At 63.2% G+C, this 55530-nt stretch carries 55 protein-coding genes and 1 pseudogene (1 of these 56 only partly in view); 31 read left to right on the plus strand and 25 right to left on the minus strand.

Annotation, left to right across the window (positions count from 1 at the left end):
• The coding region (locus tag AB4Y97_RS15910) for a cadherin domain-containing protein (RefSeq protein WP_442000019.1) at positions 1-4588 on the minus strand (4588 nt) is incomplete at its 3' end.
• A 217-nt stretch (positions 4589-4805) separates the two neighbouring features.
• On the opposite strand from AB4Y97_RS15910, the gene xseA reads away from it, so the two are divergent.
• Together xseA and AB4Y97_RS15920 are read left to right on the plus strand one after the other, a co-directional pair.
• A complete protein-coding gene (gene xseA, locus AB4Y97_RS15915; RefSeq protein ID WP_442000020.1) occupies positions 4806-6383 on the plus strand; it encodes an exodeoxyribonuclease VII large subunit in 1578 nt (525 codons plus the stop codon).
• Between the two features lie 178 nt (positions 6384-6561).
• Entirely contained in the window at positions 6562-6777 is a 216-nt protein-coding gene (locus AB4Y97_RS15920) for a DUF2093 domain-containing protein (RefSeq protein WP_442000021.1), read from the plus strand.
• Here AB4Y97_RS15920 and lpxK read toward each other — a convergent pair.
• The 7 genes from lpxK to AB4Y97_RS15955 form a co-directional block, all read right to left on the minus strand.
• The gene (lpxK, locus tag AB4Y97_RS15925) at positions 6769-7788 is read right to left on the minus strand and encodes a tetraacyldisaccharide 4'-kinase (RefSeq protein WP_442000022.1); all 1020 of its coding nucleotides are present in this window, start codon (positions 7786-7788) and stop codon (positions 6769-6771) included. The genes AB4Y97_RS15920 and lpxK overlap by 9 nt on opposite strands.
• Positions 7788-9077 (minus strand): 3-deoxy-D-manno-octulosonic acid transferase, encoded by a 1290-nt coding sequence (locus tag AB4Y97_RS15930; protein ID WP_442000023.1) that lies wholly within the window; start codon positions 9075-9077, stop codon positions 7788-7790. The genes lpxK and AB4Y97_RS15930 overlap by 1 nt, the downstream gene beginning before the upstream one ends.
• Positions 9074-9823 (minus strand): lysophospholipid acyltransferase family protein, encoded by a 750-nt coding sequence (locus tag AB4Y97_RS15935; RefSeq protein ID WP_442000024.1) that lies wholly within the window; start codon positions 9821-9823, stop codon positions 9074-9076. Before AB4Y97_RS15935 ends, AB4Y97_RS15930 begins: the two co-directional genes overlap by 4 nt.
• Positions 9824-9835: 12 nt before the next feature.
• A complete protein-coding gene (locus AB4Y97_RS15940; protein WP_442000025.1) occupies positions 9836-10069 on the minus strand; it encodes a DUF4170 domain-containing protein in 234 nt (77 codons plus the stop codon).
• A 60-nt stretch (positions 10070-10129) separates the two neighbouring features.
• Positions 10130-10942: an inositol monophosphatase family protein gene (locus tag AB4Y97_RS15945; RefSeq protein ID WP_442000026.1), complete on the minus strand. Its 813-nt coding sequence runs from the start codon at positions 10940-10942 to the stop codon at positions 10130-10132.
• A gap of 178 nt (positions 10943-11120) precedes the next feature.
• Positions 11121-12515, minus strand: coding sequence for a hypothetical protein (locus AB4Y97_RS15950; RefSeq protein WP_442000027.1), 1395 nt, complete (start codon positions 12513-12515; stop codon positions 11121-11123).
• Between the two features lie 247 nt (positions 12516-12762).
• A complete protein-coding gene (locus AB4Y97_RS15955; RefSeq protein ID WP_442000028.1) occupies positions 12763-13209 on the minus strand; it encodes a YybH family protein in 447 nt (148 codons plus the stop codon).
• Positions 13210-13370: 161 nt separating this feature from the next.
• On the opposite strand from AB4Y97_RS15955, the gene AB4Y97_RS15960 reads away from it, so the two are divergent.
• From AB4Y97_RS15960 to AB4Y97_RS15970, 3 genes are all read left to right on the plus strand, one after another.
• Entirely contained in the window at positions 13371-13817 is a 447-nt protein-coding gene (locus tag AB4Y97_RS15960) for a MarR family winged helix-turn-helix transcriptional regulator (protein ID WP_442000029.1), read from the plus strand.
• A gap of 171 nt (positions 13818-13988) precedes the next feature.
• Positions 13989-14516: an SRPBCC family protein gene (locus tag AB4Y97_RS15965; RefSeq protein WP_442000030.1), complete on the plus strand. Its 528-nt coding sequence runs from the start codon at positions 13989-13991 to the stop codon at positions 14514-14516.
• A 173-nt stretch (positions 14517-14689) separates the two neighbouring features.
• Positions 14690-15892 carry a multidrug effflux MFS transporter gene (locus tag AB4Y97_RS15970; RefSeq protein WP_442000031.1) on the plus strand — a complete coding sequence of 401 codons (1203 nt, stop codon included), beginning with the start codon at positions 14690-14692 and terminating at the stop codon, positions 15890-15892.
• Positions 15893-15931: 39 nt separating this feature from the next.
• Here the strand turns inward: AB4Y97_RS15970 and ubiA are convergent, their stop codons facing one another.
• Together ubiA and AB4Y97_RS15980 are read right to left on the minus strand one after the other, a co-directional pair.
• Complete coding sequence (ubiA, locus tag AB4Y97_RS15975; protein WP_442000032.1) at positions 15932-16885, minus strand: 4-hydroxybenzoate octaprenyltransferase; 954 nt, start codon at positions 16883-16885, stop codon at positions 15932-15934.
• Between the two features lie 16 nt (positions 16886-16901).
• Entirely contained in the window at positions 16902-17366 is a 465-nt protein-coding gene (locus AB4Y97_RS15980; protein WP_442000033.1) for a hypothetical protein, read from the minus strand.
• A 205-nt stretch (positions 17367-17571) separates the two neighbouring features.
• On the opposite strand from AB4Y97_RS15980, the gene AB4Y97_RS15985 reads away from it, so the two are divergent.
• The 4 genes from AB4Y97_RS15985 (at position 17572) to AB4Y97_RS16000 (ending at position 22128) form a co-directional block, all read left to right on the plus strand.
• Positions 17572-18330: a 16S rRNA (uracil(1498)-N(3))-methyltransferase gene (locus tag AB4Y97_RS15985; RefSeq protein WP_442000034.1), complete on the plus strand. Its 759-nt coding sequence runs from the start codon at positions 17572-17574 to the stop codon at positions 18328-18330.
• 175 nt (positions 18331-18505) lie between these two features.
• Positions 18506-19648: a carboxylate-amine ligase gene (locus AB4Y97_RS15990; protein WP_442000035.1), complete on the plus strand. Its 1143-nt coding sequence runs from the start codon at positions 18506-18508 to the stop codon at positions 19646-19648.
• A gap of 492 nt (positions 19649-20140) precedes the next feature.
• Positions 20141-21511 (plus strand): glutamate--cysteine ligase, encoded by a 1371-nt coding sequence (locus tag AB4Y97_RS15995; protein ID WP_442000036.1) that lies wholly within the window; start codon positions 20141-20143, stop codon positions 21509-21511.
• Between the two features lie 125 nt (positions 21512-21636).
• Entirely contained in the window at positions 21637-22128 is a 492-nt protein-coding gene (locus tag AB4Y97_RS16000; protein ID WP_442000037.1) for a GNAT family N-acetyltransferase, read from the plus strand.
• 27 nt (positions 22129-22155) lie between these two features.
• Here the strand turns inward: AB4Y97_RS16000 and AB4Y97_RS16005 are convergent, their stop codons facing one another.
• From AB4Y97_RS16005 to AB4Y97_RS16015, 3 genes are all read right to left on the minus strand, one after another.
• A complete protein-coding gene (locus tag AB4Y97_RS16005; RefSeq protein ID WP_442000038.1) occupies positions 22156-23304 on the minus strand; it encodes a YihY/virulence factor BrkB family protein in 1149 nt (382 codons plus the stop codon).
• A gap of 212 nt (positions 23305-23516) precedes the next feature.
• Positions 23517-23831 (minus strand): quaternary ammonium compound efflux SMR transporter SugE, encoded by a 315-nt coding sequence (sugE, locus tag AB4Y97_RS16010; RefSeq protein WP_442000039.1) that lies wholly within the window; start codon positions 23829-23831, stop codon positions 23517-23519.
• Between the two features lie 228 nt (positions 23832-24059).
• Positions 24060-24374, minus strand: coding sequence for a hypothetical protein (locus AB4Y97_RS16015; RefSeq protein ID WP_442000040.1), 315 nt, complete (start codon positions 24372-24374; stop codon positions 24060-24062).
• Positions 24375-24685: 311 nt separating this feature from the next.
• Here AB4Y97_RS16015 and AB4Y97_RS16020 point away from each other — a divergent pair, with 311 nt between their 5' ends.
• Positions 24686-26047 carry an NfeD family protein gene (locus AB4Y97_RS16020; protein WP_442000097.1) on the plus strand — a complete coding sequence of 454 codons (1362 nt, stop codon included), beginning with the start codon at positions 24686-24688 and terminating at the stop codon, positions 26045-26047.
• A 10-nt stretch (positions 26048-26057) separates the two neighbouring features.
• A complete protein-coding gene (locus AB4Y97_RS16025) occupies positions 26058-26858 on the plus strand; it encodes a slipin family protein (protein WP_442000041.1) in 801 nt (266 codons plus the stop codon).
• A gap of 204 nt (positions 26859-27062) precedes the next feature.
• Here the strand turns inward: AB4Y97_RS16025 and AB4Y97_RS16030 are convergent, their stop codons facing one another.
• Positions 27063-28946 (minus strand): glycoside hydrolase family 113, encoded by a 1884-nt coding sequence (locus AB4Y97_RS16030; protein WP_442000042.1) that lies wholly within the window; start codon positions 28944-28946, stop codon positions 27063-27065.
• Between the two features lie 345 nt (positions 28947-29291).
• Here AB4Y97_RS16030 and AB4Y97_RS16035 point away from each other — a divergent pair, with 345 nt between their 5' ends.
• From AB4Y97_RS16035 to AB4Y97_RS16045, 3 genes are all read left to right on the plus strand, one after another.
• A complete protein-coding gene (locus AB4Y97_RS16035) occupies positions 29292-29606 on the plus strand; it encodes a hypothetical protein (protein ID WP_442000043.1) in 315 nt (104 codons plus the stop codon).
• 78 nt (positions 29607-29684) lie between these two features.
• A complete protein-coding gene (locus AB4Y97_RS16040; RefSeq protein WP_442000098.1) occupies positions 29685-31571 on the plus strand; it encodes a DEAD/DEAH box helicase in 1887 nt (628 codons plus the stop codon).
• Positions 31572-32006: 435 nt separating this feature from the next.
• A complete protein-coding gene (locus AB4Y97_RS16045) occupies positions 32007-32252 on the plus strand; it encodes a hypothetical protein (protein ID WP_442000044.1) in 246 nt (81 codons plus the stop codon).
• Positions 32253-32271: 19 nt separating this feature from the next.
• Here AB4Y97_RS16045 and AB4Y97_RS16050 read toward each other — a convergent pair whose 3' ends face one another.
• Complete coding sequence (locus AB4Y97_RS16050) at positions 32272-32709, minus strand: YqaA family protein (protein WP_442000045.1); 438 nt, start codon at positions 32707-32709, stop codon at positions 32272-32274.
• A gap of 239 nt (positions 32710-32948) precedes the next feature.
• Here AB4Y97_RS16050 and AB4Y97_RS16055 point away from each other — a divergent pair, with 239 nt between their 5' ends.
• Entirely contained in the window at positions 32949-34127 is a 1179-nt protein-coding gene (locus AB4Y97_RS16055; protein WP_442000046.1) for an NAD(P)/FAD-dependent oxidoreductase, read from the plus strand.
• A 102-nt stretch (positions 34128-34229) separates the two neighbouring features.
• Here the strand turns inward: AB4Y97_RS16055 and AB4Y97_RS16060 are convergent, their stop codons facing one another.
• Both AB4Y97_RS16060 and AB4Y97_RS16065 read right to left on the minus strand, forming a co-directional pair.
• Complete coding sequence (locus AB4Y97_RS16060) at positions 34230-34640, minus strand: hypothetical protein (protein WP_442000047.1); 411 nt, start codon at positions 34638-34640, stop codon at positions 34230-34232.
• Positions 34641-34803: 163 nt separating this feature from the next.
• Positions 34804-35631 (minus strand): class I SAM-dependent methyltransferase, encoded by an 828-nt coding sequence (locus AB4Y97_RS16065; RefSeq protein WP_442000048.1) that lies wholly within the window; start codon positions 35629-35631, stop codon positions 34804-34806.
• Positions 35632-35841: 210 nt separating this feature from the next.
• Between AB4Y97_RS16065 and AB4Y97_RS16070 the strand changes: the two genes are divergently transcribed.
• The 4 genes from AB4Y97_RS16070 to AB4Y97_RS16085 all read left to right on the plus strand — a co-directional run bounded on the left by AB4Y97_RS16070 (position 35842) and on the right by AB4Y97_RS16085 (position 39251).
• Positions 35842-36195 (plus strand): hypothetical protein, encoded by a 354-nt coding sequence (locus AB4Y97_RS16070; RefSeq protein ID WP_442000049.1) that lies wholly within the window; start codon positions 35842-35844, stop codon positions 36193-36195.
• A gap of 99 nt (positions 36196-36294) precedes the next feature.
• Positions 36295-37212 (plus strand): class I SAM-dependent methyltransferase, encoded by a 918-nt coding sequence (locus AB4Y97_RS16075; protein WP_442000050.1) that lies wholly within the window; start codon positions 36295-36297, stop codon positions 37210-37212.
• Positions 37209-37952 (plus strand): pseudouridine synthase, encoded by a 744-nt coding sequence (locus AB4Y97_RS16080; protein ID WP_442000051.1) that lies wholly within the window; start codon positions 37209-37211, stop codon positions 37950-37952. Before AB4Y97_RS16075 ends, AB4Y97_RS16080 begins: the two co-directional genes overlap by 4 nt.
• 75 nt (positions 37953-38027) lie before the next feature.
• Complete coding sequence (locus AB4Y97_RS16085; protein WP_442000052.1) at positions 38028-39251, plus strand: anion transporter; 1224 nt, start codon at positions 38028-38030, stop codon at positions 39249-39251.
• Positions 39252-39261: 10 nt separating this feature from the next.
• Here the strand turns inward: AB4Y97_RS16085 and AB4Y97_RS16090 are convergent, their stop codons facing one another.
• Positions 39262-39972: an HAD family hydrolase gene (locus tag AB4Y97_RS16090; protein ID WP_442000053.1), complete on the minus strand. Its 711-nt coding sequence runs from the start codon at positions 39970-39972 to the stop codon at positions 39262-39264.
• Positions 39973-40853: 881 nt separating this feature from the next.
• On the opposite strand from AB4Y97_RS16090, the gene AB4Y97_RS16095 reads away from it, so the two are divergent.
• From AB4Y97_RS16095 to AB4Y97_RS16110, 4 genes are all read left to right on the plus strand, one after another.
• Positions 40854-41198, plus strand: coding sequence for a hypothetical protein (locus AB4Y97_RS16095; protein WP_442000054.1), 345 nt, complete (start codon positions 40854-40856; stop codon positions 41196-41198).
• A gap of 159 nt (positions 41199-41357) precedes the next feature.
• Positions 41358-41567, plus strand: a complete 210-nt coding sequence (locus tag AB4Y97_RS16100; RefSeq protein WP_442000055.1) for a hypothetical protein — start codon at positions 41358-41360, stop codon at positions 41565-41567.
• A 25-nt stretch (positions 41568-41592) separates the two neighbouring features.
• Positions 41593-41811 (plus strand): hypothetical protein, encoded by a 219-nt coding sequence (locus tag AB4Y97_RS16105; protein WP_442000056.1) that lies wholly within the window; start codon positions 41593-41595, stop codon positions 41809-41811.
• Positions 41812-41921: 110 nt separating this feature from the next.
• Positions 41922-42140: a hypothetical protein gene (locus tag AB4Y97_RS16110; RefSeq protein WP_442000057.1), complete on the plus strand. Its 219-nt coding sequence runs from the start codon at positions 41922-41924 to the stop codon at positions 42138-42140.
• A 44-nt stretch (positions 42141-42184) separates the two neighbouring features.
• On the opposite strand, the gene AB4Y97_RS16115 is transcribed toward AB4Y97_RS16110, so the two are convergent.
• Genes AB4Y97_RS16115 through AB4Y97_RS16125 form a run of 3 tightly spaced genes read right to left on the minus strand, consistent with a single transcriptional unit; the run spans position 42185 to position 45397 of the window.
• Entirely contained in the window at positions 42185-43228 is a 1044-nt protein-coding gene (locus AB4Y97_RS16115) for an HlyD family secretion protein (RefSeq protein WP_442000058.1), read from the minus strand.
• Positions 43229-43250: 22 nt separating this feature from the next.
• Positions 43251-44939: an MFS transporter gene (locus AB4Y97_RS16120; RefSeq protein WP_442000059.1), complete on the minus strand. Its 1689-nt coding sequence runs from the start codon at positions 44937-44939 to the stop codon at positions 43251-43253.
• 14 nt (positions 44940-44953) lie between these two features.
• Positions 44954-45397, minus strand: coding sequence for a MarR family winged helix-turn-helix transcriptional regulator (locus AB4Y97_RS16125; protein ID WP_442000060.1), 444 nt, complete (start codon positions 45395-45397; stop codon positions 44954-44956).
• Positions 45398-45543: 146 nt separating this feature from the next.
• On the opposite strand from AB4Y97_RS16125, the gene AB4Y97_RS16130 reads away from it, so the two are divergent.
• Complete coding sequence (locus tag AB4Y97_RS16130; protein ID WP_442000061.1) at positions 45544-45783, plus strand: DUF3297 family protein; 240 nt, start codon at positions 45544-45546, stop codon at positions 45781-45783.
• A gap of 181 nt (positions 45784-45964) precedes the next feature.
• Entirely contained in the window at positions 45965-47269 is a 1305-nt protein-coding gene (locus tag AB4Y97_RS16135; RefSeq protein ID WP_442000062.1) for a flavin monoamine oxidase family protein, read from the plus strand.
• A 187-nt stretch (positions 47270-47456) separates the two neighbouring features.
• Here the strand turns inward: AB4Y97_RS16135 and AB4Y97_RS16140 are convergent, their stop codons facing one another.
• Both AB4Y97_RS16140 and AB4Y97_RS16145 read right to left on the minus strand, forming a co-directional pair.
• Positions 47457-48794: a cytochrome c peroxidase gene (locus tag AB4Y97_RS16140; protein ID WP_442000063.1), complete on the minus strand. Its 1338-nt coding sequence runs from the start codon at positions 48792-48794 to the stop codon at positions 47457-47459.
• Positions 48795-48796: 2 nt separating this feature from the next.
• Entirely contained in the window at positions 48797-49669 is an 873-nt protein-coding gene (locus tag AB4Y97_RS16145) for a hypothetical protein (RefSeq protein WP_442000064.1), read from the minus strand.
• Positions 49670-49796: 127 nt separating this feature from the next.
• Between AB4Y97_RS16145 and AB4Y97_RS16150 the strand changes: the two genes are divergently transcribed.
• Together AB4Y97_RS16150 and AB4Y97_RS16155 are read left to right on the plus strand one after the other, a co-directional pair.
• Positions 49797-50456 (plus strand): Fe2+-dependent dioxygenase, encoded by a 660-nt coding sequence (locus AB4Y97_RS16150; protein WP_442000065.1) that lies wholly within the window; start codon positions 49797-49799, stop codon positions 50454-50456.
• 135 nt (positions 50457-50591) lie between these two features.
• The gene (locus AB4Y97_RS16155; RefSeq protein WP_442000099.1) at positions 50592-51287 is read left to right on the plus strand and encodes a class I SAM-dependent methyltransferase; all 696 of its coding nucleotides are present in this window, start codon (positions 50592-50594) and stop codon (positions 51285-51287) included.
• A gap of 84 nt (positions 51288-51371) precedes the next feature.
• Here AB4Y97_RS16155 and AB4Y97_RS16160 read toward each other — a convergent pair.
• Positions 51372-51452 (minus strand): annotated as a pseudogene (locus AB4Y97_RS16160) (IS5/IS1182 family transposase); the annotation flags it as partial.
• A gap of 85 nt (positions 51453-51537) precedes the next feature.
• Between AB4Y97_RS16160 and AB4Y97_RS16165 the strand changes: the two are divergent.
• From AB4Y97_RS16165 to AB4Y97_RS16180, 4 genes are all read left to right on the plus strand, one after another.
• Positions 51538-52038: a peptide deformylase gene (locus tag AB4Y97_RS16165; RefSeq protein WP_442000066.1), complete on the plus strand. Its 501-nt coding sequence runs from the start codon at positions 51538-51540 to the stop codon at positions 52036-52038.
• 395 nt (positions 52039-52433) lie between these two features.
• The gene (locus tag AB4Y97_RS16170; protein ID WP_442000067.1) at positions 52434-53843 is read left to right on the plus strand and encodes a M10 family metallopeptidase; all 1410 of its coding nucleotides are present in this window, start codon (positions 52434-52436) and stop codon (positions 53841-53843) included.
• 282 nt (positions 53844-54125) lie between these two features.
• Entirely contained in the window at positions 54126-54416 is a 291-nt protein-coding gene (locus AB4Y97_RS16175; RefSeq protein WP_442000068.1) for a TM2 domain-containing protein, read from the plus strand.
• A 105-nt stretch (positions 54417-54521) separates the two neighbouring features.
• Positions 54522-55163, plus strand: coding sequence for a hypothetical protein (locus AB4Y97_RS16180; protein ID WP_442000069.1), 642 nt, complete (start codon positions 54522-54524; stop codon positions 55161-55163).
• Positions 55164-55516: 353 nt separating this feature from the next.
• On the opposite strand, the gene AB4Y97_RS16185 is transcribed toward AB4Y97_RS16180, so the two are convergent.
• A protein-coding gene (locus AB4Y97_RS16185; protein WP_442000070.1) for a hypothetical protein crosses the window boundary here: on the minus strand, positions 55517-55530 show its 3' portion. The gene runs 391 nt beyond the window's last position; 14 of the gene's 405 nt are visible here — the last part of the coding sequence; its start codon lies off the right edge, out of view — the gene reads right to left on this strand; its stop codon occupies positions 55517-55519.

The raw sequence follows: 55530 nt of genomic DNA on the forward strand, positions 1-55530 counted from the left end.
TGGTGAAGAAGCCCTTGTTCAGCTTGCCCGGCTTCAGTTCCGTGCCCTTGCCGAGCTTCTTGAAGACGGCGTTGTCGAGCCAGAGCGTATCGTCCTTGACGGAAAAGTCGGCGATCTTGTCGAAGTTGCTCTTCTTATTCGGCTTGGTGCCGAACACGAAGATGTCCTTGCCCGCGCCGCCGGTCAGCACGTCGTTGCCAAGCCCACCCCAGAGCTTGTCGTTGCCGGCCCCGCCACCGAGCCTGTCGTTGCCTTTGCCGCCCTTGAACACGTCGTTGGCGCTCGAGCCGGCGGTGACTTCCGGATTCTTGTCGCCGACCAGGATGGTGAAGGACTTGGCGAAGGCACCGCCATGGCCGTCCTCGACCTTGACCGTGATGGTATGCGACTGCGCCTGCTCGAAGTCGAGCCTAAAGCCGTCCTTGACCACGAGCTTGCCGCCGACGATCGCGAAGCGGTCCCCGGCACTGTCGAGGAGGGTGTAGGTGAAGGCATCACCGGCATCCGCGTCGGCGGTTGAGAAGGCGCCGATTTCGGTGGAGTTGGCGGCAAGCTCGCTGGCCGTCAGGCCGCTCAAGCCGATATCGGTGGGGGCGTGATTGCCAGGGACATCGTCGCTCGGGTCGTTGGTGACGTTGATCGTCAGGTCCTGCACGGCGCTGACGCCGCCCTTGCCGTCGGAGGCCTTCACGAAGAGGTGGTATGTCTTGGTGCCTTCGAAATCGAGAACCTTGTCCGCCGCCAGCTTGAGCTGTTTCGTGATGGGGTCGATGACGAACATGCCGTTCGCATCGCCGCCATCGGCCCGCGTCGTATCGAACGAGAAGGTCAGAGCATCGCCGTCGAGGTCCGTGGCGCTCAGAGCCCCAACAAATGCAGTGTTCTCCTGGACCTCGATGGTCGTGGTCCCATTCAGCCTCACATCCGTCGGCGCATGGTTACCGGGTGCCTCGGGCAGGTCATTGAGATGGATGACGATGTCCTTCTCATAAGCCAGTCCGCCTTGGTCAATGACCTTGACCCTGATGGTGTGCGAGGTGGCGGTCTCGTAGTCGAGCTTCGACCCATTGGCCACCACAATCGACTTTCCGTCGTCGCTGATGCGGAAGCGTCCGCCCGCACTGTTGGTCAGGATATAAACATGGCTGCCACCGGCATCCGGGTCGATCACGCCAAGATCGCCGACGATGGTGCTGTCGGCGGCATTCTCATCCACATGCGTGTTGGTCAGGGTAATGTCAGTCGGCGCACGATTTGACGGCGTCTCCGGCAGATCGTTGACGGTGATGGTGAAGGTTTCGTCGTGGCTCAGGCCGCCCTGATCCATGACACGGATCGTGACTGTATGGGTGCCTTTGGTCTCGAAATCGAGGATGGCGTCGCGCCGGATCTGAAGCTCGTTTCCGGCGATCTGGAACTTGCCGTCCGGATCGCTGAGGATTTCATAGCGGAAAGTGTTGCCGGTATCCGGATCAGCCGCGCCCAAGAGACCGACGAGCGTTCCTCCAGGAGAATTTTCGTCGATATCCATCCGGCTCAGGGTGATATCGGTCGGTGCCCGGTTCGATGGCGCCTCGGGCAAATCGTTGAGGGCGATGACGATGTCCTTCTCGTAGGACAAGCCGCCCTGATCGATGACCTTGACCCTGATGGTGTGCGTCGCGGCGTCCTCGTAATCGAGCTTGGCGCCGTTCGCCACCACGATCGACTTTCCGTCGTCGCTGATGCGGAAGCGTCCGCCTGCGCTGTTAACGAGCAGATAGAAGTGACTGCCTCCGGCGTCAGGATCGGCGACGCCGAGGTCGCCGACGATAGTGCCGTCGGCGGCGTTCTCGTCCACATGTGTCTTGGTCAGGGTAATGTCGGTCGGAGCATGATTCACCGGCGTGTCGTCAATGTCCCTGACGTGGATGACGATGCTCTTCTCGTAGCTCAGGCCGTGATTGTCCGTGACCGTGATCTTGATCGCGTGCGACATTGCAGTCTCGTAATCAAGGCTCTCGCTGGCTTTCAGCCTGAGCTCGTTTCCGACGATCTCGAATTTGCCGCTCGGGTCGCCGGTGAGCGCGAAAGTGAAGGTGTCGCCCGCATCCGGATCGACTCCGGTCAGCGTCGCGATCACGCCGGTCGTATCCTCATCCACCGTGTCCCGCGACAGGATTACGCCCGTCGGCTTCTCGTTCACATTGTGCACGTCGATTGTGAAGGTCTTGACCTGGATTGCGCCCTTCGAATCCTTCGCCAAAACCGTGATCTCGTGCGATGTGCCCTCGAGTGCTTCGTAATCGAGAAGACTGCCGTTCGCGACGACGATCTTGTACCCCGTCACCGCGTCGCCCACGATCTTGAAACGGCCGCCCGCATTGTTGAGCAGGGTATAGCTCACCGTATCGCCTTCCGGATCGACGGCGCTTAATCTGCCGACGAGGGTGCCGGCTTCTGAGTTCTCGTCGACGATGAGAGCTCCTGCGGTGCCGGTTCCCGTCAGGGACATGTCCGGCGCTTCGTTCAAGTCGTTGACGCTGATCCGGATCGTCTGCGGAGCGCTGACGCCGCCTCTGCCGTCGCTGGCGATCACCGTTAGCGTGAAGTATTTCGCGCCCGCCGGCAGCGCCTCGTAGTCGATGACGGCGCCCGGTGCGAGCTTGATCTCCTTGGTGGCGTTGTCGATGACGAACAGCCCGCCTCCGTCGCCGCCGGGAGCGAATGAATAGGTCAGGGCGTCGCCATCTGAGTCGGTCGCGCTGAGGGTGCCGATGAAGGCGGTGCCGTCGGCATTCTCGTTGACGGAGGCGCTCGTCCCGCCATTCAGCAACACATGCGTCGGAGCATGGTTCATGCCGACGACATAGTTGACGTCGATGGTGAAGGTCTTCGTAAGCGAGAGGCCGCCCTTGTCCGTGACCGTGACGTTGATGGTGTAGGAATGTGCGGTCCCGTAATCCAGGCTCTCGCCGGCCTTCAGCCTGAGCGCGTTGCCGACGATCTCGAACTTGCCGCTCGCATCATGAGACAGCGTGAAGGTGAGCGTGTCGCCTGCATCCGGATCGGTTCCGGTCAGGGTGGCGATGGTGCCGGTCGTACCTTCGTCGACATCTGTCGCCGACAGCTTCACGCCGGTCGGCTTCTCGTTCACGTCGCCGATATTGATCGTGACGGTCTTCGTGACGGAGAGACCGCCCTTGTCGGTAACCTTGATCTCGATCGCGTATGACTTCGCCGTCTCGTAGTCGAGGCTCTCGCCGGCTTTCAACCTGAGCTCGTTTCCGACGATCTCGAATTTGCCGCTCGGGTCGCCGGTAAGCGCGAAAGTGAAGGTGTCGCCTGCATCCGGATCGACTCCGGTCAGCGTCGCGATCACGCCGGTCGTTCCTTCATCCACCGTGTCCCGCGAAAGCGTCACACCGGTCGGCGTGCGGTTCGTATCGGTGAGATAGTAGCGGTGATAGACGCCATAGCCCGAGCCGTCCTGATTGGCGGATTGCCACGTTATGACCCAACCGCCGTTGGGCAGGGCCGTCACGCTGGGGCTTAACTGGTCCCCGGTGGTGGTGACGTTGACGAGTTGATCCGTTGCGAAGACGGCCTTGCCGTCCTTGTCGTATTGCTGGAAATAGATCCCTTCGCCCGAACCGTCATGGTTGGGAGATTCCCAGACCACGATCCATCCGCCATCCGCGAGCGCGGTCACGACGGCGGGTTCCTGAGTGCCGGTCAATGAGGCGTTGACGCGCACGGGGGCCGTAAAGAGGGCGAATCCGCTCTTGTCGAAGCGCTGCTGGTAGAGGTCGCCGTTGTTATACGACGTCCAGGTCACGACCCAACCACCGTCGCCCAGGCCAGTGACGCTGGAAATAATTTTGTAATCCGCTGTGTTGCCTTCGACCGTGATGTCGCTGGCGGAGGCGGCGTTTCCGTCCTTGTCGAAACGCTGCTGGAACATATGGTGTGTGTTGAAACCCGAACCGCTGTGGGATTCCCATGTCACGACCCAGCCGCCATCCGTGAGTGCCGTCACGCTTGCGCGATACTGGTTTCCGTCGGTGAGCGCATTGACGATCTTTTCGCCGCCGACCGGACTGCCGGCGGCATTGTAGCGCTGCTGATAAACACCGTTGCTCGACCCGTCCTGATTGGCCGATTGCCATGTCACGACCCAGCCGCCATCTGAGAGCGCCGTCACGCTCGACCCCGATTGGTCGGAGGCCGTGGTCGTGTTCACACGCGTCTCGCCGGAAGCCGGGTTTCCGTTCTTGTCGTATCGCCGCTGGTAGATTTCGCCGTCCCAGAAGGGGCCGGAGGTCCATGTCACGACCCATCCGCCATCGGTAAGGGCGGTGATGGACGGATCGCTCTGGTCATTCGCCGTGGTGACGTTGACGAGCTCGTCGACGGTTCCGAGCGCCTTGCCGTCCCGGTCGTAGCGCTGCTGATAGACGCCCCATCCCGAGCCGTCCTGATTGGCGGATTGCCAGACCACGACCCATCCGCCATCGGCCAGGGCCTTGATGCTGGGCGCGCTCTGATCCCCGGCCGCCGTGATATTGACCCGCGTTTCATCGCCGATTTTGACAATTGGACTTGGCATGGCGGGCGTCCCCACACAGTTTTACTTTTGATGGAACTTTGGATGTAATAACATAATATCGCCATGAGTCTAGCGAGGTCAGCGTAAGTACTTGGCCGCATAGTAAAATTTACAAGAACAGCCCCTCGCGCCACCTCCTCGGGGCACATGCCTCAACGGCAGGCTTGGCTGGCAGGGAGACTTGGCAGACCCCACCCGGACGCACTAAGTTCGCGCGATGTTCGCAGACGCAGACAAAACTCCCTCGAATGCCCCCGAATGGTCGGTCTCCGACCTTGCTGGGGCCCTGAAGCGCACCCTTGAGGATGCGTTCGGCCATGTGCGCCTGCGCGGCGAAATCTCCGGGTTCAGGGGGCAGCATTCCTCCGGACATGCCTATTTCAGCCTCAAGGACCAGAATGCCCGCATCGATGCGGTGATCTGGAAGGGCACGTTTTCCAGGCTGAAGATCAGGCCGGAGGAGGGGCTCGAGGTGATCGCCACGGGGCGCATCACCACCTTCCCGGGCAAGTCCACCTATCAGATCGTGGTCGATTCGCTGGAACCCGCGGGCATCGGCGCGCTGATGGCGCTGCTCGAGGAGCGGCGGCGCAAGCTGACGGCGGAAGGGCTTTTCGAAGCCGCGCGCAAGCGGCGGTTGCCCTATCTCCCGCAAGTGATCGGCGTCGTCACCTCGCCGACCGGCGCCGTGATCCGCGACATTCTCCACCGGCTGGAGGACCGTTTCCCGCGCCATGTCCTGGTATGGCCCGTGCGGGTGCAGGGCGAGACCTGCGCGGCGGAGGTGGCCGCCGCCATCCGCGGCTTCAATGCGCTCGAACCCGGCGGGCGAATTCCCCGTCCCGATGTGCTCATCGTCGCCCGCGGCGGCGGCTCCATCGAGGATCTGTGGGGGTTCAACGAGGAAATCGTTGTCCGCGCCGCCGCCGAAAGCGGCATCCCGCTGGTCGCGGCGGTAGGCCACGAGACCGACTGGACCCTGATCGACCATGCCGCCGATGTGCGCGCACCGACACCCACGGGCGCGGCGGAGATGGTGGTGCCGGTGCGCGTCGAGCTGATGGCCGGAATCCACGATCTCGCCCGCCGCCATCTTGAATCGGCACTGCGCATCGTCGAGCGCCGCCGCTCGGATTTGCGCTCCACCGCGCGGGCCCTGCCGACGCCGGATGCACTGTTCGCTCCAAAACGGCAGAAGCTCGATCTGGCTGTCGCCAAGTTGTTCCCGGCTCTGTCCCGCAATGCGCGCAATCACGAGGCGCGGGTCCTCGATCTGTCGCGCCGTCTGGCGCAGGTATCGCCCGCCGCCCGCGTGGCGGGATTGCGGGCGAGGCTCGATGCGGTCGGGCAACGGCCGCAGAATGCGGTGTCCCGGTCCGTCGTCCAGCGCAGCGAAAGCCTGAAACAGGCCGGCCAGCGCCTTGTCGTAGCGAGGAATGCGCTGCTGCGGGCCGAGCGCGTGCGTCTGGCCCAGGCCGGCGATCTCACCCGGCGGGTGGCCGAGCGGCTCAGTCCCGCCCTGCACGGCCAGATCGCACGCAAGGCCGAGCGCCTTCAGGCGGTCGCCCATCTCTTCGACAGTCTGAACTACAAATCCGTCCTGGCGCGCGGCTTCGCCCTGGTGCGCGATGCCGACGGGCATCCCTTGCGCTCGGCGCAGGCGGTGGCGGAAGGCCAGGCCCTCATGCTCGAATTCGCGGACGGCAAGGCCGATGCCACGGGTGGGCGCGGGCTGAAGCCGAAATTGCCGAAGACGAAGGCAGTGGTCGCGGAAGAACAGGGAGCCCTGTTCTGATTCACGGGGCCGATCACGGAGGCCGGCGAAACATGATCAGAGTCTCGGACCCTGATCCCGCATGACCTTTCGGGAAACCGGATTCCCCTTTTCCGGATCATGATTTAGCATTGGAAACTGGGCCCGAGCGATCTTATGTGAGGGTCGGTCAATCAAGACGACGGTGATGTCACCATCCATGAACAGATTTGAACGCAGCAGCGGCGAGGCCATCGTGCAATATCTCGACAGTGATCTGCGGATCGTGAAGCCGGGCGCATTCGTACTCTGCGCCGTGACCGGAAAGCAGATTCCGCTCGACGAGTTGAAGTATTGGAGTGTCGCGCGGCAGGAGGCCTATTCCTCGCCGGAAGCGGTCATGATCCGCCTCACGCAGATCGAACCGTCACGTTGATGCGCTGCCGATCCGCCGGTCGCCGATGCGTCGCAGGATGAAGTTGCGGAAGGCCGCTTCCTCCTTGAGGCGAAGCCGCACCGGCAGGGCCATGAGCTGCGGCCAGGTCAGCAGATCCGCCGCTCCCTCGATCCGCACCAGATCCTTTTCCGTCGTAACGGGTTGAAGGGAAAGCAGTCGGGCTTCCCGCTGAAGCTCGTCGAGATCGCGTGGGCCATAAACGTGATGATCGGGAAAGGCGTGCGCCTTTTCAACGATGGCGCCGCAGGCCCGCAACGTCTCGAAGAACTTTTCCGGCTTGCCGATTCCGGCGAAAGCCAGGACGCGCTTGCCCTGCAACCCCGCGACAACTTCGGCATCCGGCGTGAGACTTGCCCTGAACACGCGCCGGTTCAGCAATTTGGCCTCTCGTGCGACCGCGTCACCGGGCGCGCCCGCACCGATGATGAGAATCGCATCGACCGCCGGCCATTGCGCCGGCATCGGCGCGCGCAACGGACCGGAGGGAATGGGTAGGCCGTTGCCGATGCCGGATGCGCCGTCGACGACCGCGATGGTGCAATCCTTCGTCAGCGAAGGGTTTTGCAGGCCGTCATCCATGATGACGACGGTCGCGCCAGCTTCGATCGCCAGCCGCGCTCCGGCGGGGCGGTCGCGGGAGACGATGGTGGGAGCCATGCTCGCCAGAAGAAGCGGCTCGTCTCCGACATCGGCAGCGGTGTGATGGAGCTCGATCTGGACCGGCCCCGCAAGCTTGCCCTTGTAGCCGCGAGACAGGAAAGCCGGGCTCTCGCCCGCGCCGTCGAGGATTTCGGCGACGGCGAGTGCCGTGGGCGTCTTGCCCGCGCCACCCGCGGTGAAATTGCCGATGCAGACGATGGGGATACCGGCCTGCTCGCCGCGCTTCTTCATCCGCGTGCCGGTGATGCCGCCATAGACAAGGCTGGCCGGGCGGAGCAATCTGGCGAGAAGGGAAGGCGGCGTCCGCCACCAAAATGCCGGAGCGCGCATCAGCGGCGTGCTCCGAGCTTGGCCTGGACGATGAAAGGCTCGATGGACTGGATCGTGCGGTCGACCGCGCCGCCGAGCGCCTGCACCGCGTCGGAAGCGGCGCGCGCCATGGTCCGGGTGAGGGCGGCGTTGCCGAGGAGCTCGTTCACCGCCCGCGCGAGACCGTTGCTATCCTTCACCAGCAGCGCCCCGCGGGCATTGTCGATGGAAGCGTAGATTTCCGCCGCGTTGTGGATGTGGGGCCCGTGCAGGATGGCCGCGCCGAGCTTCGCCGGCTCGATGGGGTTGTGGCCGCCGATGGGAACCAGGGTGCCGCCCATCAGCACGATGGGGGACAGGCGATAGAACAGGCCCATCTCGCCGATCGTATCGGCCACATAGATATCGGTCGCCCGGTCCGGATGCATGCCCTGCGAACGGCGCCCGGCCCGCAAGCCCGCCCGTTCGGCCATGGCCGCGACCTCCGGGCCCCGTTGCGGATGGCGCGGCGCGATGATGGTGAGAAGGTTGGAATGGCGCTGGGCCAGGGCCCGGTGCACTGCGACGATGACATTCTCCTCGCCCGGATGGGTGCTGGCCGCGAGCCAGACCGGACGGCCCGCGATCAGGCCGGAGAGATGGGCCACGACCCGTGGGTCGGCGGGCGGCGGCGGGGCGTCGAATTTGAGGTTGCCGGTCACGAGAACGCGCGGCGCGCCGAGCCGCGCCAGGCGCTCCGCATCGTCGGGGGTCTGGGCCAGGCACAGGGCGAAGCGGTCGAGCAGGGCCTTGATGATGCCGGGCAGCTTCTGCCAACGCTGGTAGGAGCGGTCAGAGATGCGGCCATTGACCATGACGAGGGGGATCTGGCGCTTCTCGAGGGCGACGATGGTGTTAGGCCAAATCTCGGATTCGGCCACCAGGGCAAGATCGGGACGCCAGTGCTTGAGGAAGCGCCGGATATAGCGCGGCACGTCGAGGGGAACGTATTGATGCACTGCGCCGGGGGGCAGCCGCCGGGCGATGAGGGCGGCTGCGGTGCGCGTGCCGGAGGTGACGAGCACGGAAAGGCCCCGCTGCGTCAGGCGCTCGACCACCGGCATCAGGGACAGGGTCTCGCCGTTGCTTGCCCCATGCACCCAGACCAGATGGCCTTTCGGGCGGGGGCGGCTCGGATAACCCTGGCGCTCGCCGAGCCGGGTCCGGTCTTCGCGGCCCTTGCGCTGGCGCCAGTACAGAAGCCCGATCACCGCCGGCTCCAGGGCGGCGGTCACGGTGTGGTAGGTCCTGATGAGGATCGGCAGCCTCATGCGCGCGAACCTTCGGCAAGGGTGGGGCGCGCCTGCTTCCGCCTGGCGCCCGGGTCTTTCGAGCCCACGAGGGCATAGGCGCGGGCATGGACCGCGTCGAGTTCCCGCTCGACCGCCTGGCGCGCGGCTTCAAGGGTCGCGGCATCCGCATCGCGGGCCACGAAGAACGGCTCGCCGATCACCATCGCTCCGCGCCCGAAGGGCAGGCCGAGGCTCGCCCGGTCCCAACTGTCGAAGTCGATCCGCCGGCTCGTCACCACGGCGACGGGCACGATGGGCCGTCCCGACATCTGGGCCAGCGTCACGATGCCGTCGCCACAGATCCGCGCGATCTTCGGGATATCGGCGGTCATCACCACCATCTCGCCGTCGCTCAGGGCCCGCAGCATGCTGCGCATGGCCAAGACCCCGCCTTTCTTGCGGATATTGCGGCCACGCGCGCCCGAGCCGCGAATGGCGCGGATGCCGAGATGGCGCAGCGCAATGGCATTGAATTCCCCATCGCCGGAGCGGGAGACGAGGCTCGCCGCCCGATCCTGGGGCCGCTTGGCGAAATGGATCATGAAATGCTGCCCGTGCCACATGGCGGCGATGACGGGCATCATGGGGCCGATCCGGTCATAGGCATCCGCCGGTTCCATGACGAACCGGTTTGTGCGCTGCACGAGCTTGAGGTAGCTCGCCACCAGGAAGCCGAGGGCTTCCTGGACCGCGCGCGACCGTGTGATGCGTTTGACCGGGCTCATGGCGGCGAAGGGTCAGGCCTGATCGGGATTGAGCAGGCGGTGAAGATGGACGACGAAATAGCGCATATGCGCGTTGTCCACGCTCGCCTGGGCCTTTGCCTTCCAGGCCGCATGGGCAGTGGCGTAGTTCGGGTAGATCCCGACGATATCCAGCTTGGAAAGATCCTTGAAATCAACAGAATCGAGGTCGGTGAGCTCGCCGCCGAACACGAGGTGAAGGAGCTGCTTGCCAGGCTTGTCGGTCATAATGCTGAAGTCTCTTCTCAAGAGTGGAAAAGGCGTTGTTGCGCTGAGGCAGCCTGATTCTCAAGTTCTCATGGCCTCAATGGCGCGCGGATGCAACCATGCCGCAACGGCAGCCATTTCACCATGGCTCGGATCGGGGCGATTGTAGGGAGGCGGAGTTCCCTGGAAATCGGTGAGGAGAGCCCCCGCTTCGTGCAGGATGAGGTCGGCGGCCGCGATGTCCCAGTCGGCGGCGTTCGAGGAGACGAGCCCCACATCGATCGTCCGATCCGCGACCCGCACCAGCCGGAGAGCCAACGAGGGCACCTTGGGCAGGCGCTCCACCGGGCCGATGCTGTGCTCGAACCGGTCCACGAGGGGCTTGGGTCCCGCGACACGCAGGCGCTCCTGGCGCTTTTCCTGCGAAATCCACAGCCTTTCGCCGTTGCGGAAGGCCCCGCCGCCGAGGCTCGCCTCATAGAGATGGTCGTGAATCGGCGCATGGACGACTCCGAGAACCGGGCGTCCCTCCATCACCAGGGCAATGGAGATCGACCAGTCAGGGTGGCCGGTCGCAAAGGCGCGGGTGCCGTCGATGGGATCGACGATCCAGACAAAGCGGCGGCTGAGCCGGGCCGGATCGTCCGCGGTCTCCTCGGAAAGCCATCCGGCCTCGGGCAGGATGCCCAGGAGGTGGTCCTTGAGGAAGGAATCGAGGGCGATATCCGCTTCCGTCACCGGCGAACTGCGTTCCTTGTACCAGAGCCGCGCCGCAGTCTGCGCGCCCTCCCGGAAGAAGGGCAGGGCCATGGCTCCAGCCTGCCGCGCGGCATCACGCACGGACGAGGCGAGGGATGGATCGAGTTCGGAAAGGGAGGCGAGCATCGCAATCATAGATGGGAGATATCGCAGACGAATGCCACACCCTTCGATGGCTTGCGTGGCGTTTTTGGTCGCATGGGAAGGTTTTATTGAGACGATCCGTACAAATCCCCCTGTTATCCAACGCTTGCGCGTGAAGAGCCGAGCCCTGGCCACCGCGCGATGCTTGCCTCGCCTCCAGCAATGATCATCAGAGCCGGAATCCCCGGCGCAGGGAATAGGCACGGGCGAGCATGGCGACACCGCCGCCGCTGAACAGCCCGTTCGTGAACCATTGCGGGTAATGCAGCATGTATTGGAGCAGCTTCTCGCCGATGCGACGCTCCCGGTCGACGAAGAAGAGGCCTGCCGCGATCATGGGCACATAGCTCTGGTATTCCGGCGTCTGGCTCGCAAGAGGCTTGGTGAAATCGATGGGGCGAGCCGGGTCGCTGCGGCGTGTCATGGTGTTGATGCCGGACGGATCGGCCATGATCACATCCGCATAGGTGCGGGCGATGCCGATCATCTCCTCTTCCTTCACGATCAGGCCGTGACGCGCCAGCGCGAGCGGCAGTTCGGCGGAGACGGTCATCTTCCAGAAGAATTCCGATTTCGGACGCTTCTTGAAATCCGGGTCCTGCTCGTAAGGCGTCGATATCGCGCCATCCGTATCGACGACCATGGAGCCGCGGTAGAAGTTCAAAAGCTTGCGCGCCTTTTCCAGATGGCGCGGTTCCTTCGTGAAGGCATGAAGCTCCACGAGGCTGGCGCCGAAGGCGTTGATATGGTTGGTGGGGTCTATCGCCTGGGGAATGAAGGCATAGCGATAGCAGCCCGCATCGAATTTCGGCAGATCGACATAGAACATCTCGTATTCGTCGAAGGACGGGGCAAGCTTTTGCGCAAGACCCGCGATCTCATCGTCGAGTTCTCCGCGCGCCGAGAGCCGGTTGGCCAGTTGCAGGATCGGCAGGGCGATCAACCCGGTCGCGGTGATGTCCGTGCCGCGCATCTTCGGCCCGCCGAAGGAAATGACCGAACCCCATGATTTGACGATGCGCTTCTGGTTTTCGTCGATCACGCCGTGCATGTCGTCGCGCGCCGCCATCACGTTGTGCGCCGCGCCGACGAGAATATCGAGAAAACGGGTTTCGCCGGTGGCCTCATAGAGTTCGAGCGCCGCCCGTCCCCAGAACGACCATTGCCAGGAATAGAGCTGCCCCCGCTGATGGATCGGCGGCAGGCTGGGATCGGGATTGTCGAGGGCGGTCAGCCAGCGCAGGTTGAAGTTCAGGCAATCGTAGAAGACATCCCGATGCGGCGTGCAGCTGGTGAAGACGCCGAAGGACTTCGCGGTCGGATGGAGGTCGCGCCTTTCCTTGAAACTCTCGGGATGTTCGAGAAGGCTCGTCGCCTCCTTGTCGTCAACGGTCTCGCCTGCATGGTAGCGCGCCCATACGTTCAAGTATCGCTGATAGGCGCTGCCGCTCTGATCGAAGCCGGAGAATGTCAGGCCGGGCCGGCTCTTCCAACCGGCGAGCACGGCCGGCGCGAAGACGGGCATGCAGAGAGACCCGAGGATATGGCGTCTCGTCAGTTTCATGCGGCCCTCGCGAACGTTTCTCACGCAAGCCGCAGGTCATCGCGCTGAAGGTCGGGACGGCGGATCGCGCATTGTCAAAAGGAATGTGAGACAATGTAGCCGCTTAAGGCATGATCCGTTCACGGTCAAACAAACCGTCGTTCCCCGCTTGCGGCACATTGGCCGCGCCTGTCGTGGGCGGACCGATGCAGACCGGCCCGCCGCAAGCGTTCATTCCCGATTTTGGGGGTATGGACAAAGCCGGCGGTTATGGTTGGAGGTCGAACAGCGCCTTGCCGGTTTCCATGTCGAACGGCGCCGAGAAATGCTCGTGCACGACCATCCACTTGCCGTCGATCTTGCGATAGCCGGAGGTCATGCGCATCCAGGAGGCTTTCTCCTCGCCGTTTGCCGCCGTGCCGCCGCAGCGGTTGAGACAATGGGCGAAAGCCACATCCCCGCTTGCCGTGATGGCGAGGTCCCGGATCTCGAAGATCATCAGGCCGTCGCACATGGCAAGACAGGCCTCCCAATGCTTCCTGTAGGCTTCGACGCCCTTGAATTGCAGCTGGGACACGGCATCGAAGGCCAGGATATCGGGCGCGTAGTGGGAGGCAATTCCGTCGATATCCTGGGCGCGTACGGCTTTGATCCACCGATCGATCAGATCCCGAACCTCGTCTTCCGGCCTGACTTTGTAAGCAACGGTATCCATGGGCGTCTCCTCTTCGAAACTGATCGGTGATGGGCGTTCTTCGCCCGTCGCAGCGACGAGGGATGCGGCATCGGGAAGGGTCCCGATGCATCGGAAACTCCGTTGCGAACATCCCAGCATCGCCGTCTTGACAGTTGGGTTGATATCAACATAAATAGATCATGTCAAAACCCGATGATCTCCCCATCGAAATCACCCATAAGGTCCGCGACACCTGTTTCTGTCTCCATGTCCAGCGCGCGGGACGAGCCGTCGCGCGGCGCTATGATGAGGCGCTGCGGCCGTTTGGGCTGACGAACGGCCAGTTCTCCCTGATGATGTCCCTCAATCGCCCCAAGGCCTCGAGCATGAGCAGCGTATCGGCGCTGCTCGCCATGGATCGCACCACGCTCACCGCGAGCCTCAAGCCTCTTCAGCGCCGCGGCCTGGTGGCGATAGCATCCGACCCTGCGGACAGGCGTGCCCGTCTCATGATGTTGACGCGCGCGGGGAGGGCGCTTCTCGCCTTGGCCCTGTCTAGCTGGGAAGTGACGCAGGCGGCAACCGAGCGCCTCATCGCCAGCTCCGACCCGGACGGCCTGCGGGCCGATCTGCGCGCCATCTCCTGACGAGGCATGAGCAATGATCGGGTGACGACATCGGAAATGGGGCAGCGCGCGTGCAACTGCCGCAGGTGCAGCGGTGACTCTTGGATAGACCTGGACGCCGCTGGGCCGGGCAAGTATTCACTCAAGCTGAATATAATTCTATAACGGCAGAGTCGTTATCGGGGGATATCAATGATCGAGACTATTACTATCGCCATCGTGGTTCTGCTGGCTGCGCTACTTGCCTTCGCGGCGACCAGATCCGACACGTTCCGCATTCAGCGCGCGGCCAGCATCAAGGCCCCGCCGGAGAAGATCTTCGCGTTCATCAACGACTTCCAGCATTGGGGAATCTGGTCGCCCTGGGAGAAGATGGACCCCGCAATGAAGAGAATGCATAGCGGAGCCGCAAGCGGCAAGGGCTCCGTATATACGTGGGCGGGCAACAGCAAGGTCGGCGCGGGGCGCATGGAGATCACAGACACTTCGCCATCGTCGAAAGTCACGATCAAGCTGGATTTCTTCAAGCCGTTCGAAGGTCACAACATGGCCGAGTTCACGCTCGAGCCTGCGGGCGATTCCACGAACGTCACATGGGTCATGCATGGCCCCAGGCCTTACTTCGTGAAACTGATGAGTATCTTCGTCAATATGGACAAGATGATCGGCAAGGATTTCGAGACCGGTCTTTCCAACCTCAAGTCTGCCGCCGAACGATAGGGCATTTTCCGCAAAAGCGGATCCGGTTTTGCGAAAGAAAGTGTGTGCCCCCCAAAAAGCTGGAGTCGGTTTCATGAATCGGAATTCATGAAACCGACTCCGGATAGCGGATATCGATTGCAGCATCGCGCCTGCATTCGGTGCCGATGCCGCCCAATACGAAAGATGTTTCCATGACTTCGAGCTACTTGAAAAATGCCGTCATCCTCGGCCTGCTTTCGGCCATCGGGCCGTTCGCGATCGACATGTATCTTCCGGCGCTGCCGACGATCTCGTCGGATCTCAATGCATCGACGGCGGCGACGCAGATGACCCTGATGGTCTTCTTCGTGGCCTTCGGCATCTGCCAGATCGCCTATGGGCCGATCTCGGACATGGTGGGGCGCAAACCGCCGCTCTATTTCGGCCTCGTGTTCTTCACCATCGGCTCAATCGGCTGCGGCATGGCCCGCAGCATCGAGTGGCTGATCTTCTTCCGCTTCATTCAAGGCATCGGCGCTTCTTCCGTCATGGTGATTCCACGCGCGATCATTCGCGATCTCCATACCGGCGTCGAGGCGACGCGGCTGATGTCTCTGGTGATGCTGGTGCTGAGCGTGTCGCCCATCCTGGCTCCGCTGACGGGCAGCGCCCTCATCGTGCCTTTCGGCTGGCGGGCGGTTTTCTTCGCGGTGACATTGGTCGCGGTGCTGAGCTTCGTCCTGCTCGCCTTTTTCCTGCCGGAGACGCGCCCGCCCGCGGACCGCATCACGTTGAGCGTCGCCAGCCTGTTCGACGGTTTCGGCCAGCTCTTCCGCGACCGACATTTCCTCGGGCTCACATTCATCGGCGGGCTCGGCATGTCGAGCTTCTTCGCCTTTCTCGCGAGTTCGTCCTTCATCTATATCGACCATTTCGGTCTCACCCCGACCGAGTACAGCGTGGCGTTCTCGGTCAACGCGATCGGGTTCATCGGCGCATCGCAACTGACCGCCACCCTCGGCGCACGGTTCGGCATGGGGCGGGTGGTGACCGGCGCGGTCTCTCTCTACGCGCTGTTCGCGCTGGCCCTGTTCGCCGTGACGGCGGCAGGAATCGACAGCCTGCCGGTGCTGATCGGAATGCTGTTCGTCGCCTTCGCCTTCCTCGGCCTGGTCATTCCCTCGACCATGGTTCTCGCTCTGGAGGAGCACGGCCCGATCGCGGGTATCGCCTCGGCGCTCGGCGGCACGCTCCAGATGCTCACCGGTGGGGCCATGATCGTGATCGTCAGCCTGATGTTCGATGGAACCGCATTCCCGATGGTGGCGGCCATCGCGCTCTGCGCCGTCGGCGCTCTCGTCCTGAGCGTGCTCACCTTGCGGCGCCGGGAGCTTGCGCCTCAACCGGCGGAATAGGCCGCACGATGATCCGGCGCATCGCGATGCGCCGGATCGTCAAAGCGCCCGTATCACGCAGTCCAAAGTCATGGCGGCGAACAGGATCAGGCCCGCATTCCGGTTCGAGCGGAAAAGGCGCAATGCCCCGGCGCCGTCGTTCCGGTCGAGGCGGGCGACCTGCCAGGCGAGATGGAGCGCGAAGAGGCCGAGGCCTGCGAAGGCCACTTTTCCCGCACCTGCCAGGACGAAAGCCGGCACCATGAAGGCGAGCGTCAGGGCATAGCAGATGGCCACCCCGAGCCGGACCTTGTCGCCGAAGAAGCGCGCGGAGGATTTGATCCCCGCGATCTCGTCATCCTCGATATCCTGCAGGGCATAGATGGTGTCGTAACCCACCACCCAGGCGATGCTGCCGCCATAGAGCAGGAAGGCGGCAAGGCTCAAGGAGCCGAAGGCGGCGGCCCAGCCCATCAGTGCGCCCCAGGCGAAGGCGAGGCCGAGCACGATCTGCGGCAGCCAGAAGAACCGCTTCATGAACGGATAGAGCGCCACGATACCGAGGGAAGCGAAGCCCGTGGCGATGGCGAAGGCGTTGAACTGGAGAAGAACGGCAAGGCCGACAAGGGCCTGGAGGGCGAGGAAGGCAAGTGCCCCTTTCAGCCCGACCTGTCCGGAGGGCAGGGGACGCTGGCGCGTACGCTCCACCCGGGTGTCGAGATCCCGGTCGACGATGTCGTTATAGGTGCAGCCCGCCCCGCGCATGGCCACGGCGCCGATCAGGAACAGCAGGCAATGGAGCGGATTCGGCCAGGGCGGATTCGGCCAGGATTGCCCGCCGGCGATGGCGGCAAGCGCCGCCGACCACCAGCATGGCAGCAGCAGAAGCCACCAGCCGATGGGGCGCTCGATTCGCGCCAGGCGCAGGTAGGGCCTCAAGCTGGCCGGGGCCAGCCGGTCGGCCCAATGACCGCGGACGGCATCCGGAAGGGATGAGACGGTGGGACGGTCCATCACGGGACGTCCTGAATCAGAGGGCGCCCTTCGGCATGGTGTAGGACCCGGTCAGGCTGTTGCCGCCCAGCAGGCCGCCGCCGCCCTGCTGGCCCTTCTTGGCCTGTTTCTCCATTTCGGCGATCTTGGCGGCAGCCGAGCAGGCCTTGCCCTTCATCTCCACCGCGCGCTTGTGATCCTCTTCGAAGCCCTGGGCGAACTGGTCAGGCACTTGGCACCAGGCTTTGTTGGATTCGAGCCATTTCAGGCCGACGCTGCCGTTGGAGACGAGCTTGGTGAAGACCCCACAGGCGGCGCGGGGGTCGATCTGCTTCTTCTTGCCCTCGCCGCCGAGCTTGTTGATCTGCTGGATCAGGCTCTGGCGTTCGGACAGGAATTTCTGCGCGTCCTGGCAGTTGCTCGCCTGCGCGAAGGCAGGAGCGGCCGCAAACACGCCAGCGGCGGCGATGGCGACCGCAAGGTGCGAACGGAGGTGCAGCATCGGTAAAATCCTCGAATAGAAGCGCGCGACGTCTCGCGCACCGATGTTCTGTTAACAGGTTAGGGCCCCCAAGGCCAAGCGGCGAATGGCCCGATAGGACAGGATGTGCCCGAGCGCACTTAAATTCGAGGTGAACGGCGGCGGCGACCCTCTCCCCTCGGTGGGGCGAAATTGTTAAGCGTGGGATCCCTGCTCCGGAGCTTTCATGGCCTCGTACGATTTCAACGCGCCCCGCCTTTTCGTAGATGTTCCCCTCGCTGCCGGAGCGCGGATCGCCCTCGACCGGGGGCAGGCCAACTACCTCCTGAATGTCCTGCGCCTCAAGGCGGGCGATGCGGTGCTCGTCTTCAACGGACGGGACGGCGAATGGAAGGCCGAAGTAGCGGTCGAGGGGCGGAAGGCTGCGGATCTCGTCTGCGCCGAGCGCACCCGTGAGCAGACCGCTCCGCTCGATCTCATCTATGCCTTCGCGCCCCTGAAGCATGCCCGGCTCGACTACATGGTCCAGAAGGCGGTGGAGATGGGGGCGGGCGTTCTCCAGCCCGTTCTGACGCGCAGGACCCAGAGCACACGGGTCAATCTCGAGCGCATGCGGAGTAATGCCATCGAGGCAGCTGAGCAATGCGGGATTCTCCTTATTCCCGAGATCCGGGAAGATCAGAATTTCGATAAATTCATCAATGGCTTGGAAAAGGATCGTCTGGTCGTTTTCTGCGATGAGGACGCCCCCGTCTCCAACCCGGTCGAGGCCCTGAAAAAGACCCTCACGGAGGGTGGGAACAAGGCGACCAAGTTCGCCGTTGTTGTGGGCCCCGAAGGGGGGTTCGTCGATCAGGAGAGAGCGCTTGCTGCCGCCCACGAAAGGTATGTCCGCGTATCGTTGGGGCCGCGAATCCTACGCGCCGATACAGCGGCCGTCGCCGCCCTGGCCCTCGTCCAATCAGTGCTGGGAGACTGGGCTTAGGCCAACGCTCCGACAACGAGCCCAACTGAACCACCCGTAGCTTCAACAGCTTAGCAGTTTCGAGGCGATTCGCCCCAATCTCGCCCTATTCCGGAGGAGGTTGATGCCCGTCTTTACAGGGCACGCATTCGTTAAAAATACAAATCTGAAAAGAATAAATATGAGGAGCTCAAGAATGAGCGGGGAATACAAGTTCGGTATCGAGGAAGAATATTTCATAAACGATGCGATTAAACGCGATGTAGCCCGAGGAAGAGTAAAAGAGTTCTTTTCATCCTGCCGCGAAGAGCTTTCAGAAGATATCCAACTTGAAATGCTTGAGCCGCAGATCGAGATCGCCACCAAGCCCAGCCTGGATTTCTCCGACGCCCGCTCTCAGCTCACCAGCTTGCGCTCAAGCGTGGGCGAGATCGCCCGCGAGCACGACCTGTCGGTGATGGCGTCCGGCACCCATCCGCTCGCGGTCTGGGCACGGGTGCGCCCCACTGCGCAGCCGCGCTACGGCAAGGTGATGCACGATCTTCAGATGGTCGGCAGCCGCACGATTGTCTGCGGCATGCATGTTCATGTGGAGCTTCCGGATTTGGCGGCCCGGGTCGACATCATGAACCGGATCCAGCCCTATCTGCCCTTGCTTCTGGCGCTCTCGACCTCCTCGCCGTTCTGGCAGTCGCAGCGCACCGGACTGCTCGGCTACCGGCTTGCGGCATACCGCGAGTTGCCGCGCACCGGCCTGCCGGATCTGTTCCAGGACGAGAAGGATTATCAGCGCTACATCGATACCCTGGTGGCCGCACGGGCCATCGAGAATTCGAGCTATGTGTGGTGGGTGATTCGGCCCTCCCGGAAGCATCCGACCCTGGAGCTTCGCGTCGCCGATAGCTGCACGCGGGTCGACGATACGCTGGCGATCGCCGCCCTCTATCGCTGCCTCGTGCGGCGCCTGAGTCTCGATACACGCCTCAATGCCGGCCAGACCGGCGCCTCACGGGCGATCAACGACGAGAATGGCTGGCGTGCCCAGCGCTACGGCATCCATGGCAGCTTCGTCGACGAGGCGTCCCGCAGCGCCAAGCCCGTGCGGCAGATTCTCGACGAGACTCTCGCTCTCGTGGCGAGCGACGCCAAGGTGCTCGGTTGCGAGCGCGAGTTGGATCTCTGCCGCTGGATCGTCGCTCGCGGCACCAGCGCCGACCAGCAGCTCACCCTCTATACGGAAGCGGTCGGCCGCGGTCTGTCGGGCCGGGACGCCCTGGTCGGCGTCGTCGACTGGCTGTCCGCCGAGACGGTCGGGAAGACGGTGGTGCAGCACCACTAGCGCATCGTGCGGAAAAGTGGACCCGGTTTTCCGCATACAACGATGCGCCGCTTAAGGAAATGAGCCTCGGACCCAAAAGTGGACTCCACTTTTGGGTCCGAGGCTCTAGGCAAAGCAACGTGCGGGGAAGCGAATGCGTTTCCCCGCACGTTGGAGCATCTTGAAAAGACGCATTCTCATTCGCAAGAACCGGCGGCCGCGGCCGCCGGGTCCATCGCCTGGAGCAAGGGACAGGGGAATGGCAGCTTGAGCCATCATGGTCCCCCGGCACGCTGAACGGCTGGGACAGTATAGCACACCAGCCTCCCGGCGCTTTCAGGAAGCCGCAGGGAAGCCACGGGGCATCGCCCGGCGGAGTTCGTTCGGGATGACGAGAATGACACACTCTATGCATTCTCTCCGCATCGCTCATTGCAGCTTGTCCTTAACCCGCTTATCTACACCCGACCTGAGTCGGCGCGCCTTGAACGCGCTTTTTTGATGAGGTGATGCATGGCGCGGGACGTATCCGATACGACCCCTTTAGGCGCTCGCTCGGAGCTCGTGGAATGGATCGAGTCCGGCGAGAAGCCGCGCGAAACGTGGCGGCTCGGCACCGAGCACGAGAAAGTTCCCTTCTACAAGGCCGATGCGTCGCCCGTGCCCTATGAGGGCGAGCGGGGCATTCGCGCGCTCCTGGAGGGATTGCAGGGCCTGACCGGCTGGGAGCCGATCATGGAGAACAGCTACCCCATCGGCCTCGTCGACGAGGTCGGGGGAGGGGCGATCTCGCTGGAGCCCGGCGGGCAGTTCGAATTGTCCGGCGCGCCGGTCAGAACCCTGCACGAGACCGCCGATGAAACGGCGTTGCATCTGAAATATGCGAAGGCCGTCGGCGACAAGCTCGGCCTGGGTTTCCTGACGCTCGGCATGAGCCCGCTCTGGACGCGGGCCGAGACGCCGGTCATGCCGAAGGCGCGCTACCGCATCATGACCGAGTACATGCCCAAGGTCGGCAGCCTCGGCCTGGACATGATGTACCGCACGGCGACCGTGCAGGTGAACATGGATTACGGATCCGAAGCCGACATGGTGAAGAAGATGCGGGTGTCGCTCGCGCTTCAGCCCATCGCGGCGGCGATCTTCGCGAATTCGCCTTTCACCGACGGCAAGCCCAACGGTTATCTCTCCATGCGTTCGGCGATCTGGCTCGACACGGATCGCGATCGCACCGGCATGCTGGACTTCGCCTTCGAGGAAGGCTTCGGCTACGAGCGTTACGTGGATTGGGCGCTCGACGTGCCGATGTATTTCGTCAAGCGCGACGCGACCTATCACAATGTGGCGGGTGCTTCCTTCAAGGATCTGTTCGCAGGCAAGCTCGCGCAATTGCCGGGCGAGCGCGCCACGCGCTCCGATTGGGCGAACCACGTCTCGACCCTGTTCCCGGAAGTGCGCCTCAAGCGCTATCTTGAAATGCGCGGCGCGGATGTGGGGCCGCAGGAACACATCACCGCGCTCTCCGCCTTCTGGGCCGGCCTTCTTTACGATCAGGCCGCGCTCGACGGCGCATGGGAGCTGGTGAAGAACTGGACCGCCGAGGACCGCAACCGCCTGCGCAACGATGTGCCGAAGCGCGCGCTCAAGGCCGAAATCGCCGGCCGCTCCGCCCGCGATGTCGCCCGCGATGCGCTCACGCTCTCGAAGGCCGGTCTTCAGCGCCGCGGCTACAAGGACGAGGCGGGCCGGGACGAGACGCGCCATCTCGCCTACGTGGAAGACATCGTGGAATCTGGCCGCACGCCCGCCGAGCGCCTGCTCGAACGCTATCACGGAGAATGGGGCGGCTCGGTGAAGCCCGCCTTCCGGGAATGCGTGTTCTGAGAACCTGATCGAGAAAGAAGAACGGCGTCACGACCGCTCGTCGTGGCGTCCTCGACAAGGCGTATCATCGGACAAGCCCGGTGAAGATGGCGAAAGCGTATCCTCAAACGGGCGAACGAGAGCAGATGATGGACGTGAAGAATGGCGTGCGCGTGCGTGAGGCCGGGATTGACGATGCTCCGACCATTCTCGCGCTGATCAAAGAGCTGGCGGCGTTCGAAAACCTCTCTCCCTTCGTCGAAACCGATGAGGCGCGCTTGCGCGAACACGGCTTCGGCGATGCGCCGCGCTTCCATGTGCTTCTGGCGGAAGCGGACGGCGAGGCGATCGGTTTCTTGAGCTACATGATCCGCTACTCGATCTGGGGCGGCGGCGCGTTCATCAACCTCGACGATCTCTTCGTCTCGGAGCGCGCAAGAGGACGTGGCACCGGCCGCGCCCTGATGCGCCGGTTGGCGGAAATCGCCGTCGAAAAACGCATGGTCGTGCGCTGGGAGCTTCTGGTCGACAACGGGCCGGCCAAGGCGTTCTACGAAGCCATCGGCGCCACCATTTCCGAGAAGCTGATCGCCCGCTGGTCGGTGGATGCCGCGCGGGCCTTCAGCACGCGGGCGTGATGCGCTTCCAGCGGCTTATGCTGCTCTTCAGCTCTTCGCTTCGCCCACCGTGTCGGCCATCGTGGCGCCCCTGCTGCCCATCGGCTGCCGTGGTCCTTCGGTGGAATCCTTGGCCGTCTGGTGTTCCGTCTCGGCGTTGATCTCCGCTCCCAGCAGCACGATGATGGTGGAGAGCCAGATCCATGTCATGAAGCCGATGACAGCCCCCAGCGAGCCATATGTCTCGTTATAGCTGCCGAAATTCGCCACATACCAGGAGAACAGCATCGAGACGGCGAGCCACAGCACGGAGGCAACGATGCTTCCCGGCGTGATCCAGCGCCATTTCGCGTTGTCCCGGCTCGGTCCGTATCGGTAGACGAGCGCAAGGGCGAAGACGATCCCGATGAGAAGCGCGGGCCAGCGCAGGAGGGCGAGGAGCGTTTCCCCCCAAGTCCCGAGCCTGAGATAGCCCAGGACAATGGGCAGAACCACCACCGCGCCGAGGGCAGCGATCAGGAAGAAGATGGCTCCGAGCGTGAATGCCAGGGAGATGGCGTTCAGCATCGGAAACGAGCGTTTCTCGTCCTCCCGATACACGATGTTCAGGGCATCGAAGATCGACTTCATACCTGCGTTTGCGCTCCACAGGGCAATGGCAAGGCTGACGATGAAGCTGATGCCGAGCGTTCCGGCGCCCTTGCTGGCGATCCGCTTCACCTGCTCGCCGACGATATCGAGGGCGCCCCCCGGCATGATGCCGGAGAGAGTACTCAGGTGGCTTTGAATCGTGCCGGGATCGGCGAACAGGCCGTAGATCGACACAAGAGCGGTGATGGCAGGGAAGATCGCTAGAAGCGCATAGAACGTGACCCCGGCCGCGACCAGCAGGATGCGGTCATGCTGCACGCGCTCATAGACGCGCCACATGATGTCCTTCCATCCCTTGGCGGGGATTTCGGTTGGCTTTTCTGCGTGGCGTCCCCGCTCGGCATCTTGAGGCGAGGCGGCCGATTCAGGTTCTTTGGCAAAAGGGGCAGCAGCGCCGCGGTTCGGGAATTGCCCGGCGCGGGCTACCGCATGCTGCGGGCGGCCGCCAAGCGTGACGAGCCGCACCACGGTCCAGCCAAGCAGGATCAGCAACGCCGTCGAGGTGAATGAACCTTGCGTGGTGTTCTCTGCGCTCTGAAGTGCCATGTCGGAGTCCCGTTCGGTGCCGTTCCTCCAACCCTGGAACGGAACATGCAGTTCCAAACGATCGGGACTCTGGAGCACCGTGCGCAAAAGTGGCCCCGGTTTTGCGGCTACACGATGCTCTCACCAAAAGAGAAAGCATCGGATGATCCTAAAAGTGGAATCCACTTTCAGGTCCGAGGCTTTAGCGAAAGGGTTGTTCATCCGGTTTTGCCTCAAGCGGCGAGCTTGAGGCCGAGAATGCCGGCGACGATCAACCCGATGCAGGCGAGGCGCGCGGCGGTGGCGGGTTCGCCGAGGAGATAGATGCCGAGCAGCGCCGTGCCCACCGTGCCGATGCCGGTCCACACCGCATAGCCGGTGCCGACGGGAAGGGTCTTCAGCGCCAGGCCGAGCAGCACGACACTGACGATCATGCTCCCGGCGGTAAGAACCGAGGGAATGAGTCTGGTGAAGCCGTCGGTGTATTTGAGGCCGATCGCCCAGCCGATTTCGAAAAGGCCGGCGAGAACGAGATAAGTCCATGCCATGACAGGACCTCCGTCAATGGCAGGGCCGTCCCTACCGGGTTGCAATGAAAAGGCGGGGTCGTCCCCGCCAGCCGGAGCATTTTCAGCAGAACCGTTCTGATGAAAATGCGGCAAAATAGGATTTTCCGGAGCGCTTTGCGATTCGACAGCATCGCAAAGCGCTCCGGAAGTATACGTCCGGAAGATCAACCTTCAAGCATTGCGTAGACCCGCCGTCCTGCCGCTCGTCTATTGGTCGTCGGTCGGATGGGGCGAGCGGAGGGCCTGGATCGGATTGAACGGCGCGTAGGTCTGATGCTTCCATGAGTCGCCGCAATGGGTGCAGATGGAGCGCACCGAGTAATCGGCCTGCTCGAGGCGCTTCATGAGCCGCTCCTGCCGCGCCTGGTTCTCGCTCTGCGCGTCGTAGCCGGAGGGGCGGACGGTGAGGGTGAGGGCGCTCGGGTTGGGTGGGGTCTGCGCGAAAGCCGGTCCTGCCAGACTCATGGCGGCAAGGCCGGTTCCGATGAAGAGGCCGGTCAGAGCGGAGCGGGGTCGATGCATCGGCAAAGCTTTCCGATTGATGGGCGAACTGGAATTCATGAAACCATGCTTCGTCAGGTCTTAATGGGAATAAATGACGACGACAAAAGATTCTGTCGGTAGAGGATAGCGCTGTTACGACGCTCCTGTCCCCCTTCGCGTGAAGAGGCCGAGCGAATTTGAGCCGGGGGAACTTAACCAAGGGAGCGCGCGAAGGCGCCACGCATTCTGTCGCAACGGAGCCCGCCAAGCCTCGTGGAACCATTCGAGATACTGGAGCTTACACCCCCAGCTCAACCATATGAAGGTAGAGCATGCTCCGGATGGTGACGATGCCGCTGGCACGGCTGCTCTTGGTGGCAGCTTGGCTGGTTCTCGGCGTGTCGGCGAACAGTCTCGCGCAGGAAGGCGCACCGAGCCGCATCGCGATCCTGCTCGACGTCCAGGGCGCCATCGGCCCGGCGACGACGGAATACATCTCCCGCGGTATCGCGGAAGCGACCGAGCGCCATGCGGCGCTGATCATCATGAGGCTCGACACGCCCGGCGGGCTCGAGACCGCCATGCGCGACATCGACCGCGACATTCTGGCCTCCTCCATTCCGTTTGCCGCCTATGTCGCACCCAGCGGCGCACGCGCGGCGAGTGCCGGGACCTACATGGTCTATGCGAGCCATCTCGCGGCCATGGCGCCGGGCACCAATATCGGCGCGGCGACGCCGATCCAGATCGGCGGCGGCGGGCTTCCCTCCGGCAGCGAGAAGGACGGCAAGGAGGGCAGCCAGCCGGGAGGCGGGGACACATTGGAGCGCAAGGCCACCAACGATGCGGTGGCCTATATCCGTTCGCTCGCCGAAATCCATGGCCGCAATGTGGAATGGGCGGAAAAGGCCGTGCGCGAGGCAGCGAGCCTCTCGGCTTCCGCCGCGAAAGAGGCCGGCGTCATCGAAATCGTCGCGACCGATCTTCCCGATCTCCTGGCCCAGGCCGACGGCCGCTCCGTGCGCGTGCAGGACCATCCCGTGCGGCTCGCCACGAAGGGACTGACGATCGTCTCCATCGAGCCCAACTGGCGCACGCGTCTTCTGACCATCATCACCAATCCGAACGTGGCCTATATCCTGCTGCTGGTGGGGATGTACGGCATCATCTTCGAGTTCTTCAATCCAGGCTCATTCTTTCCCGGTGTGGCCGGTGCGATCTCGCTGCTGATCGGCCTCTTCGCGCTCAACCTGCTGCCGACCAATTATGCCGGGCTGGGACTGATCGTGCTGGGTGTCGCCCTGATCATCGCGGAGACGTTCACCTCTTCCTTCGTGCTCGGCATCGGCGGCGTCACGGCGCTTGCCACGGGCTCGATCCTTCTCTTCGACACCGGCGTCCCGGGGTTCGCCCTGTCCCTTCCGGTCGTTGTCGCAGCGACCGCCGCTACCGCGCTTCTCCTGCTGGCGGCGGCGACCGTATCCTTGCGCGCCTATCGGCGGCGCATCGTGACGGGAGAGGGTGTTCTCACCGGAAATCCCGGTGAGGTCGAGGAGTGGTCGGGGCATGAGGGGTGGGTGCTGATCAACGGGGAGCGCTGGCGTGCGCGCGCGGCGGCTCCTCTCGAACCCAAGCGGCAGGTTCGCGTGGTTGCCAGGAAGGGCCTGACGCTCGTGGTCGAACCCGCGCCGGAGCAGCCGTTGCCGGATTGAGGAGAAGTCCATGCCCACTATCGACGTCAACACTCTCGCTTATGCCGTCATCGTCGTCGTGCTGATCGGAATTATCGTGACGGCATTACGGATCCTGCGTGAATACGAGCGCGCCGTGGTCTTCACCCTCGGCCGGTTTTCAGGGGTCAAGGGGCCGGGGCTCGTCATCGTCATTCCCTTCGTGCAGCAGATCGTGCGCGTCGACCTGCGCACAATCGTCCACGACGTGCCGAGCCAGGACGTGATCTCGCGCGACAATGTCTCCGTGCGCGTCAATGCGGTGCTTTATTTCCGCGTCGTCGATCCGGACAAGGCCATCATCCAGGTCGCGGATTTCATGGCCGCCACGAGCCAGCTCGCGCAGACGACACTGCGTTCGGTGCTGGGCAAGCACGAACTCGACGAGATGCTGGCGGAGCGCGACAAGCTCAACGCCGATATTCAGGCGATCCTCGATTCCCAGACCGATGCCTGGGGCATCAAGGTCGCGAATGTGGAGATCAAGCATGTGGACATCAACGAAAGCATGATCCGCGCCATCGCACGGCAGGCCGAGGCCGAGCGCAACCGCCGCGCTCGCATCATCAGCGCGGAGGCCGAGCAGCAGGCGGCGGAAAAACTCGTCGAAGCGGCGCGAGCCCTGTCGGAACTGCCGGAGGCGATGCAGCTGCGCTATCTCTCGGCCCTGCACGACATTGCCGGCGAGCGCAGCTCCACCATCGTGTTCCCGATGCCCGTCGACCTTCTCGGCCATCTGACCAGAGCGGTTCTTCCGCAACAGAGGCCGTTGCCGGAAGGCGCATCGCGCTGAAACGGGATCCGCTTTCTCCCAAAAGCGGCAAATGCCAACCCTGCGGTCTCCCACGGGGTTGGCGCGATGTCGCTAGCGCGTCGTGCGGAAAAGTGGACCCGGTTTTCCGCCCCAAACGATGCGCTCATCCAACGAGAGAGCATCGGGTCGATCCCAAAAGTGGAGGCCGCTTTTGGGTCCGATGCTCTAGGGACGTGCGTGAGATCAGATGATCAGGAAGTCGGCGGCGGTCAGCTTGAGGTTCTTGGAGAGCGTGGCGATTTCCACCGCCTTGCCAGAACCCGCGCCGTCGGCATCGTAGGAGAGGATGCCGGTCTTCTTGTTATAGATCAGGTAATCGTTGCCGTCCTTGGCCTTGTCGCCGATGGTGAAGAACGCCTTGTTGAGCTTGCCCGGCTTCAGTTCCGTGCCCTTGCCGAGCTTGGTGAAGACGGCGTTGTCGAGCCAGAGCGTGTCGTCCTTGACGTTAAAGTCGGCGATCTTGTCGAAGTTGCTCTTCTTGTTCGGCTTGGTGTCGAACACGAAGATGTCCTTGCCCGCGCCGCCGGTCAGCACGTCGTTGCCGAGTTTGCCGTAGAGCTTGTCGTTGCCGAGCCCGCCGGCCAAACGATCCTTGCCCTTGGTACCCCTGAGAATGAGGTCCATGACAGGCGGGGGCGGATTATCCGTAGGCTTGCCGGGGTCCGGGGTGCCGGAAACAGAGCTCAGATCTGCCAGGCTCGCGGTTCCGTCCGCGAATTGGAAAAACTCGACATTGAGGACGGTATCGCTGCCATCCCTCGCTGCCTGCTTGTCGGCGATCAGCAACGAGCCGTCCGCGTTCTTCGTCACCGTATAGTCGGAGCGGGTGCCGTGGAAAACGGCGATATCGCTTCCGGTGTTGCCATCGAGCCTGTCGTTTCCTGCACCGCCATCCAGCCTGTCATTGCCTGCGCCGCCCCAGAGCACGTCGTTGCCGCCGCCGCCGGTCAGGGTATCGTTGTGATAGCCGCCGTCAAGCTTGTCGCTGCCGCTCGTGCCGTTCCAGACGAGGCCGGTCCCATGGGCCGGACTCGAATAGCCCGCCGTGATGACGTCGTTCGCCGGCTTGCCCTGCGGCGTGAAATCGGTCGGCGGCAGATAGGCCGGGTCGAGGCTGGTCTGGTAGCTCCACAGGAAGGCGCCGTCGAGCCACTGGCCGCCGTAGTTCTCCATCACGTGATAGAGCGCCTCGTAGCAGTCCTTCTGCTCCTGCTGGTCGACGGTGTTGCCCACAAGCCAGCCGGGGCTCAGGTTGACGCCGTCATAGCTGCCATAGCCGATCTCGGTGAAGATGACCTTCTTGCCCCAGAGTTCGGAGAGCTGCTTCCAGGTATCGACAACCGAGGTGGTGCCGTAGACCTCCTGCGAGTTCCAGTTGATCGGCGGCTTGATCCAGGAATCGATCAATTCCTGCACCGTCGGGCTGGTGCTGTTGGTCATGCTGAAATAGGCGTCGACGCCGATATAGTCGACCTTGTCCCAGAACTTGACCTTGAGCGCCTCCGAATCGGTGGCGGCATAGGTGACCTTGCCGGAGAAGACCTGACGCACCGCATCGATGATCTCGCCCCATTTCTGGGTATAGGACTTGCCGTCGCTGCAGAGCTTGCTCGGGTCGGTCATGCTCTTCATCTCGGTGCCGACGACGAACATGGCCGCGCCGCCCGCCTGCGCGACCTTGGCGTATTCCACCATCATGGCCTTGTAGTTGGCGAACCACAGCTTGGGATCGGTCGGCTCGATCAGCGCGCGCCAGACACGGTTGTCGGTCTCCACATGGGGCTTGACCACCACGTTCAAGCCACGGGCCACGGCATCCATGATGCCCTGCTTGACCTGGGTGAGGCTGTCGCTCTCGCTCATCCAGGGCGTGGTCGGATTCAGGTTGAGCTTCATGTCGTTGCTGTTCTCGTTCGACATGAAGAAGTTCGGCACCATGGTGACGGTGCTGGCGCCGGTGGCCTTGATCTGATCCATTGCGGAAAGGCCGCTGCTCGTCTGGAAGCTGCCGCCCCAATAGGACGGCAGGCTGATGCCTTCCCAGGTGAAAATCGATTCGTCCGCCATGGTTCTTGCCCCTTCTCGCTCGGCCTGCCGGTGGTTCACGGCTCTTGCGGCGAAGCTTCCATAATGTTTCGATCAAATAATAAAGAAATGCTATAACAATAACATTTACCGATTCAAGGTTTGTGATTATATTCAAGGCGGCTGCCCCGGCGGCGGTCGCGGCCGGGGCCATTATCGTCGGAGGCGATGATCGTCGGAAAAGATTGCGGGGCAGGTGGCTGTTCACGGCCCGGCGCAACCTGTATGGATTTCCCGAGAGATTGCCGATTGCCGGTAAAAATTGGCCGGAACGGCGGGCATCCGCGTTGATGCCTTGAAAACCGCCCATCCTTAGAAGGAAGAAGCATGTTTACCCTTGAAATCGCCGGCAAGGCGGTCGCCATCACCAATGCGGACGAGGACCAGGCTCAGGAACTCTTTACGAGCGAGGAGTTCAAGGACGACCTCAAAGCCTTCACCAGCGACGGCGAGCCGCTCTGGGACGGCAAGGCGCCTCTGAAGGTCCGCCGCGCCTCGGAAGACGAGGCCGATGCCTTCGACGACGCCATGGAGGACGATGAGGAAGACCTCGACGAAGAGGATGATGATGACGAGGGCGGCATCGACGTGATGTTCCTGGTGCTCGTCGACGACGTCGATGACGACCAGGACGACGCGTGATCCCTTAATCCCTTGACCGACAGATTCCTGTCCTCGCCTCCTCTAACGCCTTGAAGGAGCGGCTTGCGCCGCGCTCACATGCCTTTTCCCAAGACCAATCCCAGCCTCGAACGCGCACTTGTCGATCGGGGTTACAGCGAACCGACCCCTGTCCAGGCCGCCGTGCTCCAGCCGGAGGCGAAGGACCGGGATCTGCTCGTCTCGGCCCAGACGGGCTCGGGCAAGACCGTGGCCTATGGCCTTGCCCTGGCCTCTACCCTTCTGGGCGAAGCCGAGCGGTTCGGAGAGCCTAGGGAGCCGCTGGCGCTGATCATCGCGCCGACGCGCGAACTGGCGTTGCAGGTCCACCGGGAACTGATCTGGCTCTACGGGCCGGCGGGGGCGCGGGTCGCATCCTGCGTCGGCGGCATGGACGTGCGGCGCGAGCAGCGCGCCCTGGCCGATGGCTGCCATATCGTCGTCGGCACGCCGGGCCGCCTGCGCGACCACCTGGAGCGCGGGCGCCTCGACACGTCGAAGATGCGCGCGGTGGTGCTCGACGAGGCGGACGAGATGCTCGATCTCGGCTTCCGCGAGGATCTCGAATTCATCCTTGATGCCACGCCGCAGGAGCGCCGCACGCTTCTGTTCTCGGCGACGATTCCGCGCAACATCGCGGCGCTCGCGCGGCGCTACCAGCGCGAGGCGCTTCGTATCGACACCCTGGTCGAGAACCAGCCGCATGGCGACATCGAATATCGCGCGGTGCGCATCGCGCCGAACGAGATCGAGCTTGCCGTGGTCAACGTGCTGCGCTTCTTCGAGATGCGTGGCGCCATGGTGTTCTGCCACACCCGCGAGGCGGTGCGGCATCTGCATGCCAGCCTGACGGAGCGCGGCTTTTCGGCCGTGGCGCTCTCAGGCGAACTTACGCAGAACGAACGCAGTCACGCCCTGCAATCCTTGCGCGACGGCCGCGCCCGCGTCTGCGTCGCAACCGACGTCGCCGCGCGCGGCATCGATCTGCCGGATCTCGGCCTCGTCATTCATGCCGAGTTGCCGAACGATCACGAAACCCTTCTCCACCGCAGCGGCCGCACGGGCCGTGCGGGGAGAAAAGGGGTCTGCGTGATCCTCGTGCCCTATACGCGCCGCCGCAAGGCCGAGCGTCTTCTGGACGATGCTGGCGTGGACGCGACCTGGGGCGGCCCGCCCTCGGCCGACGAGATCCGCCTGCGCGACCGCGAACGTCTCCTGAAGGATCCGTCCCTTTCCGAAGAGGCGACGGAGGAAGATATCGCCATGGCGCGCGCGCTGCTGGCCGAGCGCTCGGCGGAAGATATCGCGACCGCCTTCGCGCGCTTCCACCGCGCACGTCTTCCCGCGCCGGAAGAAATATTCGACGCCGGTGCCGATCGCGGCCCGCGCGAGCGTTCCGACAAGCGGGCGCGGGAACAGGAGCGCGATCACCGCAGCACGCGCGCGGGACGCGAAGAATATGGCGGCGGCGGGGACATGGTGTGGTTCCGCATGAGCGTCGGACGCCGCAACAACGCCGACCCCCGCTGGCTCCTGCCGATCATCTGCCGCCTCGGCCACGTGACGAAGAAGGAGATCGGCACGATCCGCATCTTCGACGGCGAAACGAAGTTCGAGATCGCCCAATCCATCGCGCCGAAATTCGCGGCGGCCGTGCGCAAGACCAACGACGAAGACATCCGCATCGAACCCGCCGAAGCGCCGGGCGGACGGCGCGACGGCGAGGGCCGGGCAGACAAGAAATTCCCGCCGAAGAAGGGTGGGCCCAAGGGGGCTCCGAAGGGTGAATTTCGCAAGGGGCCGAAGGGCGACTTCAAGGGGGGGCCAAAGGCAGGCTTCTCGAGCGGGCCAAAGAGGTCGCAGAAGGAGGGCCCGAAGGGTGACAAAGGGCCACCACCGCAGGGAAAGCAGAAACGCCGTTCTGCCGACAAGCGATCACGGGATTAAGGGATGCATGACGGGCCTGCCCGTTCGTCACGGACGGGCGCAAGGCTTAGAGCATCGATCCCAAAAGTGGACTCCACTTTTGGGATCGATGCTCTCTTTTATCGAGCGCGCATCGTTTGGGGCGGAAAACCGGGTCCACTTTTCCGCACGATGCGCTAGAACGATCACCAGACCCTACCCCGGACGCCTTGGTGTGCATGGATGCGCGCCTGTCGCCCCGAGGGGCGAGGCCCTGAGGTCGATTTTGAGGCGATGAAGCCCAGGTCGACGTGCCGTTGCGGATCGTGTGGCCGTCTTCTTCCAGTTCGAGACCGACGGCGGCGTTCGCCGCAGCGAATTCGTCAGACTTTTCGCGATCGCGACCGGTGAAAAGGAACGCAGGCAAGTTCCTCCTCGTTACGCTTTCAGAACGTGAAGGATCGGAGGAGGCCTGTCATGTTGAGCAAAGAGGATCTGGATGCGCGCGCCTCGCTCAAGTTCGAAACGGCGGGTGCGCATCTCGATGGCGGGCGTATCGATTGGAGCGATGCGGAGAATTTCGACTCGCTGCGCGAGGCCATGCATTGGGCGATGACGGCGGAGCCGCCGCCCGGCAAGGAGCCTTATATCCGTACCGCCTCCGGCCGCGTGCTCGATCCGGATATGCTGGAACAGGTCTGGGTGAGCGTTCAGGGACCTTGAACGGACAAGGATCCGCGCGTCAGAGCCAGCCCAGGCTGAGCGCGCCGACGGCCAGATAGCGCGCGGTCTTGGCGAGTGCGACGAGCAGGATGAAGATCGGCAGGGGCTCGCGCAGGACGCCCGCCACGAGCGTCAGCGGATCGCCGATGACGGGAAGCCAGCTCAACAGCAGCGTCCAGCGCCCATAGCGGTGATACCAGCCCTCCGCCTTCGCCATCTTGTCCCGCTTTACCGGAAACCAGCGTCGTCCTTCGAAATGGGTGAGAAAGCGGCCAAGGAACCAATTTGCGATGGAGCCGAGCGTGTTGCCCAGGCTCGCCACGAGAATGAGGAGCCACCACGAATAGCGGTCCGAGACCAGCATCCCGAACAGCACCGCCTCCGACTGGAAAGGGAAGAGGGTGGCCGAGAGGAAGGAGGCGGCGAAGAGCGCGCCATATTCGGCAAGGAGCAGCATGGGGCTTCGGTTCTTCGCTTCGGTAGAATCTTGGGTGAGGAGGCGAGGGAGGTAGGCGGTCGCCCGGCCGAAGCCCTACCATGCTTCGCCCCGCTTGCCAGCTCCGGCGGGGCCTGCCACCGGGGGCATAATGTCCCGGCCGCTTGCCATTTTTCCCTTTCCCGGATTACGAACGGCGCCTGAAACTGGCGTTCGAACGATCCCGGTCCGTCCGTTTCGCAGGAAAGGAACGGCGTATCTTGGATCTGTTCGATGTGGTGGTGATCGGCGCCGGTGCCGCGGGCATGATGTGCGCCATCGAGGCGGGAAAGCGCGGGCGCTCCGTGCTGATCCTCGATCATGCGCGGGCCCCCGGCGAGAAGATCCGTATTTCAGGCGGGGGACGCTGCAATTTCACGAATCTGAACGCCGCGCCGCGCAACTACATCTCGCAGAACCCGAGCTTCTGCATCTCGGCCCTGCGCCGCTACACGCAGAACGATTTCATCGCCCTCGTGGAGCGCTACGGCATCGCCTATCACGAGAAGACCCTGGGCCAGCTTTTCTGCGACGGCTCGTCCCGCCAGATCGTCGATCTCCTGGTCAGCGAGATGAAGCGCTATGGGGTGGAGCTTCGTCTCAACACGAGCGTGGAAAAGACGGAGCGGAATGCGGAGGGTTTTCGTCTCGCGCTCTCGCAGGGCTTCGTGCAGTGCAAGTCGCTGGTCGTCGCATCGGGCGGCAAGTCCATCCCGAAAATGGGCGCGACCGGGTTCGGCTACGATCTCGCGGCGCAGTTCGGCGTGAGCGTTACCGAGACGCGCCCGGCTCTCGTGCCGTTGACGCTGGAGCCGAACCTGCTCGCGCGGCTGCAGCCCCTGGCGGGTGTCGCCGTCGACGCGGTGGCGTCCTGCGGCAAGACGCAGTTCGAGGAGGCGATGCTGTTCACCCATCGCGGCTTGAGCGGCCCGGCCATCCTGCAGATCTCGTCCTATTGGCGCGAGGGTGACGAGATCAGCCTCGCCATGCTGCCCTCGGTCAACCTGTTCGAGGAGCTGCGTGCCGCCCGCGCGCAAAACGGACGGCAGGCGCTGCAGACCGCGCTATCGGGCTTCCTGCCCAAGCGCCTCGCGCAGCTCGTGGCGGAAGCGGAAAAGGCCACCGGCAATCTTGCCGATCTTTCCGACAAGGCCTTGCGCCGCATCGACGAGGCCGTAAACCGCTGGCGCTTCAAACCCGCTGGCTCGGAAGGTTATCGCACGGCGGAAGTGACGTTGGGCGGCGTCGATACCCGCGCCCTCGATTCAAGGACCATGGAAGCCAAGGCAGTGCCGGGCCTCTATTTCATCGGCGAGGTGGTGGATGTGACCGGCTGGCTCGGCGGCTACAATTTCCAATGGGCCTGGTCGTCGGGCTGGTGCGCGGGACAGGCGGTTTGACGGGAAGCAGCTTTTCGTGGATCCGCTTCGTGCCGGCCTTTGCTGAAGCTGGCACGAAGCATGTCATCCGCGATCTGATCTCAAGTTTTCAGATATGAGCCGTCAATACCTGCGGTACTGATAGGCCGTCGCGCGATATGTGTTCGGGTTCGTCACTTGCGATCCGCTCGCGTTCGGCACCGGAGTCCGCATCATCGTGTAGGGTTGAGCATAGGGCTGACGGTGCGGGTGGACGCTACCCGTCGATTGTGGGGCATGATGCCGCCTCGTGGCGTGGTGCCGAGGCGTGGCGTGACGCTTCTGCATCGTCTGGGTCTGGTTCATGCCGGATGGAGAAGCCGTCGATCCGGTTGTCGGAGGATTCGCGGGCTGCATGCCGCTCGGAGCCGGAGCCGACGGAGCCGGAGTTGCAGGAGTCGGAGTTGCAGGAGCCGGCGGGGCTTGCGCCATCGCTCCCATGGCGCCGAAAGCGAACGCTGCAATCGCAACTGTGCTGACAAGAAAATGACGCATCTGATTACTCCTCGGTTGGGGCGAAACCTCAAGAGTGGCGCGCCCTCTCGATGGAGAATAAACGCCGATGAGCTGGGCATAGTTGCAGCCATGTGACAAACGCGGCAGGCGGATCGGAGCTCTGTAAACAGCTCCGGCAGGACGGCAAAAACCGCGTTTTTCGTTATTCCGCCCGCACGATGACCTCGATCGGCGCGATGGTGCCGCGCTCGAGCGTGCGCATCACATTACCGAGACGTTCCGGCGTGGCCGGCCCCATCAGGATGTGCAGGCCGAGCGGCGGCGCTCCATGCATCGCAGCATTCTCGCGCATCTCACGGCCGAGCTTGAGCGCGAAATCGCGCCTGTTGCGCTCCTTCTCGACAGTGAAACCCGCCGCCGTCAGAAGCGAGCGATAGGTGTCCACCGGCTCGACGAAGCTCGTCTCCGGGGTCGCGGCCCAGGGCATCGGGTAGGGCAGTGCGTCGTCTTCCATCAGCATGATGTCGTATACGCCGAAGCGCGCTCCCGGCTTGAGCACGCGCCGCGCTTCCTTGAAGAGCTTCGCCTTGTCGGCGATGTTCATGCCGACATGGACGAGAATGGCGCCGTCGAATGTGGCGTCATCGAACGGCATGTCGAGCGCGCTGGCCTGCTCGAAGGCGACGCGGTCGGCAAGGCCGCAGCGGCGGGTCAGGGCGTTCGCCACTTCCACGAATTCGCCGGTGAGATCGATGCCCGTGACGCGGCAGCCGAGCGTCTCGGCGAAATGGCGCGCCGGACCGCCGATGCCGGAGCCGATATCGAGCATATGCGTGTCGCGGGAAAAGCCGAGTTCGTGCGCTAATTCTTCCGTCTCCGCCCACCAGCCGAGATGGAACTCGTCCGCTCCGGAGAGATCGGACGCCGCGAGATGCTCGATATCCTTCCCGCTTGCGCTAAGCGCATCGAGGATCGCGCGTTCGAGGGAGCCATGGCTGTAATGCCGTGCGACTTGCTGCTCCATATCCATGGCAGGCTCCGTTCCGCATCCGAGGAAGACGTCGTCGCGGATGCCGGTGCATTTGTATAACCCGGCGCCGGCCCCGCGCACCGGACGCTTAAGGTGTACGCCGTGAGGGGCTTTGCGGGCTTGGCCGTTCGGATATTCTGCATTCGGCTGGCAGTTGACCCGCGCCCCAGAGCGGATCGATATTGTATCCGCAAAAGAGCGGAGTTCGCCATGACGCGGAAAGCCATGACGCGGAAAACCGGGCGCCTCCTGTGGGCCGCCGCCTCTATCGTCACCCTCTTCGGCATTCAGCCGGCGCTCGCCGATGCCATCGACGGCGAGTGGTGCAGCGACGACGGGCGCCATATCTCGATCGCGGGCCCGACCATCGTCACGCCGGGCGGAACGCGAATGCAGGGCTCCTACACGCGCCATTCCTTCCTGTACACGGTGCCGGCCAATGAGCCGAACAGCGGGGAGGAGGTGTCGATGCGCCTGTTGAGCGAAATCGCCGTGCAAGTCCGCTTCGGCCCGGCCGACCGGCCGCTCCAGACCTGGCACCGCTGCACCGAAACCACGAGCTGAGCTTTAGGATGCATCGGCTGCCCGGCGCGAAAAAGGTTCTTACCTTCCCGCCTGCGCCGTTATAGGAACACCTGCAAAATCAGCAGGGATCAGCCGGCTTTGGACGATACAAGACGTGACGGTGTTTACGGTGCTCCGCCCGCCGAGCTGGCGGCTGTGCCGCAAGGGGCGATCCAGTTCTCGCCGCTCGTTCCGGGCGCCCAGATGCTGGAGGCGTGCGGCGAGGGCTCTCTGTCGGGCTTGGTGGTGCTGGCGCCGCCCGGCACGCTGGAGCGGCGCTACACGCTGGCTCTGAGCCTCAAGGCGCTGGCGCCGGGTGCCAGCCTGACCGTGCTCGCGCCCAAGGACAAGGGCGGCTCGCGGCTACGCAAGGAGCTGTCGGGTTTCGGCTGCGCCGTGTCGGAGGATGCGCGGCGGCATTACCGCATCTGTACTTCTGTCCGCCCGGCGATGCCGGCTGGCCTCGACGAGGCCATCGAAGCGGGCCGGCCGCAGCAGGTAGACGAGCTCGGCCTATGGTCGCAGCCCGGCGTATTCAGCTGGAACCGGGTCGATCCCGGCAGCGCGCTCCTTCAGCAGCACCTGCCGGCCTTTTCCGGGCGCGGCGCGGATCTCGGCTGCGGCGTCGGTACGCTCGCCCGCTCGATCCTGGCATCGCCCAAGGTCGAGCACCTGACCCTGATCGATATCGACCGCCGCGCGCTGGAGGCGGCCCGGCGCAACATCGCGGATGCGCGCGCCGAGATGCGCTGGTCCGATGTACGCGCTTCCGGCGTGGGGGGCGTCGGGCTCGATTTCGTGGTGATGAACCCTCCCTTCCACGATGGCGGCGCGGAGGATCAGGCCCTGGGGCAGAGCTTCATCCGCAGAGCGGCGGAGGCTCTTCGTCCCGGCGGCCTGTGCTGGCTCGTCGCCAACCGGCATCTGCCTTATGAGGGCGTGATGAAGCCCCTGTTCCGGCGCGTGACGCTGAAGGCGGAGGCTTCCGGCTACAAGCTCTACGAGGCGCAGAAATGAGCAAGTTGCCCACCCTCCGGCTCGACCGGCTGCTCGCCAATCTCGGCTACGGCTCGCGCCGGGAGGTGCAGCAGCTCGTCTATGCAGATGCCGTGACGCTGGACGGCGAGGTGATCGAGGATGCTGATCGGCGCATCGCCGTCACGCGCGATCTGTCCGAGCGCATGACGGTCGATGGGAAGCCGCTCGATCCGCCGCCGGGGCTCGTGCTGATGCTGCACAAGCCGCTCGGAGTCACATGCTCGCACAAGGAGGCGGGCCCGCTAGTCTACAGCCTTCTGCCGCCGCGCTGGCGCCGCCGCGACCCGGCGCTCTCCACCATCGGCCGTCTCGACAAGGAGACCTCGGGCCTCCTGCTGATGACGGATGACGGCGCCCTTTTGCATCGCATCATTTCCCCGCGCAATCACGTCTCCAAGCGCTACCACGTCACCCTCGACCGCCCCTTGCGTGGCGACGAGGCGGAGATCTTCGCCTCCGGCACCCTGATGCTCGACAACGAAGACAAGCCGCTCCTGCCGGTCGAGATGGAAACGCTCTCGGAAACAAGCGCCTACGTCACTCTCACCGAAGGGCGCTACCATCAGGTGAGGCGCATGTTCGCGGCCGTGGGCAATCACGTCACCGTCCTGCACCGCGACCGCATGGGCGGTCTCGCCCTGCCGGAGGATCTTGCGCCGGGCGAATACCGCGTGCTGACAGAGGCCGACATCGCGCAGGTTCTGCCGTCCTCCCGATAGCCTCATTCCCGTGCGAAACTCCGCTATAGGCGAGGGGTTTCTGACTGAGCGGGCCATGATGCCGGGGAGGGATGGATGGCGGCCGTCACCTATGCCGGCGGGACAATCTTCGCCTTCACCTATGGCGGCATCGCGCTCGGGCGCATTCCGGGGCTTCGTCTCGACCGCGCGGGGATCGCGCTGCTCGGCGCGGCGCTGATGATCGCTTTCGGCGTGCTGACGCCGGAGGAGGCCTATCGCGCCATCGATCTCGACACCATCGCGCTGCTTCTCGGCATGATGATCGTGGTGGCGCATTTGCGGCTCTCGGGCTTCTTCCGGCTCGTCAGCGGCTGGGCCGTGACGCATGCCCACTCACCGCCGGTTCTGCTCTGCGCCGTCACGCTCACCACGGGGCTGCTCTCGGCCTTTCTTGTCAACGATGCGGTCTGCCTCGTGCTTGCGCCCCTCGTGATCGAGGTGACGAAAAGGCTGCGCCGCAATCCCGTGCCCTATCTGCTCGCCGTCGCCATGGGTTCGAATGTGGGCAGCGTCGCCACCATCACCGGCAACCCGCAGAACATGATCATCGGCACGATCTCGCGCATCTCCTATACGGCCTTCGCGGCGGCGCTCGCGCCCGTGGCGCTGGTGGGCCTCATGCTCGTCATGGGGCTGATCGCTGTTCTGAACTGGCCCGAATTCGGCGAGAAGAAGCGGCTCGGGCTCATCTCCGCGCCGGCGCGGATCCATAAGCCGCAGATGATGAAGGCGCTCGCGGTGACGCTCGGCGTGATCATCGCGTTCTTCTCCGGCGTGCCGGTGACCAAGGCCGCGATCGTCGGCGCGGCGCTGCTGCTGGTGACGCGGCAGGTCAAGCCGGGCAAGGTCTATCGCGAGATCGACGGCCCTTTGCTTCTCATGTTCGCGGCCCTGTTCGTCGTCGTCGCGGGCGCGGAGAAAGCCCTGCTTTCTCCGGAGATCATCGCGCAGGCGCATGCCCTGCAACTCGGCAATGCCTATGTCCTGACGGGGCTTACGGCGCTGCTCTCGAACCTCGTCAGCAACGTGCCCGCCGTGCTCGTGCTCAAGCCCTTCGTGCAGGGCCTGTCCGATCCGCAGCATCTCTGGCTCGTCATCGCTATGGCTTCGACGCTTGCGGGCAATCTCACGCTGGTCGGTTCCGTCGCCAATCTGATCGTCGCCGAGCGTGCCCGCGCGGAAGGGATCGCCATCGGATTCTGGACCTATTTCCGCGTCGGCGCGCCACTCACGCTGATGACGCTGGCGCTCGGCGCGTGGTGGCTGAGCCGCGGGTGAGGGCCACCGGTCACGCGAGCCGCGCGATGAGATCGACGAGTTCACCCAGATGCTCGAGCCGCTTGAAGCGCGGCGCGGCGACGGGCTCGTCGTCGTGCTCCAGCGCCCAGGTCAGCGCGTGCGGCACGTAAACGCCCCAGCTTCCGGCCTGGATGGCGGGGACGATGTCGGATTTCAGCGAATTGCCCACCATCATGCTGCGGCCCGGCCCATCGCCGTGGCGGTTGAAGATGCGCTCGTAGGTCGAGGCGTTCTTCTCGCTCACGATCTCGACCGCGTCGAACAAGTCGCCGAGCCCCGATTGCGCGAGCTTGCGCTCCTGGTCGAACAGATCGCCCTTGGTGATCAGGACGATGCGATAGGCCCCCGCCAGCCGCTCCAGGGTCTCGCGCACATGGGGCAGGGTCTCGACGGGGTGGCTCAGCATCTCTTGTCCCGCCGCGAGAATCCGCTGGATCACCGCTGCCGGCACGCGCCCGTCGGTCACCTCGATGGCGGTCTCGATCATCGAGAGCGTGAAGCCCTTGATGCCGTAGCCGTAGAGCTTGAGGTTGCGCCGCTCCGCTGCGAGCAGCCGGCTCGCAAGCACGTCCGGCTCCCCATGCTCCGCCAGCAGAGAGGTGAAATGCTCTTCCGTCAGCCGGTAGAAATGCTCGTTCTGCCAGAGCGTGTCGTCGGCATCGAACCCGATGGTGGAGAGGGAAGTGCTGTGGGCAGGCATGGCAGGTTCGCTGTCGGTTGGGATTCAAGGCCGGGAATCTAGGGGCAAAATCCGGGCAGGGAAATATGCTCGCTTCACGGCATTGCATCTCGTCCGGAAAGCCCTGTCTCACGCCCGAAGGCTCGCTTAAGGAGCCCGTGCTTACTTCCCAGCCGGCTTGTCGATTTTCCGGGCCTTGCCAGTCTGTCTCTGCGAGCGATCGCCGGATGAAGGGGCGCCCCCTTCATTCTCCCATCGCGGCAGGCTCTCGTTCTGCTTGGGTTTCGCCGAACTCCGAGGTGTTTTCGCATCAGTCTTCGCAATCATGGAACCTCTCCCTCCATCAGGGATCAAACCTCCGGAATCTTCGTCCCTTCCGTCGTGAATAACGGGGCGCGGATCGACACGCTCACTCAAACCCCATCCGCGTCTCAGCGCGTCGGAGAGCTGCGCAGGCCCTTTCGAATGGCGATCTCGTACACAAGCAGACACCCTGCCATCAGCAGGACGGAGATGAGCGCCTGATCCAACATGACGGATCCTCCTTCAGCGATAGAGTAAAAACTCTAAGTCGATATTCTTATCATAAGTCAAAATATCTGTAATAAATTCTACTCTCTCCCAATAACTAAGATAGCATAATCATTGAATTCGCATTTTTTAAATTGCCCATCCCGATGTAATTCATTGGCATATGCCCCATATAGTTTGAGAGAGTGGCGTTGATTTTTCTTGAGACCGCCGCTCATGCCCAAGGTGGCCCTCCTCGGAGTGCGTATCGAGATATCGAGAGCGCATTTTTCACTGAGGATACCAGCCGGGCGGAGCCCTTACCGACCGCACAGATGTGTTCTTCGTTCGTGCATTGCGGCCTGCACGAACCCCACGATGAGGAACACGTCATGCAAGTCCATCGCTTCGCGGTCGGAGAAACGGTCCTTTATACCGAGACGCATATTCCCGATCTCGCCTGGAAGGCGTCTTACACCGTCGTCGCCTGCATCAGGTCCGATGACGCCGAGCCGCAATACCTGATCCGCTCCATCCATCGAGTCGAGGAACGCGTGGTCGGCGAGCACGAGCTCTGCCGTACGCCGCAGCCGCTTCGGACATCCCAGTGGCCCGAGAACGGGCTCTTCGACGATGTTTTCGACATGGATGCGGCCAACTTCAATCTTCCATCCATCGCCGACCGGCCTTTTGCGCCCCGGCGGATGGGTTCACTCACCGGAGGCCGACATGTCTAGACTTGTTCCCGTGCTGACCGAAGATCAAAGAGCCTGGATCGCCATAGGCAGCATGGCCTTGGTGTTTGCCTTCGGCATGTTCCTCGTGCTGTTCGTGCACTGAGCATTCCATCAACCGCATTCATCCGCCAGCGCCAAGCTGTCATAAAGGAACCATCGATGTCGAATCATCGCTTTGCGTGCGGGCAGCACGTCACGTTTACCGACAAACGCTTTCTTGGCCCGAATTGGAGCGGCGCCTTCACCATCGTCAAGCAATTGCCGTCGGGCGAGGGTGCGCCGCGTTACCAGATCAAGAGTGCCATCGAGACCTATAGCCGGGCAGCCTACGAGCATCAGCTCAGCGTCGCCTCCGCAATGTTCAAGTAAGAAACGCGAAAGCAGGAAAGACGCTATGCCCGATCCGAAAAGACTCGTCAGTTTTCTGGTCTCACCTGTTGTCAATGGCGGCGATCCCGAGCTGATCGTCGAGCTGGATGACGGTTCCAGGGTCACGCTCACGGCAACGTTCGAGCAGATCGAGGATATGGCCGATGCCTTGGACGACATTCTCGACACGACAATGCCCGCCGTTGTTGAGGATGCGCCCGATCAAACCACGCCTCCTCTCTAGGAAAATCCCACTGGGAACCGAAAAAGGATTGAATGAAAACGAGAGAAAATAACAAGCTTGCTGCGAGCAGAGCGGAAGCATACGCGCCGATGCCGCGGGATTCGGCTCTGATGGCCGGAGTGATCAGCGGCGTGACGGCCGCCATTGCCCTGGCGCTTTTCGGAAGATTTTATTCCATCGATATGCTGTCATACCCGGTTCTCGACGCCGCCCTGGTGCTTGCAAGCTTCATCGCCGCCTTCCTGTGGTTCCGTGTCCTGAAGCGTCGACACAAAACGGCCCGGGCCGCCGAGCTTCGAAAGATCGAAGCGGGCGATAGGGCCGACTGAACTCCGAAAAACGACAGGCTTCTTCAGCTTCCCGAGAAGGCCGCCTAGCCCGGTGCCGCCGTGTCGATGCTCACCACCACGGACATGCCGGGGGCGAGTTGCCCGGCAAGCTCCTGGCCGGGATCGATGGCGACGCGCACGGGGACGCGCTGGGCAACCTTGGTGAAGTTGCCCGTCGCGTTATCGGGCTTGAGCACGCTGAACTCCGAGCCTGCGGCGGGGGAGAAGCGTTCCACATGGCCGTGCAGGCTTGCATGCTCCAGCGCATCGACAGTGAACGTCACCGGCTGGCCGACCTTCATGTCGGAGAGCTGGGTTTCCTTGAAATTGGCGACCACCCAGACTGTCTCCGGCACGATGGCCATGAGCTGGCTGCCCGCCGCCACATATTGCCCGAGCCGCGCGCCGACCTCGCTCAGGCGGCCGTCCTGCGGCGCCGTGATCGTCGTGTTCTGAAGGTCGATCTCGGCGAGGTGCACGGCGGCTTCCGCACCCTGCACCGCAGCCTCCAACGACTGACGGCTGACGCGGGTGGCGGCGAGATCCTGCCGCGCCACTTCCAGCGCCGCCTGCGCTTGCCCGAGAGCTGCCTTCGCCTGTTCGAGGGAGGCCTTGCTCTGATCGGCGGCGCTCTGGGTCGTCACGCCTCTCTGCAGAAGCGGCTCGACACGGTTCCAGTTGGCTTCCGCCGTCGCGAGTGCCGCTTTCGCCCCGTTCACCTGCGCTTCGCCGGCCGCGATGCGCGCCTCGTCCGAGCGGCGCTTCTGCTCGGAATTGGCGAGCGCGGCCTTCTGGGCGGCAAGGCTCGCCTCAGCCTGTTTCAGCTTCTGCTCGAAGATGCGGCTGTCGAGCCGTGCGAGCACCTGTCCTGCCTTGACCTTCTGATAATCCTGCACCGCGACCTCGGCGATGTAGCCCGCAAGCTGCGGGCTGATGATGGTCACCTGCCCCCGGATATAGGCGTTGTCGGTGGTCTCGACCGAAGAGGTGAAGGGCGGCAGGCGCCACGCATAGAGAACCAGCGCGAGCCCGGTAAGGCCGAGCGCGACGGCGATGAGGGAAGCGGTCGATCTGAAAAGCCTGGTCATGACAATCGTTCGATGGGTTTCGTCAGCTTGCGGTCGGTTGTGGGGCGGCGGCGCTTTGCCTGAGAGCGATAAGCGCCATGTGGATGAACAGCGCGCAGAGCGCGAAGGTGGAGAGGGCAGTGATCAGCAGGAACGCGTCGTTATAGGCGAGCACGTTCGCCTCCCGCGTCGCCTGCTGGCCGAGCAATGCCAGTCCTTCCGCATTGCGCAGGGTCGGGTCCGTGATCGTCCGGCCATAGGCCGCGCCGAGCTGGCTTGCGCGCTGCGCGACGAACGGGTCCATCAGCGTGATGTGCTGCACCAGCGCATGCGAATGAAATTTTTCGCGCCAGGTGACGAATGTGCCGAAGGCCGCGGACCCCAGAAGCCCGCCGAGACTCTGGGTCACGAGAAACACGATGATGAAACTCAGGATATAGTTCGGGCCTTTCTTCAACGCCGACATCATGCCCGAAGCGAGCGCCGGCGGCAGGAAAAGCGCGCCGGCCAGTGCGATCATCGCCTGGCTCGCATACATCTGCGCGGGGCGCGTGAGGTTGGTCGCGCGGCTGTCCATGTAGGCGCCGATGGCAAGCAGGGCGAGCGACGCCGCATGGATCGCGGGTTCGCGTCCCGGCTTCATCAGCACCGCGCAGGCGAGGCCTCCGGCAATCGTCGTAAATAGAATGAGCCAGGTCAGCGTGGCGATCTGCTCGTTCTGCAGGCCGAGCACCTGAAAGAAGCCGAAGGCGCCGCTCGACTGCTCGGACAGCACGATGCGAAACAGAAGAAGCGCACCGGTGAAATGCAGAATTTCCTTGCTCGCCAGCCAGCGCACGTCGATCAGCGGATTCTTGCGATTGAGTTCGATGACGACCATGGCCGTGACGGCGATGATCGCGACGGCGAGCAGCACGCCGATCCACGGCGCTTCAAGCCACCAGTAAAGGCGGCCGAGAGTGAGTGCGATGGCGGCGGCGCCAAAGCCTATGGCGATGAAGAGATAGCTCACCACGTCGAGCCGTTCGATCACCTTGGCGCGGGGCGTCGGCGCGAGCGGCAGCAGATACACCGCCGCGAAGCTCATGAGCGCGAGCGCGATTTCCATCAGATACAGCCCATGCCATTGTCCGATCTCGATCAGGGCAGGGGAGATCAGGCGCGCCACCGGCATGGCGAGCGAGATGTTCGTCAGCGCAAGGCACAGGCCGATATTCATCTTCCTCGCGGGCGGGAAGGATTCGAGCGTGTAGAGAAAGCCGAGCGACGATAGAGGCGAGGCGGCAACACCGCTGAAGAAGCGCACCACGAGCGCCGATTGCAGATCGTTGGCGAAGAGATGCATCAGCGAAACGAGGACGAAGCCGATGATGGAGAGTTCGGCGAAGTTGCGCAGGCCATATTGCGCGCGGATCTTGATCAGCAGAAGCGACAGGCTGACATTGGGCGCCATATAAGCCGCCATCAGCCATGTCGTCTCGTTAGTCGTCGCGCCGAGCGAGCCTTGAATCTGCGGCAGGTTCGCGCTGATGAGATTCATGCCGAGCCCCTGTGTCAGCGCGAACAGGGTCCCCGCCAGCACATAGGCAGCCGCAAGAAGCGGCGGCTTGGGAACGAAAGCAGGTGGAGAAGGCGCGGGCTGCGGCGCGGGCGCGGAAGGCTCGTCCCGTTCCGTCTCCGGTGCGACGGCGATCTCGTCCTCGCTCAGGCGGGGTTTCTGCATTGCGGTCATGACGCTTCGATCCGTCAGGACGCGGCTTCGATATTCTGCGACATGATGCGGAACACCCGCACCGCCGCCAGCAGATCGTCTTCCGCTACGTCGGCGAGCACGCTTTCGCGCACCTCGTCGGCGAGATGGCTCACCGTCTCGGCCTGTTCGTGCCCGGCGGCGGTCAGCGCGACCTGCTTGGCGCGCCGGTCGCCGTCCACGGGCCGGCGCTCGATCAGGCCCTGGCTCTCCAGGTTGTCCAGAAGCCGCACCAGAGTCGGGCCTTCGATCTCCAGTTCCTCCGCAAGCTCCGTCTGGGTCATGCAGTCCTTTTTAAGCAGGCGCAGGAGCGTGCGCGCCCGCGCCATGGTCAGGCCGTTGGCCCTGACCCGTGCATCGAAGGATGTCCGCAGCTTGCGGCTCACCTTGGACAATTCGTCGATGAAGACGACACGGGTGCTCGTGAGGGTGGTTTTCATAGGGGGGATATTGATAGTGTGCTAATGATATGTCCGCTACATAACCCTATTCCTGAGTCGATGCAAGCAGGCGGCGCGGTCCCGGTTGGAAATCCGTCCTCGAGGGGTTATTGGGCAACAATCGCCATTCTTCGAAAGCTGATCCGATGACCGATACGCTGCCAGACCGTCTCTCCACGAATCCGCAGAGCCCCTATTACGATGCCGCCGTGCTGGAGCGGGACGTGGGCGTCCGCTTCAAGGGCGTCGAGAAGAACAACGTGGAAGAATATTGCGTCAGCGAAGGCTGGGTGCGGCTCTCGGTCGGCAACTCCAAGGACCGGGCCGGCAATCCCCTGACCATCAAGCTGAACGGTCCCGTCGAGCCCTATTTCCGCGGGAAATAGCGCGCCCTAAAATCGCGCCAATCTGGCTGGAATTTCCGGCATGGAGTTCTTGCCGAAACTCCTGTCTTGTTGAAACTCTTGGGTTGAAATTCTTGGGTTGAAACTCTTGGGCGGACCGGAATGGCCGTAGCGGCTTTTCCAGGCCCACGTGCCATAGCCGGATTGAAAAAGGCGTGCCTTCATGCGGATCAACCGACGCGGCCTTCTGGCCGGAGCAGCCTCCCTTGCTATCGTTCGCCCCGCACTTGCGACGGATGTGGATGTCCTGATCGTCGGCGCAGGCGCCGCGGGCCTCACCGCCGCCAAGGCGCTCCGGCGTGCCGGGCGCAGCTTTACGCTGGTCGAGGCGCGCTCCCGCATCGGCGGGCGGGCTTATACGGACCGCTCTCTTGGGGCGTTCTTCGACGCCGGCGCGCATTACATTCATTGGGCCGAGCACAATCCCTGGCGGCAGATCGCGGCGGATCTGGCTGTTCCGCTGAGCGAGGAAGCGACGGGCGGCGGGTTCCGGGTCTACCGCAACGGCACGCTCGTGCCCGACGCCGAGCGTCGGCGCCGCCGCGCCGCCTATCGCGATCTCGAGAGCCTGATCGAGGCGACCGGATCGGTGGACGGCTCGTTTGCCGATGTGGTGCGCAACAAGCCGCGGGAAATGGCGGACGCCGCGGGCGGCATCACCCTCTTCGCCCTCGGGGAGGAGCCGGAGCGGGTGTCCCTGTTGGATTACGACCAGCTCTGGAGCGGCGACGATTTCATCCCCGCCGGCGGCTACGGCGCTCTGGTCGCTCGCTACGGAGCCGATGTGCCCGTGCGCCTCGGCACGCCCGTGACGCATCTGCGCTGGGGCGAGGGCCGCGTCGAGGCCGAGACCCCGCAGGGCAGGCTGACGGCGCGGACCGCCATCGTGACGGTGCCGGTTGGCGTGCTTCAGGCCGAGAGACTGCGCTTCACGCCGAACCTGCCTGCAGAGACCCTGGATGCCCTGGGCGGGCTTCATATGGGGGCGCTGACCAAGATCGCCCTTCGCATCGACCGCACCCGGTTCGGAAGTACGGATGCGACCGATCTCACCGATATTGACGCCAGGAGCGAGACCACGAGTTTCGAGTTCTGGCCGGAAGGGCAGGACCTCGCCCTGGCCTATCTCGGCGGGGATCATGCCCGCGAGCTGTGCGATGCCGGCGAGCGGGCCGCCACGGATTTCGCCACCGAGCGTCTCGCCGCGATGGTGGGCGGACGCATCCGTGAGGCCGTGACGGGCGGTCGTCTCGCCGGCTGGTGGAACGATCCGTATTCCCAAGGCTCCTATTCCATCGCGAAGCCGGGCCACCTGTCGGCGCGCGAGGCCCTGCGCAAGCCGATCGGCGACCTGATATGGCTTGCGGGAGAGGCGAGCGCGGGCGGGGGTGCCATGACGGTCGGCGGTGCGACGCTGGAAGGCGAGCGCGCGGCCCGCGAGGTTTTGGGACGGCTGCAACGGCTGTGAGGCTCGCGATCACGCGCTCTTTCGGAGCCGCGCCTTCGCTCGGGATTCTTGGTCCCGGGGCAGCTTGCCCACATGGCGAGCATTGAGACTGTCTGCAAAATCGTCTCGCTCCTGCCGGTCATCGGTCTCTTGGGTCATCTCAGATCCGAATAAGCGCACGCGCGGTAAGGGGAAGAGGCGGCCCGCGTCAAGGAGCCTTGGCCGCTTCGACATCCACGCTCAGGTGCATGTCCGGATGAATGCCGCAGATCACGTCATAGTGGCCCGGCTTGTCGAAACCGATGGTCACCGTATCGCCCGGGTTCTGCCCATCCGAGTTGAAGCTCATGCCCTGTCCGTCGACACGCACATTGTGCGTGCGCGTGTCGTCGTTGAGGATGCGCAGGGCCTCGCCGATCTTCATGAGAATAGCGTCGGGCGTGAAACGACGATCCTTCTGGCTCACGGTCGATGCCGCAACCGCATCGGTTCTGACACCCCATGCAATGGTCCTTGCCGGAAGACTCGCCGGGCGCGGAGGATCCTCGCTGGAGAGCGTGTTCAGAAAGGCGACAAGCTGAGCCCGTTCCTTTGCGCTGAGCGCGATGTGTCGAGGCAAATCGGCCGAGAGGGTGGGGCGCTGCACGACCTTGTCGGCGTAATGGTCCACGACATCCTCGAAGGTCGCGAGTGAACCATCATGCATGTAGGGCGCGGACCACACGCGCTCGCGTATGCTGGGCGTCTTGAAGGCATGCTCCGCCGCCTTCACGCCAAGGATCGCTCCCCGGCCCGCATCGTCTCCGGGAAGACCGATGTCGTGGAATGCCTCGTCGGTGAAGCGCCAACCCTGATGGCAGGCGACGCAGCCGGCCCTCCCTACGAAAAGGGTGAATCCCGCAAGCTCATCGGGCTCAAGCGCGTTGTCGTCGCCTTTCACCCACTTGTCGAAGCGCGTTTCAGGCGAGACGAGCGTGCGCTCGAAAGCGGCCAGGGCCTTCATCAGGTTGGCGCGCGTCACGGCGGGGTCTTCGGGGAAGGCTGTGGCGAAGGCTTGCCGGATCTGCGGATCGGATGCGAGGGCCCGGGTCACGCTCTCCAAATCGCCCGCCATCTCCTGTTTGTTCTCGATGGGGCCCGATGCTTGCGCCTCGAGGCTCAAGGCCCGCCCGTCCCAGAACCAGGACAGGCCCCATGCCATGTTCCAGAGCGGCGGCGTGCGCCTGTCGAGGGGATGGCCATCGAGCCCGGTGTGACGATCGACGCCATCGGAGAAGGACAATTCCGCCTGATGGCAACTGGAACAGGCGACATCTCCCTTCCCCGACAGGCGGGGATCCTCGAAGAGCTTCGCGCCGAGTGCGGTCTTTTCTGCCGTTGACTCATTGTCTGCGGGCATCGGCACGTGATCGGGACGCGCGAAGGCTTTCTGCCAATGCTCGATATCGAGCGAAGCAGGTTTTTCGGCCGCTCCGCCCGCGAGGGCCGCCAGCACAAGGCCCGCCAGCACCCGACCAAGCTTGGGGAGATATTCGCGCGTCGTCATGATTAGCGTAGGCTACCGAGCTGCAGCTCGAACCTTGCGACGCTGCTCAGAAACTGGCCCGTGTCCTTCACCGGCTGCTGGGGCGGCGTCACGGACGGGAATATGGACTTCAGCTCGTCGAGGCTGGCGCGGATCACCTTCGCGGCATCCGCATTCTTCGCCGCCACGTCGTTCATCGCGGTGCCGACGAGGCGATCCACTTCGAGAACGAAGCCGCGCGCATCCTGATATTCGACCACATTGGCGATGCGGCCCTTCTCGATGGCATGACCATACTCGTCAGCTGCCTGCTGAAGAACCTCGAGGGCTGTCTCGAGAGTGAAGTAGGTTCCGTTCGCCTCCTTGGCGCGCACTGCGGACTCCGCTGCTGCAAGGCGCTCGTCGAGCGCCGCGCGCGCCCGCACATAGGCTTCCTTGTTCTTGGCCTTCACAGCTTGAGAGAGCGATTTCAAGGCCACCTGGAAAGGCGCGACTCCGAAGGTCTTCAGATCATCCCGGAGGCTGCCATAGATCTCTTCTTCCGGATGCAGGAAATGGGGGAGGGCTTCCGCCCAGCGGCCGGTCTCGACCAGCTCTCCGCCCACGAGCAGATGACCGCGGATCAGCTCGACGCCGCGGTAAAGATGCAGCGAAGGCTCAAGCTTGGCTCCGCCTGCGCCACCCTCATCGCCTTCGCCGCCCATTGCGGCCGGCGGTTTGCTCTTGGCTGCCTCACCACCATGACCCTTGTGCTGGGCTAGCTGCAGCAGATCCTGTTCTGACCTGGAGCCGATCTCCAGCCGAGGCTGGGCCTGCAGAATCGCCGCCTGCGAAGCAGCCGGTGCGGCTGCCAGCACGGCGGTGCCGAGGCCCGCCCAGATCTTGCGTCTCTTCATCGTCGTCTCCTCTCGGCGAGCCAAGTTCGCCGGCGGCTAGTTTAGAATATTTAAAAACTGTTAGTCTTTACAATGATTTAGCTACATCCTATGTCAGCGCCTGACAAGTCCGTAAGGTTTTCATCCCATGTTGATCACGATTGCCGACGTGCTGCCTCGGAGCGAGCTCGAAGAGATCCGCGCCATGCTGGGCGCCATGCGTTTCGAGGATGGCCGCGCGACGGCCGGGTGGAGTGCCAGGCTCGTCAAGGAGAACGAACAGGCGCGGGAAGGCGCAGCCCTCGATCTCCTCAGGGAGCGAGTGACGAAAGCCATTCGGGAGAACGAGGTGTTCAGTCTCGCGACGCGTCCCAAAGCGCTGACGCCACTGATTTTCAGCCGGTACACGGAAGGGAGCCACTACGGCCCCCATGTGGATAATCCGCTGATGAACGGCATCCGCACGGATGTCTCGTTCACACTCTTCCTGGCAGAGCCGGATACCTACGACGGTGGCGAGCTCGTGATCGAACTCCCGGCAGGCGAGGACGAGGTCAAGCTTCCGGCCGGTCATCTCGTCGCCTACGACTCGACGACCCTGCACCGGGTTGCGCCCGTAACGCGCGGCGAGCGGCTCGTGGCGGTCGGCTGGGCGCAAAGCTATGTGCGCAGTAGCGCCCAGCGGGAGCTTCTGTTCGATCTCGAAACCGCTCGGGGAAGCCTCTTCGCGCAATCAGGCAAGTCGCCGGAATTCGATCTCATTGCGAAAAGCAGCGCCAATCTCTTCAGGATGTGGGCCGAGGTCTAGGCTCATGACCCATTGATCAAAGCTAAACGCGCGACCTTGCCGGAGAAGTTGGCGCATCTATAAGATGCAAGGATAGATCGTATGAGATGCCGATGAGTGCGCCGTCTTTGGGCGCCCCTCTGGCGAGGAGCAATGTTGTTTGAGAATGATTACGATGCGTTTGCAGCGGCCTATGACGCCGACAACGAGATCAACGCCTGGAATGCCTATTATGAACGGCCGGCAATTCTTTCGCTGGTTGGTGACGTCACTGGACTTCGAGTACTCGATGCGGGATGCGGCGGTGGGGCTCATGCCGCAGCACTCCTTGATCGAGGGGCGATACTAACCGGGATCGATTCCAGTGCTGGCCTGCTGGAAATCGCGCAGCGTCGCCTTGAAGAACGTGCGCGATTGTTATTGGCTGACCTGAACGAACCACTGCCCTTTGACGATGGCGCTTTCGATTTGATCCTCGCCTCGCTTGTCATGCACTATCTGCCTGACTGGGCGCTGCCCCTCTCGGAATTCAACCGTCTGCTGTCCCAAGGCGGCCGCCTGGTTTTTTCCACACACCACCCCTTCATGGATCACCACTTGGCTGGCCGCGACAATTATTTCGAGACCTATAGCTTTACTGAAACGTGGCAGCGCGGCGGGAAGGACATCGCGATGCGCTTCTGGCATCGTCCGCTCCATGCCATGTTTGACGCACTCCAGTCGGCTGGATTTCAGATTGATATACTGAGTGAGCCCCAGCCCGATCCTCGAGCCCGCGACCGGTTTCCGGAAGCATACCAGAGCCTGACGACCAAGCCGCGATTCCTCTTCTTCTCGGCGGTGAAAGCATGAGTGTGACTCTTGTGGCTCAAAGCCAAAGATGATGGTTGCGGCAATGCGAATTGCTGAGAAGATGGCATGGGCGCATCGGTCTTAGCGAGTTGCGATATGCCGCCAGTCCTTCAGCGTGGCGAAGAGATTTTCGACCTTGTGGCGCTGCCGGTAAAGTGCCTTGTAAGGATATGGAATTTTCCGGCTTCGACTCGCGCCATCTGGCACTCGCTCAGTAAAAAAATCCCTCAAGGTTGAACGGAGACATTTCTTGGCGGTGCGAGCCCTTGTGTATTTTCCAGATCCCCGTCTGCGCGCGCAGGCGGAAGAGGTTGCGGTTTTCGATGATGCGTTGCGAGAGCTCGCGCAGGATCTCACAGATACCATGAGGGCGGCGCCCGGCGTCGGAATCACGGCGCCGCATATGGGCGTCCTGAAGCGGCTGGTCGTCATTCAACTCGATCCCTCGGACGCACCGAGGATCTACGTCAACCCGCGCATTCTCTGGTCTTCCGAGGACACGATCCGTCACGTTGAGGGAAGCGTGTCGATGCCGGGCGTGACCGACGAGATCGAGCGCCCCGCGCGGGTGCGCGTGTCATACCGGGATCTCGACGGCGCCGCGCGGGAAGAGGAGGCGGAGGGCTTCATGGCCGTGTGCCTGCAACACGAGATCGACCAGCTCGACGGCATCTTCTGGCTCGACCGCCTGTCGAAGCTGAAGCGCGACCGCCTGATCAAACGCTACGAGAAACTGCGGCGCGGACGATGATCCGTGGGCGGGCCGTGACGGCGCCCATGGCCCGCGCCTTCGATAGGCTTCTGCGCGGTGCCGTTGACCATGAAAGGTGCGGTGAGTTGCGTCGCGTAATCGCACAAGGATCATTCCCAAAGGTGACATTTCAAGCCTGATCGAGGGGTGGGAGCGCTGATCGCCGACCGTCCTGTTCACGGAAAGTCCCGGTGGCTCCATCGCGATCATCCGCGCATAAGGATTATGTGCCTTTTGAAAGCCAATTTTCAGGAATGCGACCGGATCGGGACGTGATTAGGCCGATATTCTTAAAGAATACAAGCATTTATCGGCATTCGTACCTCTTAAGAGATATAGCCTGACGGGTAGCCTCCCTTAGTCTCTTTCCGCTCTGCCGAAGCTAAGGAATGGACATGGTCGATACAATTTCAGTTGCACGGACGGGCAATCAGGATACGGACGGCCTTCTGTCGGGGAAGATGTGGGATGCGTCGAACCTGACTTACAGTTTCCCGACACGCGCGTCCTATTACGGATCGGGCTATGGCCTGGGAGAGCCGCAGAACAACTTCAAGGCGCTGAACGCGGTTCAGATCGCGGCCGTGCACACGGTGCTGAACATGATCGCGTCGGTAACGAATCTGAGTTTCACGCAGATCGACGAGAGCGCCACCACCCACGCGACCCTGCGCCTTGCCATGTCGGATGCACCGGAATCCGCATGGACCTACACGCCGGCCGACTATCCGGAAGCAGGCGACACCTGGTTCGGAATCGCCAATGGCTGGTACGATTCCCCACAGCGCGGCAATTACGGCTTCTACACCGTGCTTCACGAGCTGGGGCATGCCATCGGCCTGAAACACGGCAACGAGACAGACGGGTTCGGCGCCATGAATCCGGCACAGGACTCGATGGAAAATTCGGTCATGACCTACCGGTCCTATGTGAGCGCGGCGGGTCAATATGTGGAGAACGAAACCTGGGGCTATGCCCAGACGCCGATGATGGACGACATCGCGGCCCTGCAACACATGTACGGCGCGAATTTCTCCACCAATAGCGGCAACAGCGTCTATCGCTTCGATCCCGCGACGGGCCAGGCCTTCATCGACGGCAAGGGCGAGGGTGTTCCCGGCGGCAATCGAATCTTCATGACGATATGGGACGGCGGCGGCGTCGATACCTACGAATTCTCCAACTACGCCACCAACCTGTCGGTGGATCTGCGCCCCGGCGCGTGGTCCACGTTGTCTTCCGCGCAGATCGCGCAGCTCGGCGCGGGACATTTCGCGCGCGGCAACATCGCCAACGCGCTCCTGTATCACGGGGATACGCGCTCGCTGATCGAGAATGCGACGGGCGGAACCGGCAGCGACACCATCATCGGAAATGCGGCCGCCAACATCCTGAAAGGCGGCGGCGGCAACGACCGCCTCAACGGACTCGATGGCGACGACACCCTGATCGGCGGCATCGGCAACGACGTGCTGACCGGCGGCGCGGGCGCGGATGTCTTCGTGTTCAACACCGCGCCGAACAAGAGCACCAATGTGGATCGCATCGCCGACTTCAATGTGGTGGACGACAGGATCGAACTCGATCACACAATCTTCGCCAAGGCGGGCGCGAGCGGTATCCTCAACACAGCGGCGTTCTGGACGGGCACCAAGGCGCACGATGCGTCCGACCGCATCATCTACGATGCCAAATCCGGCCTGCTCTCTTACGACCCGGACGGTATCGGTAGCACGGCACAGATCCAGTTCGCGCAAGCGGCGAAGGGCCTGAAGATGAGTGCGGGGGATTTCTTCGTGGCGTGAGGGGCGGGCGCTCCGGATTTGGGACGAAGGGGATGGCGTTCGCCCGCGCATCCCCTTTCCGGGTTTACTGGAAAGAGGAATCTCGTGGCTCTCGCCGCGATGCGATCGCATATCTCCCGGAGCGCAAGCATGGGCACGATACCCTTGCCGCTTCCGGCCGGCAGCCGCACGGTGCATATCCTTTGAACACGGCCTCCAGCACGGGGCGGGTATGCGCCCGTCAATCTTTACTTAAATTAAGGAGTGTGGAAGTTGTTGAGCCTGCCATAAAAGGGGGCATGAATGGCTTTATCTACACAAGAACAACTGTTGATCGAAACGCGCATCTCCAACGAAGGGCCGAGCATCGTCGTCGCTTACATGTTCTGGTTCTTCCTCGGGATCTTCTCCGGCCATCGGTTTTATTTAGGCCGGCCCGGGACCGCGATTCTTCAAATACTGTCTTACTTCATCGTCGTCGGGTTCGTCTGGCTCCTGATCGACGGCTTCCTGATCCCGGGGATGGTCCGGCAAAAGCAGGAAGAGTTGAGGCATAAGATGTCGGTCCGGGCCTTGGCGACCGCAGCGGTTTGAGCCTCATACCGTCAGGGAATGTCGCGGCCGCTTTTGCGGCCGCCGCTTGACGGTTGATGCAACAGAGCCGACAAGTGACCGGTCGTTCTCAAGTAAATTGCGACCATGGAAGTCATCGACTTTGCCACGCTGGCGCACCGGCTCGCGAGCCAGCCGAAGAACACCCGGCTGCTGGTGGCCGTCGCAGGCCCCCCGGGTTCGGGCAAGTCCACCTTTGCGCAGCAACTGGTCGGTCGGCTCAATCGGTCTGATCCCGGACGCGCCGCCGTTCTTCCGATGGACGGCTACCACTATGACGATGGATTGCTGAAGGAACTTGGCCGGCTCTCCCGCAAGGGCGCCCCCGATACCTTCGACGTGGACGGACTGCGTCATATGCTGGTCCGGTTGCGCGACAAGACCGAGAGCGCCGTGGCCGTGCCGGTATTCGATCGCGATATCGAGATCGCCCGAGCGGGTGCACGGCTGATCCCCGCATCTACCGACATTGTCGTGGTGGAAGGCAATTACCTGCTGCTTCGTCAGCCGCCATGGGCTGGCCTGCGGCCGTTTTTCGATCTGGCTATTCTTGTCGAGGTTTCCGAAGAGATCCTACGGCAGCGGCTCACGGCGCGCTGGCAGCATCATGGCCTGCCGCCCGAGCGGATCAGCCGAAAGCTCGAAGGCGACATTTCGAACGGCCGACTCGTGCGGAACGAAAGCGTGAATGCCGATTGCCAGATCACCAACTGGCAGTGTGGAGAGTGACATGCGAAGCGTGCTCACGCCTCCGTTGCATCAACCTGTCATGCCACTCGAAAACCGGAATGTGCTGGCGGCACAAGTCGACGCTGCGACGGAGCACTGTGGACCGTCTTTGAGCAGACGGCCCCATCCTTCGCATCTCCGTTGAATTCCTTGGCTTCAATCTCGATTGGGAGCATCTGTCGGTGATGGGTTCCCACTCTACGCGCAGGTCTCACCTTCAGGACTGACGCTCCATCCGAGTGAACATGGAAATGCAGCCTCAAACAGCGTGAAGTGAATCGAGAAAACCTCTCTTTTCACATGGCAAGGCGCAGGTCCGAAAACCTGCGCCCGCTGATGAGGCCTGAATGTTGTTAGCGAGCGCACT

Source organism: Microvirga sp. 2TAF3 (assembly GCF_052114965.1).
Classification (GTDB): Bacteria; Pseudomonadota; Alphaproteobacteria; order Rhizobiales; family Beijerinckiaceae; genus Microvirga.

Coding starts and splice junctions, on each gene's coding strand:
- xseA (WP_442000020.1), top strand. CDS start 4,806: ATGTTCGCAGACGCAGACAAAACTCCCTCGAATGCCCCCGAATGGTCG.
- AB4Y97_RS15920 (WP_442000021.1), top strand. CDS start 6,562: ATGAACAGATTTGAACGCAGCAGCGGCGAGGCCATCGTGCAATATCTC.
- lpxK (WP_442000022.1), bottom strand. CDS start 7,788: ATGCGCGCTCCGGCATTTTGGTGGCGGACGCCGCCTTCCCTTCTCGCC.
- AB4Y97_RS15930 (WP_442000023.1), bottom strand. CDS start 9,077: ATGAGGCTGCCGATCCTCATCAGGACCTACCACACCGTGACCGCCGCC.
- AB4Y97_RS15935 (WP_442000024.1), bottom strand. CDS start 9,823: ATGAGCCCGGTCAAACGCATCACACGGTCGCGCGCGGTCCAGGAAGCC.
- AB4Y97_RS15940 (WP_442000025.1), bottom strand. CDS start 10,069: ATGACCGACAAGCCTGGCAAGCAGCTCCTTCACCTCGTGTTCGGCGGC.
- AB4Y97_RS15945 (WP_442000026.1), bottom strand. CDS start 10,942: ATGATTGCGATGCTCGCCTCCCTTTCCGAACTCGATCCATCCCTCGCC.
- AB4Y97_RS15950 (WP_442000027.1), bottom strand. CDS start 12,515: ATGAAACTGACGAGACGCCATATCCTCGGGTCTCTCTGCATGCCCGTC.
- AB4Y97_RS15955 (WP_442000028.1), bottom strand. CDS start 13,209: ATGGATACCGTTGCTTACAAAGTCAGGCCGGAAGACGAGGTTCGGGAT.
- AB4Y97_RS15960 (WP_442000029.1), top strand. CDS start 13,371: ATGTCAAAACCCGATGATCTCCCCATCGAAATCACCCATAAGGTCCGC.
- AB4Y97_RS15965 (WP_442000030.1), top strand. CDS start 13,989: ATGATCGAGACTATTACTATCGCCATCGTGGTTCTGCTGGCTGCGCTA.
- AB4Y97_RS15970 (WP_442000031.1), top strand. CDS start 14,690: ATGACTTCGAGCTACTTGAAAAATGCCGTCATCCTCGGCCTGCTTTCG.
- ubiA (WP_442000032.1), bottom strand. CDS start 16,885: ATGGACCGTCCCACCGTCTCATCCCTTCCGGATGCCGTCCGCGGTCAT.
- AB4Y97_RS15980 (WP_442000033.1), bottom strand. CDS start 17,366: ATGCTGCACCTCCGTTCGCACCTTGCGGTCGCCATCGCCGCCGCTGGC.
- AB4Y97_RS15985 (WP_442000034.1), top strand. CDS start 17,572: ATGGCCTCGTACGATTTCAACGCGCCCCGCCTTTTCGTAGATGTTCCC.
- AB4Y97_RS15990 (WP_442000035.1), top strand. CDS start 18,506: ATGAGCGGGGAATACAAGTTCGGTATCGAGGAAGAATATTTCATAAAC.
- AB4Y97_RS15995 (WP_442000036.1), top strand. CDS start 20,141: ATGGCGCGGGACGTATCCGATACGACCCCTTTAGGCGCTCGCTCGGAG.
- AB4Y97_RS16000 (WP_442000037.1), top strand. CDS start 21,637: ATGATGGACGTGAAGAATGGCGTGCGCGTGCGTGAGGCCGGGATTGAC.
- AB4Y97_RS16005 (WP_442000038.1), bottom strand. CDS start 23,304: ATGGCACTTCAGAGCGCAGAGAACACCACGCAAGGTTCATTCACCTCG.
- sugE (WP_442000039.1), bottom strand. CDS start 23,831: ATGGCATGGACTTATCTCGTTCTCGCCGGCCTTTTCGAAATCGGCTGG.
- AB4Y97_RS16015 (WP_442000040.1), bottom strand. CDS start 24,374: ATGCATCGACCCCGCTCCGCTCTGACCGGCCTCTTCATCGGAACCGGC.
- AB4Y97_RS16020 (WP_442000097.1), top strand. CDS start 24,686: ATGCCGCTGGCACGGCTGCTCTTGGTGGCAGCTTGGCTGGTTCTCGGC.
- AB4Y97_RS16025 (WP_442000041.1), top strand. CDS start 26,058: ATGCCCACTATCGACGTCAACACTCTCGCTTATGCCGTCATCGTCGTC.
- AB4Y97_RS16030 (WP_442000042.1), bottom strand. CDS start 28,946: ATGGCGGACGAATCGATTTTCACCTGGGAAGGCATCAGCCTGCCGTCC.
- AB4Y97_RS16035 (WP_442000043.1), top strand. CDS start 29,292: ATGTTTACCCTTGAAATCGCCGGCAAGGCGGTCGCCATCACCAATGCG.
- AB4Y97_RS16040 (WP_442000098.1), top strand. CDS start 29,685: ATGCCTTTTCCCAAGACCAATCCCAGCCTCGAACGCGCACTTGTCGAT.
- AB4Y97_RS16045 (WP_442000044.1), top strand. CDS start 32,007: ATGTTGAGCAAAGAGGATCTGGATGCGCGCGCCTCGCTCAAGTTCGAA.
- AB4Y97_RS16050 (WP_442000045.1), bottom strand. CDS start 32,709: ATGCTGCTCCTTGCCGAATATGGCGCGCTCTTCGCCGCCTCCTTCCTC.
- AB4Y97_RS16060 (WP_442000047.1), bottom strand. CDS start 34,640: ATGCGTCATTTTCTTGTCAGCACAGTTGCGATTGCAGCGTTCGCTTTC.
- AB4Y97_RS16065 (WP_442000048.1), bottom strand. CDS start 35,631: ATGGATATGGAGCAGCAAGTCGCACGGCATTACAGCCATGGCTCCCTC.
- AB4Y97_RS16070 (WP_442000049.1), top strand. CDS start 35,842: ATGACGCGGAAAGCCATGACGCGGAAAACCGGGCGCCTCCTGTGGGCC.
- AB4Y97_RS16080 (WP_442000051.1), top strand. CDS start 37,209: ATGAGCAAGTTGCCCACCCTCCGGCTCGACCGGCTGCTCGCCAATCTC.
- AB4Y97_RS16085 (WP_442000052.1), top strand. CDS start 38,028: ATGGCGGCCGTCACCTATGCCGGCGGGACAATCTTCGCCTTCACCTAT.
- AB4Y97_RS16090 (WP_442000053.1), bottom strand. CDS start 39,972: ATGCCTGCCCACAGCACTTCCCTCTCCACCATCGGGTTCGATGCCGAC.
- AB4Y97_RS16095 (WP_442000054.1), top strand. CDS start 40,854: ATGCAAGTCCATCGCTTCGCGGTCGGAGAAACGGTCCTTTATACCGAG.
- AB4Y97_RS16100 (WP_442000055.1), top strand. CDS start 41,358: ATGTCGAATCATCGCTTTGCGTGCGGGCAGCACGTCACGTTTACCGAC.
- AB4Y97_RS16105 (WP_442000056.1), top strand. CDS start 41,593: ATGCCCGATCCGAAAAGACTCGTCAGTTTTCTGGTCTCACCTGTTGTC.
- AB4Y97_RS16110 (WP_442000057.1), top strand. CDS start 41,922: ATGGCCGGAGTGATCAGCGGCGTGACGGCCGCCATTGCCCTGGCGCTT.
- AB4Y97_RS16115 (WP_442000058.1), bottom strand. CDS start 43,228: ATGACCAGGCTTTTCAGATCGACCGCTTCCCTCATCGCCGTCGCGCTC.
- AB4Y97_RS16120 (WP_442000059.1), bottom strand. CDS start 44,939: ATGACCGCAATGCAGAAACCCCGCCTGAGCGAGGACGAGATCGCCGTC.
- AB4Y97_RS16125 (WP_442000060.1), bottom strand. CDS start 45,397: ATGAAAACCACCCTCACGAGCACCCGTGTCGTCTTCATCGACGAATTG.
- AB4Y97_RS16130 (WP_442000061.1), top strand. CDS start 45,544: ATGACCGATACGCTGCCAGACCGTCTCTCCACGAATCCGCAGAGCCCC.
- AB4Y97_RS16135 (WP_442000062.1), top strand. CDS start 45,965: ATGCGGATCAACCGACGCGGCCTTCTGGCCGGAGCAGCCTCCCTTGCT.
- AB4Y97_RS16140 (WP_442000063.1), bottom strand. CDS start 48,794: ATGACGACGCGCGAATATCTCCCCAAGCTTGGTCGGGTGCTGGCGGGC.
- AB4Y97_RS16145 (WP_442000064.1), bottom strand. CDS start 49,669: ATGAAGAGACGCAAGATCTGGGCGGGCCTCGGCACCGCCGTGCTGGCA.
- AB4Y97_RS16150 (WP_442000065.1), top strand. CDS start 49,797: ATGTTGATCACGATTGCCGACGTGCTGCCTCGGAGCGAGCTCGAAGAG.
- AB4Y97_RS16170 (WP_442000067.1), top strand. CDS start 52,434: ATGGTCGATACAATTTCAGTTGCACGGACGGGCAATCAGGATACGGAC.
- AB4Y97_RS16175 (WP_442000068.1), top strand. CDS start 54,126: ATGGCTTTATCTACACAAGAACAACTGTTGATCGAAACGCGCATCTCC.
- AB4Y97_RS16180 (WP_442000069.1), top strand. CDS start 54,522: ATGGAAGTCATCGACTTTGCCACGCTGGCGCACCGGCTCGCGAGCCAG.